The following is a 57,240-nucleotide window of genomic DNA, read 5'->3' on the forward strand; positions in this document are numbered from 1 at the left end:
CGCACCAGCATCTACTTCAGACAGATTTCGGACACGGATCAGAGATGTAGGCAAATTTGCCTATAGTTCATAAGAGGCTGTTGTGCTCCAGAGCAATTTTGAAGGATGCGTCAGAACTGAGAACAGAGGAAGCAATAAATCGTTTTGGGGTTGTGTTGCAAAAATTGGAGAAAAAGAAATGAGGGCGTGGTGTCCTCTCAAGCTTAGACCACTACGCCGAACAGCTTGGCGACCAGCGCGACCTGCCCTCTCACATCCCCTTTGTCCACCCCTTGTAGTTGTCCTTTTCGCATCATGTTCATCATCTCGTATCCCTGTAATGTTCGTCTGGCGGCCTCGAAGGAGAAGAAGCCCATTGCCGGCTTCGTCAAGCGTTTGATGAAGCGGTGATCTTGTTCCACCAAGTTATTGAGGTACTTCACTTGTCGCAATTCCCAGCTTTCGAGGACATGTTCTTCTGCTTTCAACTCGTTGAACGCTTTGGGGTAAGCGGCGTTTTTGTCGAGCGCCCCAGACACGTGGGCCACTGCAATGAGAGGCTACAAGCATTCTGAGCAAGAAGTGTTTCGCGGCTTGTGCATCTCTCGTCGGGCTCAAAAAGCAATCGAGCGTGTTTCCCTCGGAATCGACAGCTCGATAGAGATACATCCACTCTTTTTTCACCTTGATGGACGTCTCGTCAACCCGAAAGGCGGTTATTGGTGGCTTTGAGATAGAGTCGGCAGCGTTTCTCCAGTTCTGGGGCATAGTGCTGGACCCAGCGGTAAATGGTGGTGTGATCTACATGCAACCCTCGTTCCCGCATGATCTCTTCTAGATCTCTGTAGCTGAGCGCATAGCGCAGATACCAGCGGACACACAAGAGAATGAGGTCTGCCTGGAAATGACGCCATTTGAATGGATGCTGACTCTGGTTGCTCATAGGGGATCTCTTTTCCCCTACTATAGTAAATCAGCTTTTTCTTTGCAATACAACCGAGATCCCTGCTGTGTGCCTTGTTCTCAGTCCTGACGCATCCGCTCATACTGAGAGAAACTGGAGTTGCCTCGCTTCCCCACCTCCTTGGATGAGTCGCTTGAGGATCTGGAGCGCGACTCTGTGCTCATGGAGGCGCTTGGTCCAACGCTTTCTACGGCATATCTGGTGGTCAAACGCAGCGAGATCGAATACTTTAAGGATAAAACACCTCAGGAAATCGTCAAGCAGCATTTCTACAAATTCTAGGGCTGAGTCTCAGGAGCATCGAGAAAAAGCTCCTGATGATGAGAGCCAGGTCCCGCTTGGCTCTTTTTTATTTATAGCGTATAAGCAAAATCATCGTGCTTTTACGTAGGATAGGAGATGTTGATATCTATATGGCAGTGTGTAAGATCACAGCTGCCAAGACCTCTCCTTTTCTTCCTGCTCTTGCCTTCTTTTCCCACGAAACACATACTCTCCTGCCTTTTTTCTTTTCATTTGTCCCTTTTACCAACTACCGCAGGTTCTCTTTGAGATTTCCCCTCATCTATTTCACAAAAAATTTGCCGGATCCTCTGCCTTCCTTTCTTTGAGGCTCTTTTTTGTACCCTCTCTGAGGCACACCTGCCGATGCCCTCCACACGCGCTTTCCCCCATACCCTGTATGTTTCTCTCCCCCTCTCCTCCTCCCTTTTCACCATTCCTCCCCGCTGCTTTTTGCCTCTATTTCACACTTTCCCTGATGCATCTTTTGACAGCTTCTTTGAGGGCTTTCCCCTGCTTCCTTCCATTTTCTCCCCCCCCTCTTCTTCCCTCTATGCTGCTTTTCTCCTATTTTACCACTCACTTATCCCGTCAATTTCACCCTCATCTATTTTGTCGATTTACAGCAGTACAGTGCGGACAGTTCATGAACCACTCCTCATCAGATCGTTGTTCCCATCAGGATACCCCACAGGTCATCTTCATGCCAAGTCTTCTTCTGAGTTCTGACGCTTCCAACGAGAGAGCACACAGCGCCTCTCGCAGTCGATTCGTCATCTGTGCCCAGGGTTGAACCAGATCAGAAAGCCTTTCGGTAAAAATGTGGCGTATGCAGAGGGGATTGCGACAAGAGAAGCGACGCACCCTCAATTTGAGGATAATTTTTTGTCCAGCATGGGGAAGATCAGCAATGGTTCGTACATAACGGCTGTGCATGGACGCACTTGCTGTGTCACACACAGGACAACATAGACGTTCCACTGTGGCCCGAACCGAGACAATGATCTGACCGGCTTGTTGGCTGATCTGCTCAATCACCAATCCATCACTCAAAGGGAGCAAGAGGGACCCTTCCATCTGATACCTCATCCATGTGGTGAAAGGAGGAAATACGATGATTTCTTTCAGGATGAGTATATCAGCATTGTTCTCTTCAAGCAGACAAGCGGTATGTATCAAAGTTGATGGAGTTCCGGGATATGCATCAAATTTCGTTTATATGTTCTCCTCTTTTTGATAAGAGAATCTGAATTGGGAAGCGACAATTCTGGAATCAACGAAAGAAACGTTCTTACATGCCAAACGGGTTTTTCAAGATTCTTCCTCTCAGTGGAAGTATGAAGGGCAAGGCAGGAAAATGATGCTCAACCAGCATGCTTTCCTCTTTTCGTCAGGCTCCAATTGGCAACGGAGGCGGTATTTGCTCCAAGAGATCAACAAGAGGGTGCGAAGGCATCATTAGACCAAGTTGTTCACACAGAAAGATTGCACGATCAATCCGGGCCTGCGCACTGAGTTCGTGATTGCAGTTCTCGTACCAAGCGATCCATTTAGGTTCGCTCGCGAGATCGAAGTAGTTTTCTGCTTCTTGCACCGGCACAAAGTCATCGTGACGGGCAAATTGGAAGAAGAGGGATGCTGGAGCCGCTTGACCGATGTAATGGCAAGCATCGAAGGGAGCCTCTGTTGCTAACATGGACTCCCATGCTTCTGGTGGCGTGTTTGCACGTGCTTGCACGATCAACGGATGATTCGAGGTTCGCATGATCTCTGTCGCTCTTGCTACCCCTGCCATGAGCACATAGGCTTTGATGCGATCCTCAATCCCGGCAAGAACGCCGCCGAAGGATGCCCCAAAACTGTGACCGATATAGCCGATGTGCTCAGATGAAAGGGTGAAACGATCCTGTAAGATATCGACAGCTCGCCGCACATCCACAATCCACTGCAGATCAGCCTGTGGCAGTTCTTCTTCCGGTTCGTAGGAGACAGGCCGTCGAAAAGAAGCATCGAGGCAGAGCGAGACAAAGCCCAGGTGGGCAAGCACGACAGCCTCATCCACAAACTCCCCTCGATCTCCCTCACCCCAATGTCCAAAGATCAGACCTGCCAGGACTTCTGGCTCGGAAGGAACGATCAGACAGGCCGAGACTTTCCCGCTCAGAGGACTTTTAAAGGAGATATCTTGAATCCTCGCGCCATCTTTCATGTGTTCCGAAAGGACAGTGAGTTCAAACGATGCCTCTACGTTATAGGCAAACAGAGACACGTCAAGCATAGCAGGTTTCTCCCTCCTTCTTCGCTGTGTGCTTTGAAAAGCAAATGTAATCTTTGCAGGAAAAGCAACCGTCTTGATCAGCAAGAGAGGCCGTTTCCAAAACACGCTCTCCTATCTCTCGTGGGAGACCGATTCAGACCAGCCTTGCCCAGCATCTCTCGTCAAGAAGATCACGAAACGAGGTTATATTCATGTTTTATCATTCTTACCTCTTTTGCATGCACTTCTGCGAAGAGTGACGTTCGCCTCGACAGGAGGTGCGTGATTGATCAAGAATAGCTTGACTTTCCTCCATCTCTTGCTCCAGTTCTTCGATCTTGCCTGTCACGAACTGCACCGTCTCTTGTAAGATCGTCACGTCGAAGGCGAACTGTGCACCAGCGGCTCTGTAGAGTTCGGGCAGAGAGCGCGTTGCACCTAACGCGAGGGCCTGACGATACTGCTGGATTGTGCCTTGCGGATCGCGCAGATAGTTGCGCCAGATCTGGAGCGCTCCAATGAGAGCGAAGGCGTATTCGATATAGTAAAACGGCGCTTCAAAGAAATGGCCATACAGCCAGCCATTACTGTTTGCTCCCTCCCATTCGCTCCAATCAAGATCAGGCTCGAAGCGTCTGCCCAATTCCGCCCACTTGCGTCCCACTGCTTCCAGATCCTGCGCTTGTTCCGGATTCTCATACACCCAGTGTTGGAAGGCATCGCCACGGATAATCGCCGGCAGGGACAGAAGCGCCTCTTCCATCTGCTGAAGGCGTAAGCGCCGCGCCTCCTCCTTTGAGCAGAGCCCGCAAGAGGACAGATACAGACTTGCGATGAATTCCATGCTCGTGGAGGCGACCTCCGCGAACTCCATGGGCAACATACTGCGCTGATGAACATAGGGCAGCCCACGCGCCTCGAAGGTGTGGAAGGCATGGCCTACTTCGTGGAAAAGCAGCCACACGACCTGCTGGATCGTCATCACAGAACCGAAGATAAAGGGCAATTGCTTGACTTCCAGTGGCGCATTATATCCTCCCGGCGCTTTATTGGCCCGCGCCTCCAGATCGAAGCCCTGCTCTTTGATCATGGTCTCAACGTAGTCGCCCAGGGCTGGATCAATCTGACGGAACAGGTCGGCCAACGTTGACAGCAGTACAGCGATATCTTCAATAGCTCTCGGTGCTGAACTTGCTCGCGGATCTACAGCGCTACTCAAAGGGTCAGGAGCAATATCCCAGGGGCGTAGCCTCTCCACTCCCAACAGTTTGCGCCGTTTCTGGGCCAATTGGCTGGCGACTGGCACGACCACCTGCTGGACCGCCTTATAGAACGCTTTACAGTCATCGGGGGTGTAGTCAAAGCGATAGAGCTGTTGCCAGCGATACTCACGGTAGTTGTTGTAGCCTGCGTTCCGCGCCATCTGCTGGCGCACCTGCAAGCCTTTGACCCAGAGCTCAAAGAGGGCCTCACGATCCTCAAGCTTCCGTTCGTTGAAGGTACGCCAGGCTCGTTGGCGGAACTCTCGATCCGGGTCTTGCATGTGTGGGTAGAGCAAAACAATGGGAATCTCTTTGCCTTCCCATTGCACCGTTTGTGCCCCCTTGATGCTCACATATGCCTGGACGAGTTGCTTTTCTTCGTTCAGGAGAGAGACATTTTCTGCCCGGAAAAGCAAAGCATCCGTCTGCAGTTTGCTCAGAGGAAGTGCAAAGCCTTCCGCAGAGAGACCGCTGGTCAACAACTGCTGCTTGATCTGCTGATCACTCTGTTGCACTTGCGTAAAAATCTCATCCTGAAAACGCTGCTGGCGTTGTGAGAGCGTCTCATCGGCGGTATTGCGCGTGATGGCGATTTCCAGACGGGTCGTGGTTTCATCGACGAGCGCGCTCAATCGCGACCATTGCCGCAGCCAGGGCTCCAGGGTATCGGGGGCAAGCGTGGTCTCAGTCAGTTCGCGATACCACGGCTCAATCTCTGCCCAGTGTAAGGCTTCAAAGGCTTCGCTGCTTTGAGGAAGAGGATGATACATCAAGACATCCTCCCTTTCTTTTTCTCGAATTTGTCTACCACGATACGGTCGTGACCGTTTGTTGAATATCCGTCAGATCAGATGCGGTAAGCATGACCAGCGGGCGTCCAGATCTTCTTCCTTCGTCCTGGTGAAGATCTGCTCACAGTGTACAGGAAATGTCAGGGAAAACACATCGGGAGAATTCCGTGTCTCTCTTCCGTATCTGCGAAATGCTCAAGCGTGCGTCAGGGAGGGGTTGCTACGGAAAACCTCGTAGAGCAGGTCAGAACAGATGGTGCTCCAAAACATAGCGGGTAGCAGCGCTGCGGGAGGACACTCCAATCTTGTGATAAATCGAGGTCAGGTGAGTATCAACAGTACGGGGGCTGATGCAAAGGCGTTGGGCCACCTGTCCATTGGTCAATCCCTGTGTCACTAAGCATAGGACCTCCTCCTCACGGGTCGTCAGTCCGTGAGGAGAGGTCGAGGAAGTGGGTCGAACTTCAGACGAGTTCCCTTTTTTGAGGAGAGGAGAGGGAAGAGGCGCTTGTGTCGCAAGGGCTTGCTCTGGGGACTGCCGCCCCTGAGCCCATATGGTCGTAAAGGTCTGCTCGCCAAGCTGCGTACGCGCCACCACTACCAGACGTTGATACTCTGTCTGATACACGGGCGGCAAGGGAGTTCTTTTTGCCTCGCGGAGCATCTCTGCCGCACCCCAGAGCTGTGCCGCCTTTGCTGGTTCTCCTTGCAGGAGTGCGATAGAGGCCAATCCCTCCAGAAAGAAGGGGAGTTCCAGATTGTAAGCCACTCCATTTCCTGACGCGAGACTCTCCTCGTAGCAGGTACGTGCTCCCTGATACTCCCCTAAGCGTTGGGCCACCTGTCCTAAGACAAAGTAGGACCAGGCCGTGATCGGCTTCTTTCCTATCTCCCTGCTCAGCGCAAGACTCTGCTCCACCAGGGAACGTGCTTTGACCGCATCTCCCTGGTGGAGGGCAACTATTGCCGAGAGGGAGAGGCAAAGGGTGATGCCAACCTTGTCACCCAGCTCCCTACTGAGGGCGAGGCTCTGCTCCAGGCATGAGCAGAGTGTGGGAGCCTCGCCCACAGAGAGAAAAAGCGTTCGGGCCATTCCCAACAGCGACCCAGCAATTCCTCTGGTATTTCCTCGTTGTCTCTCTATCGTCAGGCTTTCCTCAAAAAGCGCCTGTGCCCTGACATACTCACCCTGAATACTCGCCAAATCGGCCAAGAAGGAAAGGGACCAGGCCATGTTCTCCTGGTCTCCTACTTCCTTGAAGCATGCCAGCGCTTCTGGAAGAAGCCGCTGCACCACAGAAAGCTCACCTCTCTGCCAGGACAGCTCGCTGAGCAGATATAGCGCCCATCCGATCCCTGCTGTATCTCCCTGTGCGCGGGACTGTGCCAGGCTCTGCTGGCACAGCGCCTCTCCTCGCACGCTCTCATCCTGGTACACCGCGAAGCTGGCTGCCTCCGCCAGCGCTTTCATGCGCACCTCGGTCTGGGCTTCTGAACTGATGGCCAGTGCTCGGCCCAGGAAGATCTGCCCCTCATTCCAGTATCCACGGATGTTCCAAAAACGAGAGAGCGCAACTCCAAAACGCAAGGCCATTTCCTTCTCGTCCCCCATCTCTTGCCTGCACTCCCCTCGCTCAAGCGACCAGGACAGGGCGGCTCGTAGATTGTCATGCTCCTGCTCAAGTCGTTCTAAACAGATGGCTTGCTGTGGACCGGCAAGCTCGGGATCAATCTCCTCGGCAAACCTGAGATAATAGGAGGCGTGAGCGCAGCGAGTCGCTTCCATATCGCCACTGGCTTTGAGGGCTTCCAGCCCATACTCACGGATCATCCCGAACATACTGAAGCGCAGTTCCCCATCTGCCAACTCCGTTTGATGGAGCAAGCTCTTATCCACGAGTGAAGCGACCCCTTCCAACACTGTTCCAGCATCGGTGTCGGGACGAAGAGCTACGCACAACGCTTCGACTGCTTCCAGCGTACAGCCATTGACGAAGATGGCAAGCCACTGGAAGAGCCGTTGCTCCTGGGGAGCTAAGAACTGATAGCTCCACGCAACGGTGTCTTGCAGTGTTCGCTGTCTCATGGGGGTATCTCGTCCCTCGTTCGTTAACAGCGGCACGCGCTGCTCCAGTCGTGCCAGTAAGGCGCGTGGAGAAAGAAGCTTGAGATGTGCTGCCGCCAGTTCAAGAGCCAGGGGGAACCCATCCAGGCAGACACAGATGTCGGCGATGGCTCTGGCATTGGCTTGCGTCAGTTGGAAAGCGGGTCTGACCGCCTGGACTCGCGAAAGAAAGAGTGCCACTGCCTCATACTGTGACAAGGTGACGAGATCAGGCAGGTGTGTGGAATCGGGCACAGAGAGCGGTGGGACCGCAAACTCCTGCTCCCCTTGCAGATGCAAGACGAACCGACTGGTCACCATCACCTTGAGGTTCGGACAGGCGACGAGCAGATCTGCCACCAGCGAGGCAGCAGGGAGCACCGGCTCGAAATTGTCTAAGAGCAGCAAGAGCCTCTTCTCGCGCAGAGAGGCGATCAGTTGGTCAAGCAGCGGCTGATCTCCAGTCTCCTTGAGGTCAAGCGTCTGGGCGATGGTGGGCACGACAAAGGCGATATCTCTGAGATGGGCAAGATTCACGAAAAAGACGCCATTCGTGAAATGATCACGCAGTGCGGTTGCAACGTGCAAGCCCAGACGAGTTTTGCCAATGCCACCAGGACCGGTGAGCGTGAGCAGACGTACCTCCTGCATCGTGAGGAGGCACTTGACCGTCTCCACTTCCCGCTCACGCCCAATGAAGCGAGAGACAGGTGCAGGGAAGGCCAGCTTGTAGCTGGAATGTTCGAGCGTCATAGAGTTCTCCATGTGTTCATTCAGACGGTTTCTAATTTCTGGCCGCTTCTCCTCAACAGAGAACACAAACTGTACTTGATATCTGAAGAGGATGCCCGCATCTCTGGCAAAAGAAGCTAGAAGGGCCAGAAACCGGTCAACTCTGAAAGAATCTGGGACAACCAGAAATTATCATCGTCCCCAGAAAAAATTGCTCGCAGAATGGCAACGATCCCGCCTACTATCACAGCGCCAATACCTGCCCATAGCAGCGGATTCGCTCCGGTCATAAAACCAAATCCAGCACCTAACAGAGCACCCACACCTGCTCCAAACAATTCACCACCTCCGCCACTTTTGCGCACAGAACCGACTACGTCTGGTGACGGGGAAGTAGCTCCCTGTGCATCATCAGCCCATAAGGGGGGATTCATCTGTTGTGCATTTTCGCTTGATGGTATATACGGTATGGCTAGTTCTTCATATGGTGAAGCAGCTAATCGGGTGACTTCCTCTTTATCTAAAGGGTCGGAGATGCTGGGAGAGGGGGTGTTGACTTCAGGAGAATCCTGTTTGAACCGCTTCAAAATTTCATCCATGAGTATCTGTTCCTTGCATAAACATCATAGTGTAGTGTTCTCTATTTCGCTCATACCATATCGCATTATACTACATCGTAGAGTACCTGATACTTTTCCTTCAGGAAAATACTGACAGGCCAATTTACAGATTTTGGAAACAGTATACCTAATGAGGAGCAGTTTTTTCCAGGAAACGCGTGTACCACAGTGCTCATATCGGAGGGCAAGTGCTTCCGTCGGAGGGCCAAACCTGCGAGACGACGTATGGTATTTACCAACATCCTCCGGCTTTATCTTATCATTTTTGCTGTGACGATCGGATGTGTCAGGGTTCTGTTGCAAAAAATTGAGGAGGACTTGGGGAGCATAAAGCTTGTCCGCTCGTTTTGTTTAGGAAGCCACCCCGAACAATTTGGCAATGAATATGACCTGGCTCCTAATGTCTCCTTTCTTCACATTGTGCATCTGCCCTTTTCTCACCATATTCATGATTTCATACCCTTGGAGCGTTCTGCTGGCTGTCTCGAAAGAAAAGAAACCCATTCCTGGCTTCGTCAAGCGCTTGATGAAACGATGATCCCGTTCAATCAAATTGTTCAGATACTTTGCCTGCCTCAATTCTACCTGTTGAGGCAAGATGCCAACGGTTTTGAGATCCGCAATAGCTTTGGGATAGGCCGCATGCTTATCCGCATTGATCACACGAGGAGTCTGTATTGTTGGGTCAAGACCTACTGGGGCAGTGGACTGAGTAGGTTTTCCCTCAATCAGACAGACAGGAGGAGTTGGAGAGGCAGAAACATACAGTGCTTTGTAGAAAAAGCTTTTGGCGGTCTCAGCATCGCGCCTCGGGCTCAGGAGAAACTCCAACGTGTTCCCTTGGGAATCGACGGCTCGATAGAGATACATCCACACCTTTTTCACCTTCACATAGGTTTCATCCACACGCCACGAGTCAGTCGTTTCTTTGAGATGTGGTCGGCAACGTTTCTCCAGTTCTGGTGCATACCGTTGCACCCAACGATAGATCGTGGTGTGATCCACATGCAACCCTCGTTCCAGCATAAGTTCTTCGAGGTCACGGTAGCTGAGTGCATAGCGCAGATACCATCTTACGCAGACAAGAATGATTTCGGCCTCGAAATGACGCCACTTAAACGGCTGCTGCTTTACCATGATGGATCCTCTTTTGTTCTTTTTCCTAACTCTACCAGATCAGCTTTCTTTTTTGCAACACAGCCGTCCATACTGCCAGTCTGCGACCACCAAAGAACAGACGAAGAAGACCACGCTGGGCTATCGAACGTTCCGTTGCCGAGAGTGCTATCACATCTTCAATGAACGCACCTGCACCCCGTTTAACTTTCTGGAATATCCTACTGATATCGTCCTGCTCGTGGTGCTCTGGCGGCTCCGATATAAGCTAAGTTTGCGAGATCTGGCCGAGATGTTTCTCGATCGAGGTTGGGTATTCACGCATGAGGCTGTTCGCGACTGGGAAACACGGTTTGCTCCACTCATCGCCGAACAGATGCGGGCCAAAAGGCGAGGGCAAGCAGGAAGATCTTGGTATGTGGATGAAACCTACATCAAGGTTCATGGGAAATGGTGCTATCTCTATCGTGCCATTGATTCGGAGGGGAACCTGGTGGATTCTCGTCTGAGTGAAAAACGCGATATGGAGGCAGCCAAGCAGTTTTTTAAACAGGCTCTCGCAGTAGTCGGTTATGCCCCAGAACGGGTGACGACTGATGGGCATGACTCCTATCCACGAGCCATCCATGAGACGCTTGGTACTGATGTTTTACATCGAACCAATACCTATCTCAACAATCGCCTGGAACAAGATCATCGTGGCATCAAACAACGCTATTACCCGATGCGGGGATTTGGAAACTTCCCATCGGCAGCCCGTTTTTGTCGAGCTTTTGATGAGCAGCGCCAATTCTTCCGGTTTCGTACGACGATGAAACAATCCGTCCCTCTTGCCCAACAACGTATGACGTTTTGCCAACGCCTGGACACCTTGAAGGCTCTCGTTCTGAGAGCTTGATCCTTCCTATAAAGAGAAGTGAGCGCCCTCACATTGGTGCTTTCTCCATTCTCAGTTCTGACACATCCATCTAGACAGCAAAGACGCGCACTGATATACTTTCTAGAAGAAAGAGAGAAGTCGAGGTTTCCCAATGCGTTTCCATTTGCTCACAGTAGAGAGTTCGCAGCACTTCGGCGATCAATTGCATGTTCTGCCACGCGTGCCAATCAGTGGCCTGATTGAGCGGAAACCAAACATGCTGATGCCAATGCCAGGTGAAGGACTTGAACTCTCTCTGCCCGATGGGCGTATCCTGCATGCTACCATAGCCAGCTTCGGCGTCGAGGGCTGGGCAAGCTTGGATCAGCTTTACGCCGCTGAAGGAGGTTCCGGCAAGGAAGTCTGGAAAGTCGAAGGGAACGATTTCTACACCACCAGCGACCCCTCGAACCCTGTATTGACCCTCACTATTGCTGGAGACCTGAGACCCGAAGATGTGCCACCGGGTACAGAGATCTGGTTGAGCGAGGCCAGATACCAGACCTCAGCCCCTGCCGATACCCACGACACTGCATTTGGTGACAGCTAGCGTGGGTATTGTCAACTTAAATTTTTCTCTTGATGAGTTTTCCCTACTGCTGTCTCTTTCATTGGATCAAAGGGCTCTTTCTGAGGAGGAAAATAGGGATGATGTTCCATTTTCACGCATTTCTTTTCCTATTATCTCTACCATTTTGATGAAGTTGACAATACCGCATAGAGATCTATGTGTTTTTCCTCACCAGTCTCTCCTCCTGGGAGCGTTCAGTCCAAGATCCCGTCATGGAATGTTCCCAGGGGAGAGACCTGTGTTGAGCAGTTGTTGGCCCCATGTGGGCGCATTGCAAGCGGACATCTGCTTGCCTGCCTTGTAACCTCGAAGCCTGTATGCCTCTGGTGGGGCTTCCATGCGCCACAAAAGCATATTTACCAGGGTCGCAGTCAACTCATCTTGCGTGTGGTTTGAAGGCGTCGAGCCGTCCCTTCGCCACTGTTCTTCCGCATTGGGTGGCTGGGCGACAAGAGCTAGGGATGTTCATGAAACGTCTCATCAAAAAGAGAGGGTTGCTGGGCTTGTTGCACCTGGTGTTGTTTCTTCGGTGACTGTCCAAGAAAATTCTGTGGACTCAGGACGGGTTTCCCAATTCGTTTTTCTATGACAAGACGAGCTTCCCCACCGGCTTCCCCCGCATCAACAGCATCACACCTGAGTTGGGAAAACCCGAGGCTCTCTCGGTCTCGATGCAGCGTGATGGCGGTGGCTTCGCTTAACGAGGTAAGAGCCAGTTCCAGTGGGGTCATGTGATCGCGCAGATTTGTTTTGGAGGGTAACAGCTTATATTTTTTATGGGCTTGAACAGAAATGGCGAAGGTTCCCTGATGGATTTCATTGGTGAGCACGGCAAACTCAACTCCCTCTTGCGCTCCACGTTCTTTCCACTCATCGGTGAGTTCATTGCGAAGCAGGTCGTTTTTGATTCTTTCTTCGATCCACGCCTCATCGTAGCCTTTGGCTCGATAGGTTTGCTTGACACGTTCGAGGGCAATCTCAGGATGCTCAATTTCCTCAAAACGTTCTTCGCCCACCTGAGCTAACCACAGACGTAACGGTTCGGCACGTGGACTCGGGATACTTTGCATCAAACGGAGAATCGTTTGACGATTTCCTGTATCTGTGAGGCGAAACCGTCCATCTTGAGCCTTGAGTTTGAGTTGTACAAGGTGATCAAGGGTCTGCTGTGCGCCTTCATCCTGTGCCAAGCGCTTCTTGGTATTGCGCCAATAAGCTCCTGGGTCTTTCGACTCAGTGAGAAAGCCGATGATGTCAACAATTGCATAATACCATTCATTACGGTGCCACAGACGACGAACGTCTGGATGAAAGGGGGAAAGCGATTGTGGGAGATGTTCATCAGTCATAGAAGATCTTCATCTTTCATCGCAACCTGTAACAAGTTGTTACGGGTTGATGGGAGTCTATTTGAGGACGATATTCAAGAGGAGGCTTGTTTGAAGTAGTTTGTGTCCTGGATGCCTCTCTTGAGCCACTTTTTTTCGGATGTCTTGATGTTTCATGGATCTCATTGAGGGAAGCGAGGAGTTCTTTGGCTGGAAGGTGATGGATTCCCTCAAGATGAAGTCACCTCTTGTTCTTCAAATAAATCTCCCAGTTTGCACTCTAATGCTTTTGCCAGTTTGGCTAACGCATCAAGATCGACCCGTTGCATGTGGTAATTCCAATAGCGATTGATCAATTGGGCCGTCACTCCGCTCTTCTCAGCTAATTGACGCTGATTCAATCCTTGCTGAGAAGCAAGCTCTTTCACGCGAAGTTTCACCATAAGCATGCCTCCTTCAAAAATCATGATAGCAGTATAACAGTATTGCGTACATTCGTCAAATCGTGATTTTTATCTGTTGGAAGAGCGATGAACACAGATTGCCGCCTATGCGGAAGGGTATCCGCCAGTGGTGGAGCCAGAGCGGGCAGCGGGTCTGGGGGAGTCGAGGGCCTGAAGAAGAGATCATGGGGGGCATGTGTGAGGTGGTGGAGCAGGTGTGTGCAGTTCTCTACCAGTCGAGGTCTCCCGATCATCAGACGGAAGGAGGGAAATTGCTGCATGCGGCGCTGTTGCAGTTTTACCTCATGTATTTGCCGCCAGAGCAGAGAGTCGGGTGTGGCAGAGGCTGCCAAGCGGATCGGGATTGGGCGGCAAAAGCTCCATGAGTGGATGCGCGCGTGGCAAGGCTCATTGGATCTATGATGCTGGGGCAGATGTGATCTGGCTGGATCGCGACGAGGTGAGTCGCCTCTGGGGCAAAAAACTGAGGCTGTCTGCGTCGGAACGATGAGAGGGGAAGTCCAATGGAGTGTTTGAGTGTATGCCTGATCACATGAGGACGCCTGGAACGAAAGTGTACGTTTCTCGCTCCAGGCGTCCTCTCAGTTGCCTACTCTGGGTTCGTGAAGGACTACTTCCCCCTGTGTAGGTCAGCCCCAAGTCCTTCGGTGCGCGGCCCTTCGTTTCGCGTGCTATTTATCGTGCGCCTACACCCCCTGGTGGCCTCCCATGTTCGTCGCGCCACTACTTATCGGAGACAAGAATAGTATGCCACGAGGAAGAAGCGATGACAAGATCGTGTTATCGTCTCGGTGAGGCGCATTTTGGGTGGGCCTGAGAAGAGCCTCTCCACGGTTGAGTTTGGCGTTGTCTCATCAAGAGGAATGGGCATATCACCCTGGTTGGTGAGGTTGAGATGGGGGAAACCCTTCCATCTGCCATGTGTTCCGCAAACTCTCAGGAAATTCTCAGGATGCATCTGGTCGGGAAAGAAGGAACAGGCAGGAATGTGTTGGGCACTCACTGATGCAATGCCAGGTGCCATCTTCCAGAGCTAGGCGATGAGGGACGTTGCTTGCCTCGAAGATCTCGGACCCTCTGGAAACACGCGCAGGCTGACGATCCCCTCTTGCGGGTTCCGAATCTTTTCCACCAGGGCTGCCTCGCACCCTACGTACTCATCGCCATCGCGCATCTGCTGGCAGCATCAACACGCGATGCATGCTCGATCCAACAGCTACTTCATCCATGGCGCGTTCCTTCCGCATTGAGAAAACGTTGTTGCTTTACAAAGAAGAAGAAGGAGACCCTTGCCAGGCGGCAAACCCTAGCTTCTATTTGCAGCAGGGAGCCATGCTTCAGGCGGGCTTGCGGCCCCAAGCGCCTAAATAATACCAGAGGGCACGAAAGGTGGGCAGCATCATCTGGGCGAGCATCTGGTCATAGAGGGTATCCAGTTCCTGCTGGGTGACAACCTGCATCTTGACCAGAAAGGGCTGGACCAGTTTGTAGGCCACTTTGAAGTTTTCATAATTACTGATGTTGGCCTGGGTTCCGGCGGAGAAGTCGAGGACGTAGGGGTGCTGGTGGACCTGGAGGCAGCCTGCCTCTTGTAAGAACAGCCCAAGCATGGGGGTAATGCCCCAAATTTGTCCATCGGGGATCGGCGTGAAAGCACGTCCTCCTTGGTAGAAGGCGAGTGTGAGTAACTTATTAGAGCGCTCTAAGGCGGGGCTGTTGGAGAGTCCGCCCCCATCGAATTCCGTGAGACGAATGGTGCCGCTAGGTCGTGTGATCCGCACGAGTTCACTGACGAGATCCGGCCAGCGGTCTTTGGGCATGAAGCCAATGAGGGAGCGGGCGTTGACAAAATCGAACGTGTGCTCGGGGAAGTCGAGCGGTCCCGTTGCATCCATGAGCCGGAAGGAGAGATTCTTCAGCCCTTGTACGTGTGCCTGGGCCTGAGCATAGCGCAGCATCGTCTCACTGATATCGATGCCGATGACCTCGATGTGTGGATGGGCGTAAGCCACTCGCTTTTCTCCAGCCGCCAGGACCGCAGGCGATGTCGAGGACGCGGTGCAGGTGTGTAGGATCGAGATCAGAGGGGAACAGGCTGCCCATCGCGCGCGTGAGCAAACGCTCTTGCTGTAAGAGTCGTGCCATTTCGGCAGCGCTCTCGGTGTCAATGAAATACCTATTCTGCTCGGTCATCAAGGTGTCCTTCCTGTTGTGTGGTGCTGCTGCTAGCATACCTGTTTGCCGTGAAAAGCGCAAGTGTGTTGCGTCGTGCGAGAGGCAAAAACGGGAACAAGAGGGGCTGTCTTTGTGGTAAGAAGGTGACAAGCACATGATAGGTTTGCTCTTCTCCCTCTATCGGTGCCGTCTGTATACTAGAGGGTGCGCTCCACAGCAGATGGGTGCTGGAGAGAGTGGAAGAGAGGAGTAACAGGTCGTCTTCTCGTTCGTTGATGGAACAACCGTCATGGCAACAGGATACATCGATGATGGCTGATGGAGCAGGCAGCAAGCAAGAAGGTGTTGCACAGGTGCTCTCCAGGCACTCGCTTGGGATGCGCCTTGTTTACGTGACGGCGCTTGCCGGACAACAGATGAGCAAGGAGGCTCTTGAGACGCTTGCATGGGTGAGTGAGCAGAGAGGAGAAGCAGCATGGGAAGGGGCGTTGATGCTCCTGGTCTGTCCTCCAAGCACACCCTGGAACCGGGCAGTACTGCTCGCTCACTGCTCACGGCAGGTGCGTCGGGCATTGGCGACCCGCGTGGGCTGGGATGGCGCAAGGGGGGTGGCGACAGTGCTGATCGAGGGGAGCGGGCATCCACTCACGGACGCAACGTGCTGGCTGAAGCACTTCACGCTGGTTGCTAGCACGTATGAGCTGATCGTGGCAGAAACCAGGGAGCAGGTGCAGTACCGTGTCGCTCCACTGATTGGAGCGCACCAAACACGGAGAGACTGCTCCCTGGTACACCCTCCTGCTCTCGTCGCAGGCATGTCTTTGCTCAGTGGCCCGCTGAGTGTGTTGGGTTTGCTCATGGGTGGATTGCTCGGCTACGTCGTTGCGCTTCTGTTCCTGTTTCTGATGGTGATGAGCGTTGTTCTGATGTGCTCGTCTCTCTGTTATAAAGACGCATAGGAAGAGCGTTTGTAAAAAGATCTGCTGGGAGTGGTCTCGCCGAGAGGTATGCTGGCCTAGTGTTGGCTGCCCGCACGAAGGAGTGTCCCGGGAGTGGCTCCCCAGACAAACATGTGACGTTGTAGGCAGTGAAGAGGCCTCTCTCCTCTTTATGATGTTTTTTTGCAGAAAGGGAACAGGTTGGAGGAGATCAGCTCCCAAACTATCCCTTCTTCCTGTCAGGCGGCGCGCTTTCTTGTTGTCCCTGTTCTTTTGCCAATCAGCAAGTGTCTGTTCCTCGTCTCGCATTCGGCGACGTGGAGAAGTGAAGAGTGGGGTCACGCAGTGGTCAGCCAGAATCTCCTGGGCGAAAGAGGGTATACGAAAGGACATGCTGTTGTCCAACTCTTATGTGTCTCTCTTGGATGATGTACTGGTAGGTAGGGGCAGGAGGCGCGTGCGTCAGGAGCGGCGAGTGGGTCGAGTGCGACGGCGTGTGGCGTGGGAGCGATGACGGGGTGAGGAGGCGCTCCTGGAAGCGGGAGGCGTTGGCTTGTGAGGCAGAGCCGTCGCATAGCCAGCAGCGAAGGCCTCGGCACGCAGAGCCGCACGGCTTCGCTGCTTGATGTGGGTGGGTGAGCCGTTCTTGCACAAGCGCGAGACCGGCAAAGTCCTGGGCCAATTGCAGTAATTGAGGAGGCGAGAGGATGATGCCCCGGCGCTGGTCATCAAGGCCGCGCTGCTCTCCAGCGGTGGTGGCTTGTGTGAGGAAGGTGGAGTCTGGCTGCATACGTCTTCTCCTGATGTTGCAAACTGCTGCTGGTGCAGTGTAGCACATGCAAGAGCGGCAAGCCAGTCTGGGAAAGGAACGCTGTGGATGGAGACCTCGTTTGAGGAAGAAGAAAGGAGAGCAACTGGAGCGTTGAGGACAAAAGGGGTAGATCTTGCCTCTGTTTATTTGTCGTATAGTCATGAGACGGCAGATGAGGAGTGGCTCCTCTCTGCTGTCGTGAGTATGTGATTGCTCCTGCTGTGAGAAAAAACGGGCAGGGACAAGCACGGTGGAGATGTACCCTTCAGGTCATGCTCCAGTGAACTGATCGGGGTCTGTGCAGAAAATCTTCCCCTAAGTGCAGAAAATCTTCCCCTAAGTGCAGAAAATCTGAGGAGTACTGCTTGCAGACGGCTCTAGAGGCGGATCAAGCAGCACCGTTCATGCGCCAGGGAACGGTGTACGCTGGTGCATGGACACCATCCCGCTTTGTGTGTAAAGATCAGCAGGAAATCAACAAGCAGAGATGCAAGATCAGCATCCGCTGCTACACACTAGCTAACGCGATGTGCAAGTTTTCTCAAACAACCAGCCGATCAAATTGAAGCAAAGGAGCCTGCTCTTGCTGATTGAAGAAAAAGCAGATCGTATGCATCAAAATGAAGCGCAACAAACGATTACGCAGATGCCACAGATCCCTGGCCCAGACCCGCTTCATCTGGCAACGGTCGGTCAACTGACCGAAGACCGTATCGATGAGATAGCGGACGCGTCCCAAAACAGGACTGTGGGAGGCAGCAGCTTTAGGCGAATGGGCTTTTCGGAACGGCGCTTGCAACAGAATGCCCTTCGTGCGCAAAAACGCCTGCAGGTCAGGAAGCCAATAGTTGCGATCTCCCAACACCACGCCGGTTACTCCTTCCAACACGAGCGGGACGATTTCCCCATCCGCTTCATTGGCAGGAGCCAAAAACAGACGCGTGAGCAGTCCAGGCCAACTGAGTTGGGCATGCAGCCGAAAGCCATAAAACGTCTGCCGATCTGCGTGGTCTTTCCCATACCTGGCTTCGCCTCGAAAGCGGACACACCAAGGCGCACGAGCAAAACGACAGACCGGAACCGGGACACTATCCACGATGGACAAGCTCGGATCGTCGCTGATCGCTTCATCACGCAGCCAACACCACACACGTTCTTTAATGCTCCACAGATTGGCTACTTGCCGCACGAAGGTCGTGCTCACAAGTGCCGGAAAGAAGTGGCAATAATGACGTTGAAAGTAGGTCAACAGGGCCTTATCCTGACTCAGGCCCAGATAACTTCCCACGATTTCCATCGTGATCACTTCGCTATCCGACAACTTTGGGGCTGGCCCTCGTGTTCGCAGCCGATCGTCTGTGAGTATCATTGGCATCATCTCGTCAATCACACAAAAACATGTGATAATAAAATCGTCCAAGTTCATGTGGTTTCTCCTCAGAAAGTGGTTTAGGTTTTTTCTGAGAATACCCCATGAGCTTTTTCTTTGGCAAGGCAAACTTGCACATCGCGTTAGCTAAGAAAGAGAAGCAATTTCTCTTCGGATATTTTCTCTCGCTTGCTCTTCCAGGGCTGCGTAGAGAGGCGCAGTCCAGTAAATCCTGGCTCGCTGCAAAAAATTTTGCAGGACCTGGACTCTTCCAACTCTGTAGGAAGTTTCTGGAACCCAGCCATATTCCTGCCTAATAGCCTGGGTGTATGTGTCATAGCGCTCAGCTGGAGCACCAAGAATCGCCAGGTCTGCATCAAGAAGGATCTGGCAATCTCTCTGGCTCTCTTCTGTCCAGTGGGCTTTGGTGCTTAAGATCATCTGAGAAGCCGCTTGAATCGTTTCGGAAGGGACAGCTAAACTGGACAAGAAGCTTTGTGCATACAGAGCACTTCGCTCTTCATTGTCAGTAGCGTGAGGGTCATAGATGCTATCGTGAAACCAGCCAGCCAATTGGATCGCTGGAAGATCGGTCGCGTAGGTACGCAACCTGTCGATCCATTCAAGCACCTCTTGAATATGATCAAGAGTATGATAGATTCGACCTGGATTGCTATATGCGTCAGCGAGGGTAGTGAAGGTGGCTTGAGCCTTCACTTGTTCAATACCAAACGTCTGAAGTAACTGTTCCCACGAGCGCTGAAGTTGAAGCATGGTTTCTTTTGTCTCCTTGATCTCTGTTTTCTGTGCCTTCCTGTTTTCTCACCTAAGAAGAGAGCATCAAAATTGAATGCTGTATTCATTCTATCTCAGTTTGTATCCGAGAATGTCTGCGCTGTCCTACTTAGTTGTGTAAATTTTGGAATTACACTCTGTTGAGAGGATCTGAGAGGGTAGTGTTGCAAAGAAAAAGCTGATCTGCTACAGTGGGGAGAAAAGAGCGAAAGAGGTCTCCTCCATGAGCAACCAATGCCACAATCCGTTCAAATGGCGTCGTTTTCAGGCCGACATCATTCTCTTATGCGTACGCTGGTACTTGCGCTACTCGCTCAGTTACAGAGATCTGGAGGAAATGATGCTCGAACGCGCACTGCATGTTGATCATACCACGATCTACCGCTGGGTCCAGCAGTATGCCCCTGAATTGGAACGACGTTGCCGACCGCATTTGAAGACGACAACGGATTCTTGGCGGGTCGATGAAACGTACGTCAAAGTCAAAAAGCAATGGGTGTATCTCTATCGAGCAGTCGATCCGCTGGGCAACACGCTCGACTTCCTGCTCAGTCCGACTAGAGATGGGGAAGCGGCTTCGCGCTTCTTGCTCAAAACCCTTGTCGCCTCTCATACTGCTGAGCCTCGTGTGCTCAACGTCGACAAGAATGCGGCCTACCCCAAAGCCTTCAACGAACTCAAGGCAGGAGGACGTCTCCCCGAAAGCTGCGAATTGCGACAGGTCAAATATCTCAACAATATCATAGAGCAGGATCATCGCTTTATCAAACGATTGACGAAGCCGGGGATGGGCTTCTTTTCCTTCGAGACCGCGTGGCGAACCTTACAAGGCTTCGAGGCAATGAATATGATACGCAAAGGGCAGGCACAAGGAGTGAAAAAAGGAGATGTGAGAGGCCAGATGGCCCTGGTTGTCAGGCTGTTTGGAGTGGTCGCCTAAACGAAACCAAGAGGGGCTCCACGCTCATCTTGGTTTCTTCATCATTCTTGCAACACAATCCTTCAACGTGCCCCAATTGATGCAGAACACACCTCCATTACGCACTGGGTCAAACGAGCAAATGAGCAAATATGGCTCTTGGAACGCTACAACGACTATCATCATTTGTACTCATAGTGCGTTTGCTCAGGTCCCAAAGAATTGCAGATCTCATCATCTCGTAGATAACCTGCTTAGTATCCTTTATGAGTCATCCCTCATTTTTTTAGCACAGTTGACGCACGCCTCAGCGCCTCCACACTCCTGAATGCGAGCCGCTATGCGGCGAGCAGTGGAGACAGGAGCACCATCAAAAAATTCCGGGATGACTTATACCTCGCCACACTACAGACGACGCCTTTTTGTCAATCAAACTGGTTAATGGAAGGGAGAATTGGAGACCATTCCAGATCGCAGACAAGTAGGCTATTTGCCCCTATCTGGAATGGTCTTGGGGAACAGGTCCCTTGACATTGTGACCAGGTGGTCGTATAATCTTGATGCGACCACCTGGTCACAATTAGAGGAGGTGAATTTCTTTCGTTATGCCGAATAAAACGTTTTTTCACTTGACCGATGAGAAAAGACGCCGTATCGTCGACGCTGCTCTTCAAGAGTTCGCAGCCCACAGTTTTAACGAGGCATCCATTAACCGGATTATTAAGCATGCAGATATACCGAAAGGCAGTTTTTATCAGTATTTTAAAAATAAAGAAGATCTCTATCTCTATTTCCTGGACGAAGTTTCCAAAGAATTTACAGACCCACTCCTGCATGAAAAAGAAATGTATCCAGATGCAACCTTTTTTGAAGTGATTCAGCATGTAAATAGAGAAGTTCTTAAATTAAAGAATATAAAGCCAGAATATATCGAAGCCAGGATGCGGATGGAGTTAGATAATAATGAATTTATTAGAAATATCCGTAAAAAATCCACTGAAAAGTATATAAAACTGATCGAGCGTGATAAAGCGCGCGGTATTATCAAACCGGATGCTGATGCTGAAATTCTTGTCGATATGATTGCATCGTTCAGCCTAAATGAGCGTTACAGGAACAAATCAGGTGTGGAAGAATATTTAAGGAAACTCGACATTGTGCTCAACATTATCAAGGAAGGAGTGGCTGTAGCAGGGGATACATAGCGAGAGATACATGGTTGGTTTCACAACGGCTCACGTGCGAAGTGAAAAAGGTGAGCGGTTCCACTGGCCCTGGACGAGTGGCCAGGTTCTCCACATGAAAGGACAACGTACATGAATCCATATATACTCTGTTTTCAGGAAATCGATACAACAAAGCTGGCGCTGGTCGGGGGCAAAGGCGCGAACCTGGGGGAGCTTTCCAGGATTGAGGGGATACAGATACCACAGGGCTTCTGCGTTACGACCGAAGCGTACCAGGAAATTGTCGGGAAGAACGAAGAGATTCAGTCACTGCTGGATCGCCTGTCCCTTCTCAAAGCAGACGACAGGGAAGGGATTGGTGAAATCAGTGCAACCATCCGCGAGCTCATCGAAGGGATAGCCATTCCGCAAGGCATCGATCATGAGGTGACGCGTCACCTTGAACGCCTTGGTGAAAACCATGCGTATGCCGTCCGTTCCAGCGCGACAGCGGAGGATCTTCCAACAGCCTCTTTCGCAGGACAGCAGGATACGTATTTGAATATCTTCGGCAAAGATGCCATCTTGCAGCATATCAGCAAGTGCTGGGCATCGCTGTTTACCGACCGGGCCGTGACCTACCGCATCCAAAACGGCTTCGAACACCGCAAGGTGCGTCTCTCTGTCGTCATCCAGCGGATGGTCTTCCCAGAGGCGGCGGGGATCTTATTCACTGCCGATCCTCTCACGTCCAACAGGAAGGTGACATCCATCGACGCAAGCTTTGGACTGGGTGAAGCTCTGGTCTCCGGCCTGGTCAATGCAGATATCTATAAGGTACGTGACGGCAGAATCGTTGACAAGAAGATATCGACGAAGACGCTGGCTATCTCTGCCTTACCAGAAGGAGGAACGGAGCAGAAGAGGATCGAGGCCGACCAGCAGAATAGGCAGACGCTGACAGACGAACAGATTGTCCAGCTTGAACGTCTGGGGAGAAGGATCGAGGCTCATTTCGGCTGCCCCCAAGATATTGAATGGTGCCAGGTTTCCAACACCTTTGCTATCGTGCAGAGCCGTCCCATCACCACCCTTTACCCCCTACCAGACGTGCCGGATGAGAAAAACCATGTGTATATGTCTTTCAGCCATCAGCAGATGATGACCGATGCAATGAAACCATTGGGGGTCTCTTTTTTTCTGTTAGGGCTTGAGAAGATGCCCCTCATTCCAATTGGCGGGAGGCTGTTCATGGATCTGACGCACGATCTGGCTTCTCCCATGAGACGACGGATAGGACTCATGGCTGTGGCCCAGATGGACCCGCTCATGAAAAATCCACTCAAACGCTTAATGCAGCGAAAAGCCTTTGTGCAAGCGTTGGCGCGCGGGAAAGGCTTCTTCCGTATGGGGGCAGGCTATTTCACATGGGAACTGCCCGTCCAGGCGATCAAGGCGTACCGCAACAACGACGCCACCATCGTTCCAACGCTCATGTCTCGCAAAGAGGCGGCTCTGAGAGATCTCCAGCAAAGAATGGCAAACCTATCTGGAGACGAACTGTTTGCCTTTATTCTAGAAGAAGCGCAAAAGCAATTAAAAGAAGCTGTAGAGGACCCACGAAGCATGGGTGTGGTGTATGCCGGGACATATGCAGCCAATCGGGTGAAGAAAAACATGGAAAAGTGGCTGGGCGAAAAGGGTGCCGTCGACTCGCTTTCCCAATCGGTAGCCAACAATGTGACCGCTGAAATGGGGCTGGAGCTGCTGGATGTAGCGGACGTTGTCCGGCACTATCCGGCGGTGATGGAGTATTTTCAACACGCCAACGACGAGACGTTTTTTGTGGATCTTGCCAGGCTGGAAGGTGGCGACGCCGTCAGTCACTCCCTACAGGCGTATCTTGCAAAATACGGCATGCGTTGTGCCGGTGAGATCGACATCACCAGGCCCCGGTGGAGCGAGCAGCCGACCACGCTCATTCCCACCATTCTCAACAACATCAAAAACTTCGCGCCGGGTGCTCATAAAGCCCTCTTTGAGCAGGGCAGGCTCTCAGCGCAGCAAAAGGAACAGGATTTCCTCACCCGTTTGGAACAATTGCCCGGTGGAAAACACAAAGCCCAAAAGGCAAAAAAGAGGATCAGCCGGTTGCGCAATTTCGTCGGCTACCGGGAATACCCGAAGTACTTCATGATGCAGTATTACTGGGTCATCAAGCAGGCAATGCTGAAGGAGGCCGTCAAGCTCGTGCAAAAGGGGGTGATCCGACAGAAGGAAGACATCTCCTATCTCACCTTTGAGGAACTCCGAGAGGCCGTTCGGACAAATCGGCTCGATGACAGCCTCATCACGAAGCGAAAAGAGGAATACAAGGTCTATGAGAAGCTGACGCCGCCGCGCATGATGACATCCGAGGGGGAGATTTTATTCGTCGAATACGACACAACTGGCGTCCCGAAAGATGCCCTGGTGGGCATACCCGCTTCATCTGGCATCATCGAGGGGCGGGCGCGGGTCATCCTGAGAATGGAGGACGCCGACATAGAGGAGGGTGATATCTTAGTCACCGCATTCACCGACCCGAGTTGGACCCTGGTCTTCCTATCCGTCAAGGGCCTGGTGACGGAAGTGGGTGGGACGATGACCCACGGCGCTGTCGTCGCCAGAGAATACAACCTGCCTGCCGTTGTAGGCGTGGAAAACGCGACCAGGCTAATCAAAGATGGGCAAAGAATTCAGCTCAATGGCACGAAAGGGTACGTAGAAATCCTCCAGGATGATCCGATGCCAGTGAGACCTTGAGACATCTCGGTAGCATAGGTCACGTTATGAGTCATCCCTGATTTTTCTGGATGCTGATATGTAGCCAGGAGAGAGAAAAAAGAGGCTAGGCAAAACGGATCTCGTTGTTTAGACTGTTGAGTATGAAAGCAATCAACACCTGAACGAGGAGATCCGTAGTCATTATGGCAGAACTGTCTGAAACCTTCAAACGCCTGGAACAAGACCCCCAGGGAGGCTCGCAATATTTGCTCCATCAACTCGAAACATTCTTTTTACCCCTCCTCACTGAATTAGATGCGATCCTAGACAAGCGGCTAGTGCGCACATTCCTGCAATGCCTAGTGGCGATCATTCGCTTGCGCAATAATCCGCAAGCCCTCTGGCCGAGTGAGCTGGGTTCCTACCTGGAGGGGTATGATGGATACGCTTCCAGTGCTGCCGCAGGCACCAAGCGGGTAGGAAAACTCTTGCGTTCGGTCAAATGGACGGTGGGCTTGATTGATCGCTCTCTCCTGGAGAAAGCGGATAAAGAGGTAACAAAGCTCAAAGGACAGAGAAAACGGATTCTCTGCCTTTGGGATGGAAATGTAGTGGAAAAAGTAGAAAGCGAAAAATTGGAAGGGTTATGCCCAGTCCTCTCTAGCAAAGCGAAACGACGTGGGCGCACCAAACGCGGTCTTGTGTTCAACTGGCCCGCATTGCGCCGGTGCGGGTGATGGGCATGCAATGGTGGTAAATGACAGGCAGAATCTTAGCAGCACATCAGTAGTAATGATATGGGGAAGGGAGCCGCCAGGCTCATCAAGCATCCTCGGGGGACTTGAGGCTTGCTGGCGCTGCAACCAGCGTGCTCATGCCAGTAGTGCGGAGCAAGGGTAGTGTCAGAACTGGGAGTACAGAAGCTCATCAAACAGCCCATGATGAGAGGTTGCTAGCTTTCGCTAGGATATTGCTCGCATCACTTCTTTTAAAGAAGTAAGCCGATCAAGGAAAGTTCGCCGCTGTTCTGAAAGCGAGGTTGATTCGCCTCTGATGGAGCGGAGCCGGAGATAGTCTCGTAATTCATCGAAGGCAGAACAGAAACGGGCAGCCGAGTTGAAACTTCCGAAACCATGCATGGGGTAATACCGTTGCTTGACTCCGCGATGATCTTGCTCCACGCGATTATTGAGGTACGTATTCGTCCGATGCTGCACAGTTTCACCCACTATTTCCCGTATTGCTCGTGGTGAGGTGCCATGCCCATCCGTGGTTACCCATTCCGGAGTATGGCCAACCACGGCAAGCGCTTGCTTAAAAAATTGTTGAGCTGCTTCCATATCGCGTTTCTCACTCAGGCGGGAATCCACTAGATTCCCATCTGCATCGATGGCTCGATAGAAATAACACCACTTCCCATGAACCTTGATGTACGTCTCATCAACATACCATGATTTCCCAGCTCGTCCATGCCGCTTTGTTCGTAACTGATCGGTGAGCAGTGGCGCAAACCGCGCTTCCCACTCTCGAACAGCTTCGTGGGTGAAGACCAATCCTCGTACCAGAAACATCTCGGCGAGATCTCGCAGGCTCAATTTGTACCGAAGTCGCCACAGAACAACCAGAAGGATCACATCGGTGGGATATTCCAGGAAGTTGAATGGGGTTCCGGTGCGCTCGTTGAAGAGATGTTTGCAAGCTGAGCACCGGAACACGCGATAACCCAGCGTTGTTTTCTGTGTTTGTTCTTTGGTCGTAGCTGAGGTGCAATGTGGACAAGTCATGAAGCACTCCTTCTCGGTTGAGTCATTGTTCTCAACATACCTTGTAAACCATCGCTACGACAAGCCCTTCTCTGAATTCTGACAGAACCCTTTTTTCAAGCTCAACTGGACGCTCGTCCACCCGTTAAGGGAGTCCTACCCAGACCTTTCTGGTCCACTATATTTATTGACCACTACAGGGAGTTTTTCTTAGGATTTTGCAAAATGATCTATACCTACAGGCCTTTCTGGGCCTCCTCCAGCATCCCCAGCCAGAACACGGAGCTGACCACCACCGCGGCAATCACTTGTGCCATGATGGCATACTTTGCTCCAGGCCCACTATAACACAAGCGATCTGGTTAACTTTTCTATGATATTTAGCAGAAAAGTACCCCCTTGCTTATGTACGCTTGCTTGTTTGCTACTGAACCGCTATGTTTAGATCAGTGAGCGAAAGTCCACTCCGATTGGGAGGGTGCTTAGACCAGCCAGAAAAGCTCTCTCCATTCTCAGGGAGGTACAAGGCCATGTATTTTAGGCGAAAGGTGATGAAGAAACAACAGCTTCAATACCGTCGTCTGCTTGTAAATCTGAAGCGGGTTCTGGTAGGGACATGTCAGTAAAATACAACGTGAACAGCATTTCCCTTTCTCGGGGATGAGAGAAAAAAGGAGCTCAACTGTGGCACGCAAGGTGTTGGATGACACGAAGAAAACGATAGGCGAAACCATCAAGCAGCTTCGCAAGGAGAACCTCTGGACCCAGGAGGAGCTGGCTAGTCGCATAAAAACCACCACCATAAGTGTGAGCCGGTGGGAAAAGAACCTCACGCGGCCAAGCCTCCATTTTCAGCAAAAATTATGCGAAATCTTTGGCAAGTCACCCGAGGAATTAGGCTTTTTACCGCAATCAGAACCAGAGCACGGGGAAGGCTCTCAAAGCAACGACCAGCATCAGGAGATGGAACCAGGTCAGCGAGTAAGTGTGACGAAGCAAGAGCCCGCAACAAGCAGTGTTTCCTTGCTGGCATCTGTTCCTCCCCCTCCCCTTCTCCAGCATACGTTCATTCCAAGAAACATCGTGTTGCGGGCAACGCAGACGCTTTCTCCTGGTGATGGTCTCACTAAATCTCCTCCTTCTCCTGAGCGGTGTCTTCTTTTCGCGACTGAGTACGCTTTCATCGACGGCTCCCCACTCCTCCTGCCAGACCCCTTCCTCCTCTGAAAGTGCCACTGCAATCTATGCCCAGGTGATGTGCCACCCTGCTCTGTTCACTTCTGCGCTGGACCAGCAGGATGGGCTGCAATGGGACGAGAACAAGCAGTGTAGCTTTCAGCAGGGTTCCTATCACGTGCTGTTACCAGCCACCACGTATGTGGCCCAATGTTTTGCCCACGTGAGCCCTTTCGGGCCGAATTTTGCGCTCCAGGTAGACATCACTGTCCTCAAAGGGTACTCCGGTGGCCTGGTGTTCCGTGCGGTGACTTTTTCTCCTAACTGGGAGAATGTGAACTCCTCTCGGGTGCCCATCGATATTTGGGGGCAGTATAACTTTTATTTGGGAAGTACCAATGTTGCCTGTCATCTCTCCAATAATTCAAGCAATCCATACTATTGTCATCCGCCCAATGGAACCATCAACTATGGCCTGGAGGTCACTAATACTATGATGGTGATTGCTTTAGGCCCACATGTGTACCTCTATGTCAATGGCCACTTTATCGACCAAGGCCAGGTTCCAGCTTCTTCCCCGCTCACGGGCTTTCTTGGCGTGTTTGCCAATGGTTACCATAGCACCGCTGATGGGTCCTTTCGCCACATAAGGATATGGAAGATTTAATTAACGCGATGTGCAAGTTGATTAAGCAACCAGGCGATCAAATTGAAGGCGAGGAGCTTCATCTTGCTGATTCATCCAGAAACACAACGTGTGCATCAAAACGGCTCGCAACAAGCGATTGCGCAAATGCCACAGGTCACTAGCCCACACCCGTTTGAGGTTCCAACGATCCGTCAATTGCCCGAAGACGGTGTCGATGAGATAACGAACGCGCCCCAAGACCTTGCTTTGGTAAGCTTTGGCTTTAGGCGAATGCGCGAGGCGAAAAGGCGCTTGCAAGAGCAGCCCCTTGCTTCGCAGAGAGCTTTGCAGATCCGGCAACCAATAGTTGCGATCTCCCAGCACAATGCCTCGCGTTCCAGCCAGCAGCACGGGAGCAATTTCCCCGTCCGACTCATTATTACCTGGACTCATCGCCGCAAGCGGAGCAAAGATCCAGCGTTATCCCGGCGGCTCGTTGTCGGACGCGTATCACTGGCAATCAAATACTACCGAGGCCAGTTATGCCAATCCCAGCAACACATTCGATGCCTTTATGAACAGGGCTCAGCAGGCGGGCACCCAGCCGCTGATTACGGTGGACTATGGGTCCGGTACCCCGCAAGAAGCCGCTGGCTGGGTCCATTACGCCAACAAAGGCGGCGCAGGCTATAACGGGCCAGTCCCGACCTACGCGGGCGGAAGCAGCACTGGCCATACGTACGGCATCAAATACTGGGAGATTGGCAACGAGATTCCTGGTAATGGCACCTATGGTGCCGACTGGGAAGTGGACCATAATCCGTTGGGGCCAACCACCTATGCCAATCGTGCCGTAACTTATAGTCAGGCGATGAAAGCAGTCGATCCCACTATCAAGGTGGGTCTCGTTCTCACAACGCCGGGATCCTGGCCCGATGGCGTAACCAACAGTTCGTCGCTGCAGCCCTGGAACGATACGGTGTTGCCGATTGCCTGTCCATCCATTGATTTTGTCATCATTCACTGGTATCCCGTTGCCAGCAACGCCGCAGGAGGAGGAGACCCGGCGCAGGGTTTGCAGACCCCCGGTCAGATCCCAGGGATGATTGCGAGTGCGCGAGCCAAGATCAATCAGTATTGTGGCTCGCGGGCCGGCAGCATTCAGATTATGATTACGGAAACGAACGGAGGCTCTTACAACGCGGGCTCACGGGCGACAGGTTGGGCCAGCGCTCTGTTCCTGTCTGACACCTACATGACCTTCCTGGAAAATGGCGTGGCCAATGTTGATTGGTGGGAGGTCCATGACGACCTGATCTCCTCTGGTGCCTGCGCCACAGGTGGCTCACCCTGCGATCCGCCAGCAGGAACGCCTTTCCCGCCCTATTATGGTCTGCAGATGCTCTCTTTTCTGGGGACGGCCGGAGATAGCATGGTGTCGTCTTCGTCCAGTCAAAGTCTGATTGCCGTCCATGCGGTGAAACAGGCCAATGGGAATCTGACGGTGCTGCTGGATAACAAAGATCCCAATAATAGCTACACGGTTTCTCTGGGGATCAATGGGTATAGTGCAAGTTCGACCGCGACGGTGTACACCTATGGGAAGAACAGTACGAAAATCACCTCGGCGTCAGGTTCGGCCTCCAGTGTCACCATCGCTCCGTACTCCTTGACCACCCTGGTTCTCTCACCCGGCACGAGTACGAGTACGGGCAGTATGTTGCGCGGTGTGGCCTCGAACAAGTGCCTGGATGTGACAGGGCTATCCACGACCAACGCCACCCAGGTGCAAATCTGGGACTGCTGGGGTGGTGTGAACCAGCAGTGGACCTTGCTGTCCAACGGCGAACTGCAGGTATACGGCAACAAGTGCCTCGATGTACCGCAACACGCTACGAAGGCGGGCACCAGAGTGCAGATCTGGGACTGCAACGGCGGGGCGAACCAGCAGTGGACCCTCAACTCTGACGGTATCCTCGTCGGTCGCGAGTCCGGCCTCTGCCTCGACGTGAGTGGCGGCGGCACCGCCAACGGCACCGCAGTACAGATCTGGACCTGCCACGGCGGCAGCAATCAGCAGTGGACCCGGCAATAACCCCATCATCCAACCCGCCAGCCAGGTGCCGCTAACGTGGTACCTGGTCCGTCATCTTCGTGGTTGAGCAGCCCCGCAATCAGGCTGCCGGATGTAGTCGACCACTTCCTGAGCATAGGGAAGGAAGAATTGCCCGTCGTGTTGATGGTTTCTGTCATGGTTGGCGTAGGTACTCTGGTCAGCAGAGGGTAAGTGCGAGAATTTCGCACATGCGAAACCCTGATAAATCTGTGGATGAATTCTTCTCCGAAAGGGAAGACAGAAAGGCCCGTGTAGAAACATTCAAAGGATGAGCTAAGGAGGAAAGAGGTGAAAGCAACTCATCGGGCGGGTGGAGAAGCGAGGTTCCGTGGGCATGCCGAGGGGTTGTGTTGCAAGAAAGAAACTGATCTGGTACAGTCAGGAGAAAAAGAAGCGAGCACCCGTGATGAGAGAGCAGCACCCCTTCAAGTGGCGACACTTCCAGGCCGAGATCATTCTCTTATGTGTGCGGTGGTATCTTCGGTATGCATTGAGTTATCGGGATCTGGAGGAGATGATGGTGGAGCGAGGACTTTCTGTCGATCACAGCACGATCTTTCGCTGGGTTCAAGCCTATGCACCAGAATTGGAAAAGCGCTGTCGACCACACCTCAAAGCGTGCAATGATTCCTGGAGAGTCGATGAAACGTACATCAAAATCAAAAAAATCTGGTTCTACCTCTATCGAGCGGTCGATTCTGCGGGAAATACGCTGGAGTTTCTCTTGAGTCCGACGCGTGATGCTGAGGCCGCCAAGCGCTTTTTCTACAAAGCATTGAACATGACTGCTCGTTCAGCCTCTCAAACGCTTCCGCACGAGGAGTGCGTGGCTCAACTCATGTCTCTGGCTCATCCCCATACCACCACCTCAGTTCCTCGTGTGATGAACGTCGATAAAAACGCCGCGTATCCTAAAGCCATTGCCGATCTCAAAGCAACAGGAACGCTTCCTGAGGCTGTCGAACTGAGACAGATCAAATACTTGAATAATCTTATAGAACAGGACCATCGTGCGCATCAAACGGCTGGTCAAGCCAGGGCTGGGCTTCTTCTCGTTTGAAACGGCATGGCGAACACTGCAAGAATACGAGATCATGAATATGCTGCGCAAAGGGCAAATGCAAGGCGTGAGGAAAGATGACGTCAATGGTCAGATTTTCTTCATCTCCCGTCTCTTTGGGATAGCAATTTAAACTGAAGAGGAAGGGATCTTCACACTTTTTTCGGTTCCCCAGATTTTTGCAACACAGCCCCCCCGCTCAACTCAGCAAGCAGATGCGTGGCCTGCCGATATAGCCACGATGCTCCTGCCAAGATGGCTGCTTGGCGTAAGCCGGGGCTAATACGCTGCTGGTGCAAGCCGCTGAAGAGCGAACGGGCTGGACACCAGCGGTAGAGACACTGTTGACAACGATAACGACGCAGCGCCAAGCGCACCGGGCCAAAGAGCAGTTGCAGGCGGCGACTGACCGTGCCTTCCACCCGAAGCTCCTGGCTTCCACAGTGGGGGCAGCATCGCTGCTGCTTTTCCCAGGCACGCACGCTTTCTTTCATCGCTTGACGCATGCCTTCCCGACCTGCGTGCATGATCTGTTGTTCCATTTCCGTGACACTTGCCCTTGCAGAAATGTCGAGAATCAGGGATACTTGGACTTGCATATCAGATTCCTCCTCTGGATGATAGGGACATTGATGTTGATTTTTTTCTATCTTACCAGAAGGGGAATCTTTCTTTCCCTTTTCACCCCCCCCCTCCAGTTTTGGGTGGAACCCTTTAGGCTCTATAATGATAGAAAAAACAGGTAAGAAAGGACTTCCTAATGACTGAACAAAATTTATCGTTGAGTAGCTATTACCGCGGTTGGAATGTGTATCAGCAGCACCTCGTAAAGATGATAGAGCCGTTGTCGGTGGAGCAGCTGGCACTGCGGGCCGCGCCACATCTATGGTCAGTGGGCATGGTGGCCACGCATATCGTGGCTACGCGCGCTGGCTGGTTTCACAACTGGATGGGTGAGGGCAGTCCAGAAATGGCTGTTTTAGATGCCTGGGATGACAGTATGGAGCCGCTACGCCTGGCCTCTGAACTGGTAGCTGGCCTGGAAAGTAGCTGGCAAATGATTCAATCTGCCCTGGAACGCTGGAAGACAGCGGACCTAGTGCAGACCTTCGACGATCCACGCCATCGACCCAATCGGCCAGCCCTGTCACGTCAGTGGATTATCTGGCACGTCTTAGAGCACGATATGCACCATGGTGGCGAAATTTCGTTTGCCCTTGGTATGCATGGATTGGCTGCCATCGACCTTTAAAGTGAGCGCAGGCAGCTACGTCTTAAGCGCAACTGCAAGATGGCCTCAATTACTGCTACATAGTTTCAGTAGTTGTCATCTTGCTTATACTCACAGAAGATAAGAAAATCGACCTGTTGTTGACCCAGGGTTTTGGGTGGAACCACGGCCTCAGGGGTATAAAACGTGAACCGTTCGAGGGTGGCCAGCAGCCGACTACTTGTCTCAGCCAGGAGCGAGAGGTAGATTGCACGTCCTCCGGTCGCGATGTGGTGAAAGCAAAGTTGATTGCCCAGGATGGTCTTGCCCGCTCCAGGCGGGCCTAGTACCAGATAGTTGCCCCTGATGAACAGACCACCGTTCAGAATGCGATCAAGCCCGGCAATACCAGAGGAAAATCGTTGCAAACCGAGGGGCTGCTCCAGCGGTTCCGTCATAGCTCAACACTCCTTGTTCTCCTGTTTGTTGGTGAGCAGGTGGGGTGGCTGTGTTGCAAAAACCAGAACGAGCAAAGTGAACGCGATGGACCCTCTTACGCTCGTCGTTTAGGCCACCACTTCAAATATCTTGGCGACGAATGCAACGTACCCAACACTATCTCCTTTTTCCACTTCCCTGATCTGCCCTTTCCTCATCATGTTCATGATCTCGTATCCCTGTAACGTTCGCTGAGCTGTTTTGAAGGAGAAGAAACCCAATCCAGGTTTCACACGCCGCTTGAGAAAACGATGGTCTTGCTCCCCAAATTATTGAGGTATTTCACTTGTTGGAGTTCACAGCTTTCAATTGAGAGAATGCTTTGGGGTAGGCCGCGTTTTTGTCGAGCGCCCGACACCCGTGGAGAGTCCGTATGAGAGGCAACAAGGGTTTTGAGAAAGAAGCGTAAGGTCGCTTCCGTATCACGTGTCGGGCTCAAGAGAAACTCCAACGTGTTTCCTTGAGAATCGACAGCTCGATACACATACACCCACTCTTTTTTTACTTTGATGTACGTTTCATCGACACGCCAAGAGTCCGTTGTAGGATTCACATGAGGACGACAGCGGCGATCAAGCTCTGGAGCAGAGTGCTGGACCCAACGATAGCTGGTCGTATGATCGCGCCTTTAGCCCTCGTTCTCCCATGATTTCTTGAAGACTCGCGATAACTGAGCGCATACCGCAGATACCAGCGAACACAGAGGAGAATGATGTCGGCCTGAAAATGACGCCATTTGAATGGGTATTGCTCTCTCATGGCTGACCCTCGTTTATTCTTTTCCTGTACCAGATCAGCTTTCTTTTTTGCAACACAGCCCTTCATGAACAGGAGCGAGGAGCCGAGCATCCCGATACGGCCCATTTCCTCGGTCGTTTGGGTCGTCTTTATACCACACAAGGTCAGTATGTAGAGGCGGAGCCATTGTTGGAGCGGGCGCTTCTCGTTGATGAGATGGTGTATGGATCAGACCATTTGCTGGTTGCTGCTGATCTCACGAGCCTGGCACACCTTTACCTGGATCAAGGTCAGTATGCAGAGGCGGAGCCATTGTTCAAACGGGCACTGGTGATCTGGGAGCACAAGCGTGGGAGTGAAGAATCCATCCACTGCGGCGTGTTTGGACAATCTCGCTATGCTGTACCAGGAGCAGGGCAAGTATGCAGAGGCGGAGCCATTGCTGAAACGAGCGCTGGCAATGAGATGAAGCGAAGCCGTGAATTAGCTTGGGAGCATGCTTCATCATTTCCTTGCTTGCTTTTCTGCAACAACCAGAACACCGTCCTTCCCACTCGTCAATAGGGCATGGAGGGCCTCATCCACATCGCACTTCCGAACATCTTGAGAGAAGCTTGAAGTTTTCTTAACAATGTCCGGGTATACTTTCCGTACAGAGAGATCCGTATCTCAATCGAGTCAGGAGGAAACAGACATGTCACAGCATCGCGGATATTTCTTAGGTCGTCTCTTTGCTTTTCTTGCGCAACAGAATGTGCTGGAACAGCCAGTGGAGCACTGCTATCAACAGGCTTGTACGCATCCCCCGCAGGTGATCCCCCAGGCGCTGGCAACGATGATTGCCGCAGGCAAGGAAGAAACTCTCTTTCCTTTGATGAAGTACCTCCCGCTGAGCGCCTTTGATGGACCGCTCAACCGGCGCGAACAGGGGGCCTTTGCCCTGGGCTATACCCACGAGCGCACTGGTGCTTCCCTTCCTTTCGCCGAAGAGGATCTGGAGGAAGACGGGCAGGAGTTGACCGAGCGCTATGAATTTCGGGTGGACCCCCACCTCAAGGAGTGGATCAAGCGAGAGGGAGGTGGTCCTTTCATCCGCGCGCTCCTGCGCAATGAGCGCGTCAAGCAGGTACCAGAAATCCTCTCCGAACCACGAGAGGAAAGCAGTGAAACGCGGCTTTAGCGCTCTCTAACACTGACAGCCCCAGGGAGAAGCACCAGGCCCTCTGAAAGCAGGAGCACCAGGAAGGATCCATGCAAGCCAGATGATCGATGAGGAAATCTCATTACGCATTCCGTGGGCTAGGACACTGGCCGCCAATGGCTCTGTTGACGAAGATGCGCTAGATTCAGCTTTCAAGATCCTCCTCTCTGATCAAATTTGGGGCCTTTCTTGAGTACTTCTTAATCTATTCTGCTATTTTTATTCTTGACTGATGAATAGCGTTCATTGAAGGGAGAGTGTTTTGTGAAACGAAGAGCCTCGATGATGGTATGTGTCGGCATGGGAATAGTACTCTTTAGCATACTTGTATCTCCCTCCGCCTGCAGGAGTGGACAACCGCAGCAGCCTAGTACCATTCCTGCCACTGCTACGACGACAACTACCACAAATCGTCCTAACATCCTATTTCTTCTGACGGATGATCTTAATATGGATGAAATCTCTGTGATGCCACATTTGAAATCGTTATTGATCGATCAAGGTGTGAGCTTTTCAAACTACTTTGTCAGTGTCTCGCTGTGTTGCCCCTCACGTTCAACGACATTGCGTGGGCAGTATTCCCACAATACCCACGTAGAGACTAATGGTGGCACAAATGGTGGATTTCAAACTGCTTATACGCTGGGCCTCGAGCAATCAACTATCGGGACGTGGCTCCATTCAGCAGGCTACCGCACAGCCATGATCGGCAAGTATCTCAACGGCTATCCCGGCGGTGTATCAGACACGTACATTCCACCTGGCTGGGATGAATGGGATAGTGCTTCCAAGGGCAACCCGTACTCTGAGTTCAACTATACGCTCAACGAGAACGGCAAACTGGTCGCTTATGGGAAGCAATCACAAGATTACGGGACGGACGTGTACACGAGCAAAGCGACTAGCTTTATTACACAGTCCGCGAAGGAGCACAAACCCTTCTTCACCTACCTCGCCGTGTATGCGCCTCACCAGCCAGCGACACCTGCTCCACGCGACCAGCATTTATTCCCTGATGTGAAGGCACCACACACCCCTTCTTACAATGAAGCCGATACCAGTGACAAACCAGCGTATATTCATGAGCGGCCACTCTTGAGCGCACAGGCGCAAACACGAATTGATCAGCTCTACCGAAAACGACTACAATCACTTCAGGCTGTAGATAGAGCAATTGCTACTCTCTACACAACCCTTCAGAAAACAAATCAGTTGAACACCACCTATATAGTTTTTACCTCGGACAACGGCTTCCATCTTGGTCAGCATCGTCTGCCCGCTGGAAAACAAACCGCCTATGAGGAGGATATTCACTTGCCGTTGGTCGTGCGTGGACCCGGAGTTCCAGCTGGTAAAACCGTTGATCAGATAACAGGGAACATTGATCTGGCCCCAAGTTTTGCCGATATGGCGGGCGTAAAACCAGCATCTTTTGTAGATGGTCGGTCCTTTCTCCCCCTTGTGCATGGTAACATGCCAACGACATGGCGACAATCCTATCTGGTGGAGCACTGGCTTCAGCAAAATTCCGCACATCCTCAGACGAATCTGGGGCTGCAGGAATCAGACGATCCAGATCAAGAAACCGATATCAGCGGGAGCAAGGCTGCCAAAATCGTTATTCCCGAGTACCATGCCATCCGTACAAAGGATTACCTCTATGTAGAATATAGTACAGGAGAAAAAGAACTGTACAATCTAAAAACCGATCCTGCTGAACTCAGTAGCCTTGCAGCAACAGCAGGTCCACTGTTGCTGAAAAGCCTTTCAGAGCGTCTGGCAACCCTCAAATCTTGTAAAATGGACACGTGCCGTTCTATGGAGGATCAACCAGCTCCCTGACGAAACCCATCCTATACGGAGGTAGGACGAGGATGGATGCTTCCCTGAAAATGGCACTATATATCGGGCCAATGCTCTCAATACCGCTATTTTCAGAGGCTCTGGTGCGCGGCAGGGCGTGAATTACTGTTGGCGATTTGATTTTCCAAGCTCAAAGGGAAATGACCTTTGTGCGAAAGCAAGAGCAGACCTTTGGCAATTCGCCAACAGCATCAATATGAGGATGAGACGACGTAGCGGGCCATGTCCCTCGCCAAACGTTAATGTTCGGCGGTCAACGTTGGCGTTACGTTAAACGTTCCTCACCGCTGATCCCATCTGGCTTTGTTGGCGTTAACGTCTCGTTAGCAAAACTTTCTCCCTGGCAATGTGGGGCGTTAGCAAGTGGCCGTTGCTAAGAATAACAAAAACATGCATTGCAGCAATAAGACAAAAAGGACACTTTTGCAATTGCCATTTGTCACAATGTTTGGAACTTACGCAACCTTGCTGATCTAAAAAGTGATATGCTGAAGAGATAAGGATTGTGTTTTCTTTAGGAATCACGTATGCTTGTAGCTGAGTCTAATGGGGGTTCATGTCCACTGTGGACGTTGATACGAAAAGGGACATGGTATTTTCTTGGAAATCAGGAAAAATGCTGTAACGAGTAGAATTCGACAGAAGACGAAGGAAGTTCATGACCACGAACCCTCGCAAGACAACACCTGATCCCCCGACAAATACCTCATTCAAAGGCCGACCGAATAGTCGCCATCGTGCATCCATTCGCATCCTGCTCTCAGAGGGGTCCAGTCTCTCAGCTCGACAGACGATCACGGCCCTCGGGGAGTCGGGCTATCACCTCGATGTCTGCGACCCCAATCCCCTGTGCATCAGTCGCTTCTCCCGCTTCATTCGGCACCACTATCGCTGCCCGGCAGTCGGAACGGACCCTCTGGGATATCTCGCGTTCGTGCTTGACCACCTCTCACAGCAGCGCTATGATGTGCTGCTGCCGGTGCATGAGCAAGCGTTTCTCTTTGCGAGGGTGCAGGATCAACTCCCCAGCGACGTTGGTGTCGCGCTCGCTCCTTTTGACGCTTTTGTGCAGGTGCAGGGAAAGGTCGCGTTCGCTCGCATGATGGAACGACTCTGCCTGCCGCAGCCACCGACCCGCATCGTCCGTTCGCGTGCGGAACTGGAGGCGATGGACCGCTTCCCCTGTTATCTCAAAACGGATTACAGTACGGCAGGGCGGGGCGTCTGGCGTGTCACGGATGGAAGTGAGCGAGCCCGCGCAGTGTTCGAGCTGGAACAGCAGGGCTTGCTCGATGGAACACGTGAACTGGTCGTACAGGAAGAAGCGGCGGGTCGGCTGTGCCAGGCTCAAGCCGTTTTCGCACACGGCACCCTGCTTGCTGCACACTGCACACAAACGCGAGGGGTGAGTGTGGGTGGTGGACACGCTGCCCGCATGAGCGTGGATCACTCGCAGGTAGCAGATCATCTTGCGACTCTCGGCCAGGTCTTGAGGTGGCACGGTCCGCTGGCACTGGACTACCTCTTCAACGAAGGAACTTCGAGCCCGACCTACATTGAATGCAACCCGCGGCTGGTCGAGCCGATGAATGCCACACTTTCCGGCGTGAACCTCGCCGATCTCACCGTGCGGGTCGCTCTTAGAGAGCAGGGAAGGGCCAGCGAGACAATACGAGGACACTTCGGGATACGTAGCCATAGCCTCTTAGCGATCCTCCTTGGAATCGCTGATCATGGCGGATCACGCAGAGAACTGCTGCGCACTATCAGAGAAAACCTGCAGGGCCGCGGGATCTTCGCCCAGAGCAGAGAAGACCTGACACCGGTCCGCATGGACCCACCTAGCCTCATCCCCCTCGGCATGGTGACCGGGCAACTGCTGTTGAACCCGCGCACTGCGCACCACATCTCGACTGGCGCGGTCAACTCGTATAGCTTGACTGCCGCCGCAGTAGAAACGATCACTAGCCTCGATGGGAAATGAACGATCACCACTGGGAAGGAGTGAGCCGAGGAGCCCGAAGCTTATGCAACCAGGCTGATTTCATTGGTGGCATGCAGAGAGCTTGCGCTGTTTTTCACGATCTTCGGTTTCTTCAGTTGCTTCTTCTTGTTCTTTCTGTCCTGACTCTTTTTGCTGTGATGGAGCACACGAAGCTTGAGCAGATCGACTTCGGCGCGGGGAAGCGTCAGAACTGGGAACGCGGATCTCAACCAAGGCCCAGATTCAACCATCCTGCCACGACTTGTCTCGGTATTAGGCGCTCAAAATCAGAGCATGGAAGGCATTTAGCCGCTCACTGAACAGATCACGTTGTTGAGCCAAGGAAATACGTTGCCTGATAGTGGTACGAAAGCGAAAGAACTGACGAAGCTCATCAAACGCTCGACAAAAGCGGGATGCTGACAGGAAGTTTCCAAAACCGCGCATAGGATAATAGCGCTGTTTGATGCCACAATGATCTTGTTCTATTATATTATTAAGATAGTGGTGACACTGGTGAATAACAGGATTACCAAGCGTTTCGCGGATGGCACGTGGATAGGAACGATGTCCATCTGTTGTAACGTGCTGCGGTGCGTGACCAACTCCCTCAACGGCTTGCTGGAAAAATCGCTGTGCTGCCTCCATATCCCGTTTCTCACTCAGCATTGAATCAACCAGATTCCCGTCTTGATCAATGGCGCGATACAAATAGCACCATTTCCCTCGCACTTTGATGTAGGTTTCATCGGCATGCCAGCAGGTGCCTGCTTGTCCGCGTCGCTTTCTCCGTAGTTGATTTGCAATCAGTGGCGCAAAACGAGTTTCCCAGTCGCGAACTGCCTCATGGGTGAAAACAATCCCACGCGCCACAAATATTTCGGCTACATCCCGCAGACTCAACTTGTACCGCAATCGCCATAGAACGACCTGCAGGACGATGTCAGTGGGATATTCCAGGAAGTTAAACACAGTTCCTGTGCGCTCGGGGACCGATCCGTCTGCAGTCAGAGCAACGGAATGTCCGATAACCCAGCGACGTCTTCTTGGTCTGTTCCTTGGTGGTAGGAGAAGTGCAATATGGGCAGTTCATGGCTTCCTCCTCATCATATAATGATAGGTTAATGGCCCTCAGTCTACCACATGTGGGATCACGCTCCTTAGCCCTGTTCTCAGTTCTGACACTTCCGTTTGAGGGGCTGAACCTGGGGTGGAACATAGTGCTTTGAGGAAGAAACATTTGGCCGCCTGGGCATCGCGTGTCGGACTCAAGAGAAACTCCAGCGTTTGGCCATTTGAATCAACCGCTCGATAGAGATACATCCACTCTTTTTTCACTTTGATGTACGTCTCATCGACCCGCCAGGAGTCTGTTGTGGTCTTCAAATGGGGACGGCAACGTCGTTCCAGCTCAGGTGCATAGTGTTGGACCCAACGAGAAATCGTGGTATGATCGACCCGCAACCCTCGTTCGAGCATGATTTCTTCGAGATCCCTATAGCTGAGCGAATACCGAAGATACCAGCGCACACACAGGAGAATGATTTCAGGTTGGAAATGACGCCATTTGAAGGGATGCTGTTCGCTCATGGTGGCTCCTCAGGAAATCTTTCCCTCCACCTTAACAGATCAGCTCCTTTCTTGCAACACAACCGGAGCCAGGGTCAGGGCTTTCCAATTCTAATAAACAGTACAAGAACCAGTGAAAAGGAGAGCAAGAGCTTGTTGAGGGTGAGCGTCAAAATAGCGCATCTGTCGAGCAACGTTGCGAACGCCAACGCGATCCATCAAGCTCAAGATGGTGCTGTTGAGTTGAGCCAGAAGGCTCGGTACTCGTCCAGTGCGCGTTTGACAGGCATCTTCCCCTAAACTTCCGTCGCGGCGATAATGCAGCCGATTTTCGATGGCCCAATGCTCCCGAATCAAAGCGAGCAGGCGGCTAGGTGGCGCTTGGCGCATGGAGAGACTACTCAGTCCATAGACGACTTCATGACGAAGCGTGCCAGCTTTGAGCAAGAAGGTCGTCCGTTCGAGCCGAAAGACTTGCTCGATGCCTTCCCATTGCTTGCCAAACCACTCATTGAGATCAGGACTGCACGTGATAGCTCGATGTTCTTTCCGTCCATGAGCTTTGTCCCACGTCTCTGCTTGTTTCCACCGACGACGATCAGGGCCGCGATCTTCGAGCAAGTCCGCAATATCTTCCTGGAGGGTCGGTTGGTTCTCTTTGGCGATCAAAATATAATCTCCGGCTAGTTGATGCACGCGGCTACAGAGATCACGTTGGGTATGCATGGCATCAAGAGTCAAGATACGTCCTTTCACACATGAGGGAGTCAATAAGGGTTTGAGCGCACTGATCTCGTTCTCTTTGGCCCCGACATTACAGTGCCACAAGACAATGCCAGTGGCGACCTCATAACAACTGAGTTGATGGATTGGATGTTCTTGTGAGGTCGTGGCACGCAATGTTTTCCCGTCAATCGCCAGATGAGCATGATCGGCTTGACTCTGTGGAGTGTGTAACCGACTTGGCTCGTCTCCACACCGGATCTGAGCCTCCCATCGCACAAAAAAAGCTGATAAGATCTCATCAAGGTGTTTCCCATCCACTTTCGCCAAGACGTTCCAATAGGTCGTCTGACATGGCATCTTCTCTCGTCGTAACTCAAAGTGTTGGGCCAAGTATCCTGCTCGATGGCGAATCCATTCGGTGGCTGCACTCAATGTTTTTTGTCCCGCAAGTTTGGCAAGCACAAGCAGGCACAAGATCACTGCCAAAGAGTAGCGTTTGCCTTGCGCACGCCTGGGATCAGTCAGTCCTTGCAATGCTTCATAGAGCGAGAGAACTGCGCTTTCCGCTGCTTCCATCTCCGCTTGAGGTGGCACGTTCCATGTTGTATAGTCCATAGAGAGTTTTCCTTGTCGATGTGATGTTTTTTGTATTCTACAAGAAAAACTCTTCTTTTTCACCTCCTCTTTGAGAATTGGAAAGCCCTGGAGCCAGGGTAGTCAGTATGGCACCGAGGACGATTGCCACTGCCCAGACAAGCAACGCGCTTGTCGAGAACCGAAACGGCAGTGGCGCGCCGAGAAACAGGTTGCCTAGCCCCACATCCATAACCCTGGTGAGAAGGAGGGCAACAACGACCGCAACCACGCAGGATAAGGCAGCCGTAAAGACGCCTTCGGCAACCACGACGCGGCGCACGATGGAGGCAGGTGCCCCAATCGCCCTCATCACGCCGAACTCGCGGGTGCGCTCGAGCACGTTTGTGCTCATCGTCGAGCCCAGCCCTATCAGTCCAACTACGCCCATGACCGAGGCCATCAACAGGAAGACGACAACCAGCACAGAAAGGTGGCCTGTTGAGACCGCGGTAAGCCAGTCGAGTGGCCGCACGTACCGCACCTTGATCGCGGCATTCGTCAGCGTTTGCCTGACCATCTGACCAAGAGCCATCCGTGTCTGCGCATCGTGACTATCGGTGACGATGCGGATGATGTTGGCCTGACCGGTGCGACCGGTGACCTGATCGAAGCCAGCGCGCGACACACAGGGGCACGTTGGCGCGAACAATTCCTCTACGATGCCCACGACGCGCCAGGTGGTGCGTTTCCCCCCAACTGCGAGCTGGATGGTCGCCTCGCCAACGCGCCGACCTTGCAGCAGGTTCTTCATCATCTGAGGAAGAACCATCGCGTTCGTGTCATCTGAACGCAGCCATCGCCCCTCCAGAACGGGAGGTGGGACGAATACTGATGAAGTCTCCGGCACCGTGGTCACATTCAGAGAGCCGTGCCCTTGATCTGGATATGTCGTAGTGACGTCGACCTGTCCAGAGGATTGGAGTGCTGCTGGCTCCGAGGTCCAGGTTTCGACATGGGTCACATGCGGGATGCGTGCAACGACGCTTTCGAGCCTGGTTGCGGAAACTGGTGCATCCAGTGCTACTTCAACGTCCCATCGTTGTTCTGCCGCGAGGGTGTCTGGTATCGCCTCGATGCCCGCTGATGTGTTCAGTCCGCTGATGAAAATGGCCCCGGCCAGCGCCAGCAATCCAACTGCGAGCCCGAAGCGCGCTCGACGCCGAAAGGTGTTGCGCAGCGCCAGGAGGGAGCCACTTGCGGTCGAGGCCGCGCAGCCTGCTCAGCCAGGTATCAAGGCCCTTTGCTCTGAGCACCTTCTGGCCCATGCCACGGTCGTCGAGCGTCTCCCGAACTGTTCTGCGACTTGCCCGCATGAGAGGGACCAGTGCCATCACCAGCGGCAGGCCAACACCGGCGGTGATGACGAGCGCGTACGTCCACCACGGAGCCGCAAGGCTGGTCGGGTCCATGTTCAGCATGTTGACCAGCATCACCTGGGCCCATCCACGACCCAATATGATGCCGGGGAGGAAGGCCAGGGCGGTAGCCACCGCCGTCACCAGCAGCGTCATGAACAGGTACAACTGCAAGGTCTGACGCGAACGAGCACCGATGGCCTTCAGTATTCCGATCTGAGGGATCTGCCGGGTGAGCAGTCCGTTCAACATGGTGGCGACCAGGATGGCGCTAAGCAACAACGACAGGACGCCGAAGGCGAGAAGCGCCAGCAGCAGCATGTTCATCTGCCCCTGGTGCGGATGTTGATAGGGGGGAGGAACTTGTATCTGCTCGATGGAGAGGTGGTGTGTTTGCTTCAACCGGTTGGCGAGACGAAGCACGGTCTGTACGATGACCTCTCGGTTGTGGCTCGGCACCGTTCCTCCAGGCTGGTCCGCGACAGTGATCGCCAGTTCGTCGAGAACGGGCGGTTTGCCCAGGAGCGGGAGCGTCGCCGTCGAGATATAGCCGTAGCCCTTTTGCTCCTCGTAGGCAGGCGCCAGGCTGGGGTCATGGACAACTCCGGTGATTCTGAGGGAAACCGGTCTGCCGTCGAGACCGGCAATCACCAGACTGTCACCGACTTTCAGGTTCAGGAACCTGAGTGCCTCCCGCTCGATCAGGACTCCGTTAGGAGGAGGCGGCCAACTCCCTTGCTCAACCGGGAACCTGGCGATCCTCATCGGATCGTTGGGGGCAGCGATGAAGATCTGGAGCGGAATCGCCGACAAGCGACCGTCCTGTGTCTGCATTTGGAACGTGCTCACGGCCCGCAGCGTCGCGTCGATGATGCCAGGTTCAGCCAGGGCCGCGCTGCGGATGGTGTCAACCTGCTCCTGCTCGACTTCCTCAGAGAGCACGATTCTGGCTGAAGCAGGTTGAGTGCTCGTGTAGCCGTTGCTGATCTGGGGATCGATGATTGAACGCGTATACAGCACGGTGCCGAAAGCGACCAGGCTGATACTGATAGCGACAACCATCAGCAGTATGCGTGTCCAGGTTGTTCGTAGATCCTTGAGCAGCTTGATGAAGAGAAGCCTTGTCACTGCTGTACCTCCCCTGACGCTCGATGATGCGCTTCGCTTCGTGCATCGTCGGCAATGCAACCATCCACCAGTGTTATCTGCCGACTGACGTGGCGTCTGATGTCGCGTTCATGGGTGACAAGCACGACCGTCTTCCCCTGCCCAACCAGGTCAGTAAACAGATTGAGCACCGCGTCAGCAGTCCGGGTATCGAGGTTGCCAGTCGGTTCATCAGCAACGATGAGCGGAGGATCATTGGCCAGAGCCCGCGCAATCGCCGTACGCTGCTGCTCACCTCCTGAGAGGGATGTGTCAGAACTCAGAACAGGGGAAGCAATAAAACGTGTTGAGGGAACTTCTCGCCCACATGGCCGCCAGCGCCATGGCTTTCAAAGCATCCAATCGTTGACGAAACAAACGGCGTCGATCTGCCAGAGAAATGTATTGCTGCATGGTGGTGCGAAAGCGAAAGAACTGGCGTACTTCCTCAAATGCTCGACAGAAACGTGATGCCGACGTGAAGTTTCCAAACCCGCGCATGGGGTAGTAGCGTTGTTTGATGCAACGGTGGTCTTGCTCCATTCGATTGTTGAGATAGGGGTTACACCGATGAATGACTTCACCGCCAAGGGTCTCACGGATCGCACGCGGATAGGAATCATGTCCATCGGTCGTCACCCGCTCTGGAGCATGTCCCACCGTTGCTATAGCCTGGCTGAAAAACTGCTTTGCCGCCTCCATATCTCGCTTCTCGCTCAGGCGTGAGTCAACCAGATTGCCATCTCGATCGATCGCCCGATAGAGGTAACACCATTTTCCCTGCACCTTCACGTACGTCTCGTCGACGTACCACGATATTCCAGCTTGTCCACGTCGCTTTCTGCGCAGTTGATCCCCAATGAGTGGTGCAAAGCGTGCTTCCCAATCTCGCACCGCTTCATGTGTGAACGCAAAACCCCGTTGCAAGAACATCTCAGCCAGGTCCCGCAGACTCAACTTATAGCGAAGCCTCCACAGCACGACGAGCAGAACGGTATCGGTGGGATATTCAAGAAAATTGAAGGGCGTCTCGCTTCGTTCATTGAAGCATCGCTTGCAAGCTGAGCAGTGAAAGGTGCGGTAACCAAGTGCTGTTTTCTTGCGCTGTTCCTTTGTGTTCTGAGATGTACAATGTGGACAGTTCATAGGGATCCCTCCTGAAAACAATTTGCCTCATCATCAGTCTATCATAGAGGTGTCAAGAATTTATCTCTGGTTGAGGTTTCGGTCTCAGTTCTGACGCATCCAGTCCTACTGCGACGCCAAAACCAAGTCCTACCGCGACAGCGAAACCGAGTCCGACACTAACAACTCAAACCAGTCCAACGCCGACGCCAGGGCATACGGGAACAGTGATTGGTTCGACAGGCCAGGGAGCAATACGTCGAAGACGTTCACGAATCCGACAGATAGCAATAAGAGCTTGCTCATCCACCTGTCCAACGGGAATTTTGTGGCGTTCGAGTCTGCCTGTACCCATGAGGGAGTGACGTGTTATTATGATAGCGGCCAGCAAAAGATTGTCTGTCCTCGCCATAACGCGCTCTTTGACCCGGCCAACAACGCTTCTGTGCTGCAAGGGCCGCCCAACCGACCGCGACAGCCGTTCCGGTCAGGGTTAATGGAGATGGAACCATTACGACCGGCTAATGTCCCCTGACAACGGGCAGGCCAATCGAGCGATTCCACACGTCTCCAGAATGAGCTCAAGACAGCGAGGCAGGGGCGAGGCCGTGTTGACGAGGATATGCTTCATGCCAGGAGATTCGTCAGGTTGGACGCTCTCCCACACGGCTTTTTGTGCCTCGTAGAGCGCTGGACGCCCATCGGATGCGGATGAGACTTCATCTACCATCTGCGCTCCTGTCATCCGCCTTTGCCAGCGCGTTGCTAGCCGCTCAAGCGCGATTGGCTGGTCACAGCGACATTCAACAAACACAACGGCTGCATTGCGGGTCCGCGCCACCTCGGCTACTGCCTGGCGATTGGCCTTTTGGAGGAAGGAGGCATCCAGCAGGACGGAGCGGCCCTGCGCCAGGACTTCACCGGCCTTTTGATGGAGGGCCTGATAGGTTTGTTCGGTCCAGATCGGTCCATAAATGCCCTGTCCGAAGGCCTCTGCCTGGGGATGGGCTGGTGCGAGGAGAGCAAGATGTTTGCGTATTTCATCAGAAGAGAACAGGCTCCAACCGAGCGTTTGTTGAAGCGCATGAGTCACTGTGCTTTTGCCCGTTCCCATCAATCCACCAACCATGACGACTGCTGGCTGCACAGGGGTTCGGGCATAATGAGCAGCCAGCGCAAAGAGCGTTCTGGCCTGTTGCTCGGCTGTAAGGCGTTGTTCGGTTGAAATCTCGCTTTCGTCCAGCAGGAATGCCATTACTTTGCCGCGTACGCAGGCGCGATAGCATTGATAAAAGGGCAACAATTCCTGTAATGTATGATCGCTGGTGGCATCGACATAGGCTTGCGTAAAGCTGCGGGCCAGGTCTGCGCGTCCAGCCGCCTCTATTTCCATCGTCAGAAACGCAATTTCACTGGCAACATCGCTATAGCGAAAGCGTTCATTGAACTCGATGCGGTCGAGCAGCACAAATGCCGGGGACTGGCTGTTGCCATCGACGGCCTTATTCAGCAGATAGACGTGTTGCAGACGTAAATCCCCGTGACAATCTCGAATGCGTCCCTGCCCGATGCGTTGGGCAAAGAGAGCTGTGCGATGCTTTAAAAAAGCATGCACATATGTCACCATCTGCTCATAGGTATCGTTGTCCAGGATGCGGTTAATAAAGGGGTGTATCTGACTGAAGTTCTCTTCCCAGTTGGCCGAGATCACGTCCAGGCTCCCAAAGTGAGCGATCTGCTCATTTGTGGGCGTTTTGGTATGAAAAGCTGCAACAAAACGAGCAAGGGCGGACAGAGATGATACGTCAAGAGTGTCTGCCTGTACTCGCGCCTCCAGAGTGGCTGTATCGGGCAGGCGCTTCATAACCACCGCGAAGTCGATGATCTCTCCCCCAGCATAGTTATCGCCGGGAAAAGGAACTCTATCGAGAGGCAGCGTTGGCCCGAAGCATGCTCTACCTCTCGGAGGCGATACAATAGGAGCTATACGCAGGTAGACACCCGGCGCAAATGGAGCATTGAGGCGAACCTCCTGCTGACAGAAAAAGCGGCGCTGGGCAGACGTGGAATAATCAAAGAACTCGAAGTTCATCGGCTTCTTGATTTTATAGACATACTCATGGGTGAGCACGACTGCAGAGGCGTGCGTCTGTATGAGCGTGATTGGCATCTTTGTCGAAACCGGAACTGGAAATGCCTGTATCTGCGTCAGGTCATCCAACATCGTTTGAAATGTGCTGACACTCCTTTGCATGGTTCGTCTCCTTCCAGAACTTCCTCTCTCCATCTCTCCTCCTGGAGGAGATACCTCTTTGCCGTGACAAATTCCTCTCATTTCTGGCCGATAGCATCACAAGGCCTCCACGCACCTCTTGTCGCTCATCTAGAAGTGCAGGAATGGTTGGAGCACCACGTAGCCAGCCATGTAGAGGCCGAACCCGATCACCAGCAGGCTGACACCCCAGGCCACCAATTTATGCCATCCATGCATACGACGCTCTGGCGGGAGCGCAACACGCTCCAGGGCCAGTAAAAAGCCCAGAACGATAGGCAGCAGAATAGCATTCATGACTTCAATATCCACAGTGAGATTCACCAGGGAGAGGCCAGAAAGCACCAGAACCGCTCCTCCAAGATGTGCCAGGGTATAGATGATGTAGAAGCCCTTCGCCTTATAAAAGGGCAGGTTCAAACTATGATTGAGACCAAAGGCTTCACCGATGCCCCATGCTCCCGCCAGAGAAACGACCAGCGAGGCCAGAAATCCAGCACCGGCCATGCCCAGACCACAGAACACGATGGCCCCCACAACTCCCAGCGTTGGTTGCAGTCCGGTGGCGATGTCCTGAATAGTTTGTAACGACGCTCCTGAGTTCTGTTGTCCGATGGTTGCCGCAACCATGACCATCACTGCTATCATCACAACCTGCGTAACGATGGCTCCCAGGCAGGTATCCCAGCGTGCAATCTTTAGCTGTTGACTACCATGCAGATGCTTATCTACTATCGCCCCTTGCTGATAAAAGACCATCCAGGGCATAATCACCGCGCCAACATTGGCCGCCAGCAGAAAAAGATAATTGCCGTTCTGGAGGGGTACATTAGTCAAAGCACGCGCTATCTGGCCCGCATTAGGGTGAACCAGAAAAGCGGCGGGGAGAAAAAGCAGTTCCAGCAGACCGACAGCAATGCCGACGCGCTCGACCCGGCGATAACTCCCGCTCACTCCGATCCAGATCAGCAGGACCGTGACCAGAGGAACACTGATCCAGGGTGAGATATGGAGCATCTCTCCGACTCCGGCAATACCGGCGAATTCTGTCACCAGCGCGCCTACCGCCGCTAGAAAAAGAGTGACGACAGAAACCACTGCCCATCGCATGCCGAAATGCTGTCGAATTAGTTCTCCGTGCCCTTTGTGGGTCACTACGCCCAGGCGCACCGTCATTTCTTGCACAATAGCGAGAATGGGGATCAAAAGAAGCTGTGGTAGCAACAGAGCATATTTCCACTGCGCTCCCGATTGGGCTGCCGTGATAATGCTGCCAGCATCGGTATCGGCCAGCATGACCATCAGTCCAGGACCAATCACGGCCAGCCAGTAAATGACATGTCGCCAGAGCGAGGTATACCGATGCTGCGATTTCGGTATGGATAGGGCACTGACGACTTCGTGGGGTAGAGTAGACCGTTCTATGAAACCTCTTCCATCCTTACGAGAAGGTATATCCATTGTATCAATACACTCTTCCTATTTTTTATTTGTTTGCAAGCGATAGAAATCCTACCTCTTTAGTAAGATATTAGCATCGCCTAATATAAAAACTCAAGCTTTAAAAGGCCTTTCGCTTAGCCTGCCAGGCTTTGTGAGCACTTTGTGACCTTGCTCGTCTCAAGCATGATCGTCATATGAGAAAACAGGTAGCCTTTGTGAGTGGGATGACCATCATGCGCCAGCGTGGCATCGTGCGGACTCAACGCGTCGGAACTCAGGTTCATTACCAGCTTGCCGATCCACGTATACTGCACGCATGTCATCTCACGCGGGAGATCTTGCTTCAGCAGTTGCTCCAACAGGCTAGCTTAGCACAGAAGGACCGCCAGGAATAACCCCTGGTGGTCCTTTCGCTTTCCCGGGCAAGGATGAGAAGCAGTAGATAGAAAACGGCACGTCCAACGTGATGAAAGCCGAGCGAGACGGGTTCCTGGACCGGATATGGGGAAGGATATCTCGGCTCCGGCCCAGGAACCCGTAGAGTGGTCGAGACCACATTCTGCTCACCCGCCCGGTGGAGGGAGGAAAAGCACACGTCGTTGTGTGAATCTCTGGTGTACCATTCCTTTTCGGGAACACTGACAGTATATACAATGGAAATCTCGCTACAGTCACAAAATGTCGGATTTGTTTCTCGGATCGATCACAATAGTATAGTTTGTCTGAGCGCGGGACATATGAGGCATTTCATTTGAAGGCAAGGAGGTATCAGGCGACACTGGCTCTGCCTACCTGCTTTCCTTCATTCCTCTTTAGAGGAACGATCACCCGATGCGTCAATAAGATCTCGATAGCATACCAGCGCGCTACATCACTACAGTCTTGATCCAGCATATGCAACAGTTTATGCAGGTGAAGCGGTTTCCAGTACTTGCTATATCCCACTGTCTGGCTACAGAGAGTAATAAAGCGCTTGAAGATGTCATCAGGGCAATCACCGACGGTATAGGTGATCTGGTCGAGAAGAAAACGACTGCGCAATGCTTGATACAAGCTAATATCTGGCCGCACGGTGTACTCGACGCATCTGGCTGGCTGTGACTCTGGAAGTGATGTAGTAGACATCGGCTTCTGCTCCTTCCTTTGTTTCTCTTCTGGCGAAAAGGATAGCGCATATTGTTCACATCACCATCACAAAAACGGCGTCGGGGATTACAACTCCGTCACGTAATGGAAGAGTTGTTCTCTCTGAAGGAGTGCGCAATTGAGCGTATCACCGTGAGCGAATCGTGAAGGATTGATGCTGCCCTGTGATGGAGTTGAGAGGAGGCGCTGCTATGCTAGATAGCGTGATGTGATGGGTCGATCTCGTGCAAGGAGGCACATCAGAAAGGAGAAAGATGATGTTCAAACGCATCCTTGTTCCTTTAGACGAATCCGCTCGTGCAGAACGTGCTCTTCCGGTTGCCCTTCGTCTTGCTCAGGCAACACATGGCACCGTCATTTTGTTTCATGCCGTCAATCCTATTACCGAATTGTGGCCGGTGCCGCCTGAGCGCTGGTCTATGACCTATACTGTTGAATCCCATATTGCCGAAGCAAGGCAGTATCTGGCCCATCAGAAACAGGCCATCGGCCAGGAGGAAGTCACAGTGGAAACGGAGATTGCCGTTGGGCCACCTGCTCAAGCGGAAGCGAAAGAATTGGCGCACCTCATCAAAGGCTCGGCAAAATTGTGCTGCGGATGCGAAGTTTCCAAAGCCTCGCATGGGGTAGTAGCGTTGTTTGATGCCACGATGATTCTGTTCTATGAGATTATTGAGGTAGTGACTACATTGGTGGAGAACTTCTCCGCCAAGGGTCTCACGTATTGCTCGTGGATAGGTAACATGCCCATCGGTGGTGACTCGCTCTGGTGCATGGCCCACCGTCTCGAGCGCTTGCTGGAAAAATCGCTGCGCTGCATCCATATCCCGTTTCTGGCTCAGCATCGAGTCAACGAGATTGCCATCTCGATCAATGGCCCGATACAGGTAACACCACTTCCCTTGCACTTTGACGTAGGTTTCATCAACATGCCAAACGGTTCCAGCACATCCACGCCGCCTGGATCGCAACTGATCTGCTAGCAACGGAGCAAAGCGAGCTTCCCAATCTCGTACCGCTTCATGTGTAAACACGAAACCCCGTTGCAAGAACATCTCGGCCAGGTCCCGCAGACTCAACTTATAGCGAAGCCTCCACAGCACGACGAGCACGACGAGATCGGTAGGATATTCCAAATAATTGAAAGGAGTGCCGCTACGTTCATTGAAGGCGTGCTGGCAGATGGAACAGCGGAACGTCCGGTAGCCCAGCGCCGTTTTCTTCTTCTGCTCCTTGGTTGCCGTGGACAGACAGCCTGGACAGTTCATGCGGTACTCCTCCTCAAAATGTGCGTGTGACCATCAGTCTATCACAAAAGGCAGAGCATCCTTCTCAGTTCTGACGCATCCGCCACGCCTTCAACCAATCCGCCAAAGCAAGAAGATCTGTGGTCATGGTTGAAAACGTTCGGCTTTTCTGTTGAATGGTTCCATCCAACAGAGTAATGAGAATGCAGACAACAACGGTCTTCTTATGCACATCCAGACCAGCACAGCGTTGGTGAAGCACTTGCATGGAACCTCTCCTCTTCATGGAAATCGCTTACACTCTTAGGGTGGGAGGGCGCGGGGTGCGTAACGGACAACAAGTTTCCGAGGCCGTGCTCTTCCCCAGGGGGATGGCAACAATCATCTCTTGCAGTCCGCACCTGGATCACCTTTTGATTCGGGTTCGCCACGCCAATTGCGGGACCGATCACTGCACGCCGACCACCCAACGAGTATACTCCATTTTCATGCCCTTCTCCGACGCTTTGCGTCATGGTCCTTTCGATGAAGAACATGTGTTCATTGACAAGCGAAAAAAGATGCGGTAGCATGGGAAGCGGATTCAGGCATTGGCCGAAGGAGGCCGATGACCTCAAAAAGTCCCCAAAAATCTACTTCATGACGCCATCCTCTTGAATCATCAAAAGTTCGGAAGACCACCATCCGTGGCGGGGTTTCGTATCAAGCATCGCTCCTCGTTCGAAGTTGGCTTTCGTGCTACATCCAGATATCGGAGGTGCAGTCGCCACCAGGATAACGCATCTCGTGGGCTCGTGCCGGACCAGCGGGTTCTTTGCCGAAATCAACATAGAAGTTCTCGTTGATCTTCAAACCACCGTTCTCCGTATCGCAATCAATTTGCAGGAGATACGATCCTACTTTGGCGATATCGGGGTAGAACTGGTTATCCCACGAACTGTAGAGCGAGTTGGTGACGTACAGCCGCTTGCCATCAAGACTGAGCTGAAGCATCTGCGGACCACCATTGAGCTTAAGATCTTGAACACCGGCAGCTTTTCCAAGCAGGCCACCGCACCAAACTTGCCCAGTAAGTTTCGGATGGGAAGGATTGCTAATATCATACTGACGAATATCGCCATGGAGCCAGTTCGAGAGGTAGAGATACCTGTCGTCCATCGAGACGAGGAAATCGGTAATCAGCGATGGTACTGGAATGGGCCAACCTTCTAGTTCAACTGAAGGGATATCAATGACCTTTTCAAGCTGCCACTTCCCATCGGGCTTATGCCAGTGCCACATGTTGCTACTGAGCGTCGCTCCTACGAACCCATGCGTGCTATCAGGGTTATGGTGGAAGCGTACCTCAAGCGGAATCATGCCTTCTTCGCCCAGATCGAAACGCTGGACAATGTCATGCTTCTCCCAATTCCAGAAGTACAGGTGGTGACCATATTTGTCCCCAGCCACATCTTCCAGGTTGAAGCCTTTCGTAAATGTATTAGGCGCAGCCCATCCGCTACTCACCATCACATTGTAGCGTGGCTGATACCAGTAGTCATAGTTGAAGCGCATGCCGTCAGCGTTGTGTTCCCAACGGCCTGCAATATCGAACTGTTCGTCGAGCAGAAGGAAGCCGCCAGGACCATTGCCCTCACTGTCACCGAGCATCGAGATCATAATGGTATTATCGGCAAGACAGTGAACAGTGTGGGGAGCAGTAAGGTTCGTCTTCTGCTTGACCTCTTCAGGTTCGATCACCTTATGCAGTTTTGGTGCCCGTTCATCAGAGACATCCAGGATGTGAATGCGGCTGGAAAACATCCCCGGAACGATCAGAAAGCGGCGTGATTTGCTTTCATCTGCATAACATGAGCTACAAGCATTCCAGCCAAAATGATGCAATTCGTCACCAATGTTGGGCATCGGTGTACGATGAATGACCTGGGAGTAGGTTGGGGATATGGGATCAACATCGACTGTGGCCAGGTAATCAGGCTCCTCGATCCCTGTTCCTACGTAAAGTGCGATGCTGTAAAGCACCTTTTCGGGGGGAGCCTTCATTGCCTCTGCGGGTGAAGCGTAGCCTGGTCCAGAGCAGGAATGATCTTCATGATGCATTGCATGTTCATTTTCCATACCGTACAGAACTCCTTTCACTGGATGAGAGGACTGTGACTGTGTTGCCCTTCTCAAGTAGCACTACAATCTTCGCTTCAGATGGGTAGAACGCTTCAACCTGGTCTGCCGTTTTTAGCTCTGCCGTTTTTAGCTCTTCCTTATGGAAGAGCTATTTCATTTTGCCTTAATCAGTTGCTGTCGAACTAGCGAAGGCATGCACAGGGGGCATGAGCATTGCTGAAGCAGAGGGCAAAACCGTGACAGCACCCAGGCCAAACGCTTGGAGCGGCGACAGCCTCCTAAAGGACTTGCGATTCTTCCCTCCTTGTGCATCGCTGTGTTCAATGGCTCTCATTATGCCTTCAGGCCTCGGCAATCCAAGCTCTTCACTTGATTGCCTACAACTAATTTATACACTCTAAAATCTATCGAGCCGATGGAACCCCTATTTTACGGCAGAGAGTCAAGCGCGGCAGCACTGTATCTCCCACCTGCCGCCTGTTCCACTCCACAGCGCCAGCAAACCCATAAAACCCATGATAGTTGCACACCCCATATCATCGTTTGATGCTAGATAGTACAGTATTTAGAAATATAGCCAGCTGGTTCTGGTTGTGAGATGGTCTCTCATCGTCATGTCTCTTTGGTCAAGTATAAGGAGTTGACAGAGAGAAGAAAGAGTGATTAGCTCAAGGAAAACGAAGGAGGAAGCTCTCCATGTGGTTGTGTTGCAAAAAGTACGAGGAAAAGAATTGAGCGTGAGTAACCCTCTCAAGCTTTCTTAGGCGACTCCTTCAAAGAGTTTGGCGACCAGGGCAACCTGCCCTCTCACATCCCCTTTTTCCACTCCTCGCAGTTGCCCTTTTCTCATCATGTTCATGATCTCGTATCCCTGTAATGTTCTCCATGCTGCCTTAAAGGAGAAAAAGCCCATTCCTGGTTTCGTCAAACGTTTGATAAAGCGATGATCTTGTTCAATCACATTACCCCGATACTTTCCCTGCCGCAATTCACAATGTGCAGGGATATGCCCTTGCGCTTTGAGGTCGTTGAACGCTTTAGGAGAGGCGGCGTTTTTGTCGAGCGCCCGACACACGTGGCAAGCTTGTATGAGAGGCGACGAGCGTTTTCAGAAAGAAGCGCAATGCTGCTTGTCCATCTCTCGTTGGGCTGAACCAGAAATCGAGCGTCTGACCCTGTGAATCAACTGCTCGATAGAGATAGACCCACACTTTTTTGACCTTGATAGACGTCTCGTCAACACGCCACGAATCCGTTGTTCCCTTCAGATGAGGGCGGCATCGCTGGTCGAGTTGTGGAGCATAACACTGGACCCAGCGGTGGAGTAGACGGCAAGCGAGGTTCTATTTCTAGCCCTTTTCCTACCGCCCCTCGCCGAATGAAGTAGGACACCGGCGAGGTACCTAACGGCCCTTCTCCGTTGCCCCCTTCCCAAACTGGACAGGCCCGTTTCCGAGCATCCAGCTTTCCAGAGAACACCGGTCATAGCCCTGGGAATAAGCAAGGACTGACGCATTTCGCGGCCTTGCAACCCAGGCAATTCTAACCAGTATCCCCCTGCTGCCCTTTGCCCTGCGACCGGATCTGCCGATCTCCTTGGTGAGACGTTACCCTCACGACTCCTATGGCCGCTCTGTCACCATCTGTCTCGCGACAGGAAGGTGATCCGGTGGTACGTCATTGTGGTACGTGCTAGTCATCCCGTAGCGCCCCGACTCATCCTTTGAAAGACCTCGTTGGCCCCGTTCACATTCAAGGAGTGTATCAGCCCACGGTTCATGCCGATACAGAACGTGACATCGGTTTCAAGCGTTCTTCCGATGGGTGTGCACATTCACCCCGTCAGGATTCGGGTTCAGGCAATCCAGCTTTACGCATAGGAGACGGGTCGTACGAACGCCCTGCTCTACAACGCTTTCAAGCATGCGTCGCTTACCTGGCATGCTTGGTCACTTTCGGCTTTCGCCTCCAGCTATGCCAGTAACCCAGGAACTTCTCCTTAGTTCCTCCTGCTTCCAGCAGGGATACCACAACGCGCCTCACGGCGCACACCGTGACTTCCACCTTTCAATGCATACGGCTCTCCAGTGTCTAGTATCCACTCAGTTCAGCAGAAACGCTTTCGCGCACTTCCCTTTTAAAATACCTTTCACCTGTTCCCCTTCCCCGTGTATCGGGCATTACCCCGATCATTTGAGTACTACGAGAACTCCGCCACCATGAGCCTCGCGGCTTGGAGGTGGTCCCGTATTTGCGTTTGTAAGACGTTGAGTCCGTGTAGGTACTCAGTTCGTTTCCTTCAATGAGGTCATTCCTCATCACTCACTGCCAAGAGCGTTCCACATTCATCTACCGGGAATGTGTATGACAGTGTCATCGCTTCAGGTATGCTGCGATGGGCCACCACGCGCGACCGTTGGAAACTGGAGTTCAACCAATCCAGGCTTTACCATGCGGACAGGACGGGGCGCGTGCGTCACGCTTCATACCTTCACGTTTAACCGCTTTCCCAACATGCTTCTTTCCCCTTCGCCTTTCAGTTCCAGGTGGGTTGGGTGTCCTTGGGGTCGTTTGCTCTTAACCCCATCTCCCTTCGGGAGAAATCTCACAGACGCCGAAACGGCGCACGTAGATCGTGGTATGATCAACATGTAAACCACGTTTCCGCATCATTTCTTCGAGATCTCTATAGCTGAGCGAATAGCGTAAATACCACCTTACACACAGGAGAATAATGTCGGACTGAAAGTGGCGCCATTTGAAGGGATTTTGGCATCGGTTGCTCATGAAGGAGACCTCTTTCGCTCTTTTCTCCTCACTGTAGCAGATCAGCTTTTTCTTTGCAACACTACCGTCCAGACGGCTCCGCGAAAGCCAAATGCCTCCGCTCCTTTTGCCAGTAGGAGAGGCAAGTGGGCCAGTTGCTCAGGCCGCAGTTTCGGTGGAGCGCCAGGGGAGGGCCGATGACGCAGCGCTTCTGCTCCTAGGCTTTTGCCTTTCGTGATCCATTGGCTCACCGCTCCCTCAGTGACCCCCAGAGCCGCGGCGATGTCTTTTTGTTTCCATCCCTGCTGGTACAGTTCCCAAGTGCGCAGGCGTCGCCCTTCGCGCCAGTCTTTTGGAAGAGGTGTGTCTTTACTCATACCCCCTTTCATCGGGTTTTCGGCTTCACACTTTAGGACTTTGTAGTGAGATCAATAGTAGGAGCCACTTATCTTTTCTCTTGTTCAGTATTTCGTACAAGTATTTTCAGAACGATATCTGGCCGAAATAACAAACCTGGTGAATGTGCTAGTTGAATCACTTCAGCAAAGGCCTGTGCGATAGTATCATCATAAGGAAGTCTGGCCATAAGGTGATCCATGTACCAATTAAATAGGGTACTGAGCGCATTGCGTTGGGCTCCCTCAGTAGTAGGCAAACGTGAATCAGCGGCAGTAGCCAATTGCCAGGGTACAGCAACTGTGCGCGCCAGTGCCTTCTGAAAGGTGGGAACCAGACCGCGCAATGTTTTTCCTTGATACTTCAATAAGCAGGCATCAAGGACTTTCGCCTCTAGGAGAGCGACAGACATTCCCTGTGCATAGACCGGATTGAACGCACAGACGGCGTCACCAATCATCACCAGGTTTTCTGGCAGATGACGAAGCTGTTCATACTGTAACCAACGATTCTTCGTCTGCCGATATCCATAGATCTTTGAGAGCAGTCGAGCCTCCTTGAGTACCATATACAAGCAAGGATCTGGCAAGCTCCGTGCAAATTCCAGAAAACCAGCCTCATCCGTAGGTGGATAGTCTCGCCCCGCCCCGGCTAAAGAGACCATCCATCGATGATCCTCTATGGTATGGAGTACGCCTGCACGCGTTCTCTGGTGAACGCTCGATTG

Annotated in this window: 51 protein-coding genes and 11 pseudogenes (2 of these 62 only partly in view); 23 read left to right on the forward strand and 39 right to left on the reverse strand. The window is 52.5% G+C overall.

Going from position 1 to position 57,240, the window contains the following annotated elements; translation table 11 throughout:
- Positions 1–50, forward strand: the end of a protein-coding gene (locus K3T83_RS51665; protein ID WP_268963611.1) for a tetratricopeptide repeat protein. The gene continues 2,599 nt to the left of window position 1, outside the view; the window shows 50 of its 2,649 coding nt (coding positions 2,600–2,649); its start codon lies off the left edge, out of view; the stop codon is at positions 48–50.
- A gap of 153 nt (positions 51–203) precedes the next feature.
- On the opposite strand, the pseudogene K3T83_RS51670 reads toward K3T83_RS51665, so the two are convergent.
- Positions 204–922 (reverse strand): annotated as a pseudogene (locus tag K3T83_RS51670) (IS6 family transposase).
- Between the two features lie 120 nt (positions 923–1,042).
- Between K3T83_RS51670 and K3T83_RS51675 the strand changes: the two are divergent.
- Positions 1,043–1,225: a glutamine synthetase gene (locus tag K3T83_RS51675; RefSeq protein WP_236065287.1), complete on the forward strand. Its 183-nt coding sequence runs from the start codon at positions 1,043–1,045 to the stop codon at positions 1,223–1,225.
- Positions 1,226–1,903: 678 nt separating this feature from the next.
- Here K3T83_RS51675 and K3T83_RS51680 read toward each other — a convergent pair.
- From K3T83_RS51680 to K3T83_RS51705, 6 genes are all read right to left on the reverse strand, one after another.
- Entirely contained in the window at positions 1,904–2,302 is a 399-nt protein-coding gene (locus tag K3T83_RS51680; RefSeq protein ID WP_220210886.1) for a transposase family protein, read from the reverse strand.
- 313 nt (positions 2,303–2,615) lie between these two features.
- Positions 2,616–3,503 carry an alpha/beta hydrolase gene (locus K3T83_RS51685; RefSeq protein WP_220210887.1) on the reverse strand — a complete coding sequence of 296 codons (888 nt, stop codon included), beginning with the start codon at positions 3,501–3,503 and terminating at the stop codon, positions 2,616–2,618.
- A 205-nt stretch (positions 3,504–3,708) separates the two neighbouring features.
- Positions 3,709–5,514 carry a M3 family oligoendopeptidase gene (locus K3T83_RS51690; protein WP_220210888.1) on the reverse strand — a complete coding sequence of 602 codons (1,806 nt, stop codon included), beginning with the start codon at positions 5,512–5,514 and terminating at the stop codon, positions 3,709–3,711.
- Between the two features lie 265 nt (positions 5,515–5,779).
- Positions 5,780–8,392, reverse strand: a complete 2,613-nt coding sequence (locus K3T83_RS51695; RefSeq protein WP_220210889.1) for a tetratricopeptide repeat protein — start codon at positions 8,390–8,392, stop codon at positions 5,780–5,782.
- A gap of 116 nt (positions 8,393–8,508) precedes the next feature.
- Positions 8,509–8,970, reverse strand: a complete 462-nt coding sequence (locus K3T83_RS51700; RefSeq protein WP_220210890.1) for a hypothetical protein — start codon at positions 8,968–8,970, stop codon at positions 8,509–8,511.
- A gap of 372 nt (positions 8,971–9,342) precedes the next feature.
- A complete protein-coding gene (locus K3T83_RS51705) occupies positions 9,343–10,128 on the reverse strand; it encodes an IS6 family transposase (protein ID WP_220210891.1) in 786 nt (261 codons plus the stop codon).
- 52 nt (positions 10,129–10,180) lie between these two features.
- On the opposite strand from K3T83_RS51705, the gene K3T83_RS51710 reads away from it, so the two are divergent.
- Positions 10,181–11,005 (forward strand): IS6 family transposase, encoded by an 825-nt coding sequence (locus K3T83_RS51710; RefSeq protein ID WP_444544571.1) that lies wholly within the window; start codon positions 10,181–10,183, stop codon positions 11,003–11,005.
- A 133-nt stretch (positions 11,006–11,138) separates the two neighbouring features.
- The gene (locus K3T83_RS51715; RefSeq protein ID WP_220210892.1) at positions 11,139–11,576 is read left to right on the forward strand and encodes a hypothetical protein; all 438 of its coding nucleotides are present in this window, start codon (positions 11,139–11,141) and stop codon (positions 11,574–11,576) included.
- Between the two features lie 476 nt (positions 11,577–12,052).
- Here K3T83_RS51715 and K3T83_RS51720 read toward each other — a convergent pair whose 3' ends face one another.
- Both K3T83_RS51720 and K3T83_RS51725 read right to left on the reverse strand, forming a co-directional pair.
- On the reverse strand, positions 12,053–12,946 hold the full coding sequence (locus K3T83_RS51720; RefSeq protein ID WP_220210893.1) for a hypothetical protein: 894 nt from the start codon (positions 12,944–12,946) through the stop codon (positions 12,053–12,055).
- Between the two features lie 209 nt (positions 12,947–13,155).
- On the reverse strand, positions 13,156–13,368 hold the full coding sequence (locus K3T83_RS51725) for a helix-turn-helix domain-containing protein (protein ID WP_220210894.1): 213 nt from the start codon (positions 13,366–13,368) through the stop codon (positions 13,156–13,158).
- Positions 13,369–13,475: 107 nt separating this feature from the next.
- On the opposite strand from K3T83_RS51725, the gene K3T83_RS51730 reads away from it, so the two are divergent.
- Positions 13,476–13,754, forward strand: a complete 279-nt coding sequence (locus tag K3T83_RS51730; protein WP_220210895.1) for a hypothetical protein — start codon at positions 13,476–13,478, stop codon at positions 13,752–13,754.
- A 972-nt stretch (positions 13,755–14,726) separates the two neighbouring features.
- Here K3T83_RS51730 and K3T83_RS51735 read toward each other — a convergent pair.
- On the reverse strand, positions 14,727–15,401 hold the full coding sequence (locus tag K3T83_RS51735) for a class I SAM-dependent methyltransferase (RefSeq protein WP_220210896.1): 675 nt from the start codon (positions 15,399–15,401) through the stop codon (positions 14,727–14,729).
- The gene (locus K3T83_RS51740; protein WP_220210897.1) at positions 15,352–15,582 is read right to left on the reverse strand and encodes a hypothetical protein; all 231 of its coding nucleotides are present in this window, start codon (positions 15,580–15,582) and stop codon (positions 15,352–15,354) included. Before K3T83_RS51740 ends, K3T83_RS51735 begins: the two co-directional genes overlap by 50 nt.
- 290 nt (positions 15,583–15,872) lie before the next feature.
- On the opposite strand from K3T83_RS51740, the gene K3T83_RS51745 reads away from it, so the two are divergent.
- On the forward strand, positions 15,873–16,523 hold the full coding sequence (locus K3T83_RS51745) for a hypothetical protein (RefSeq protein ID WP_220210898.1): 651 nt from the start codon (positions 15,873–15,875) through the stop codon (positions 16,521–16,523).
- A gap of 328 nt (positions 16,524–16,851) precedes the next feature.
- Here the strand turns inward: K3T83_RS51745 and K3T83_RS51750 are convergent, their stop codons facing one another.
- The 3 genes from K3T83_RS51750 to K3T83_RS51760 all read right to left on the reverse strand — a co-directional run bounded on the left by K3T83_RS51750 (position 16,852) and on the right by K3T83_RS51760 (position 19,456).
- The gene (locus K3T83_RS51750; RefSeq protein ID WP_220210899.1) at positions 16,852–17,292 is read right to left on the reverse strand and encodes a hypothetical protein; all 441 of its coding nucleotides are present in this window, start codon (positions 17,290–17,292) and stop codon (positions 16,852–16,854) included.
- A gap of 562 nt (positions 17,293–17,854) precedes the next feature.
- A complete protein-coding gene (locus K3T83_RS51755) occupies positions 17,855–18,739 on the reverse strand; it encodes an IS982 family transposase (protein WP_220210900.1) in 885 nt (294 codons plus the stop codon).
- Positions 18,740–18,829: 90 nt separating this feature from the next.
- A complete protein-coding gene (locus K3T83_RS51760; protein WP_220210901.1) occupies positions 18,830–19,456 on the reverse strand; it encodes an HD domain-containing protein in 627 nt (208 codons plus the stop codon).
- Positions 19,457–19,700: 244 nt separating this feature from the next.
- Between K3T83_RS51760 and K3T83_RS51765 the strand changes: the two genes are divergently transcribed.
- From K3T83_RS51765 to K3T83_RS51780, 4 genes are all read left to right on the forward strand, one after another.
- Positions 19,701–20,417 carry an IS6 family transposase gene (locus K3T83_RS51765; RefSeq protein ID WP_220210902.1) on the forward strand — a complete coding sequence of 239 codons (717 nt, stop codon included), beginning with the start codon at positions 19,701–19,703 and terminating at the stop codon, positions 20,415–20,417.
- 584 nt (positions 20,418–21,001) lie between these two features.
- Positions 21,002–21,601, forward strand: a complete 600-nt coding sequence (locus tag K3T83_RS51770; protein WP_220210903.1) for a TetR/AcrR family transcriptional regulator — start codon at positions 21,002–21,004, stop codon at positions 21,599–21,601.
- A gap of 111 nt (positions 21,602–21,712) precedes the next feature.
- Positions 21,713–24,367, forward strand: coding sequence for a phosphoenolpyruvate synthase (gene ppsA / locus K3T83_RS51775; RefSeq protein ID WP_220210904.1), 2,655 nt, complete (start codon positions 21,713–21,715; stop codon positions 24,365–24,367).
- Positions 24,368–24,531: 164 nt separating this feature from the next.
- Entirely contained in the window at positions 24,532–25,065 is a 534-nt protein-coding gene (locus K3T83_RS51780; RefSeq protein WP_220210905.1) for a hypothetical protein, read from the forward strand.
- Positions 25,066–25,290: 225 nt separating this feature from the next.
- Here K3T83_RS51780 and K3T83_RS51785 read toward each other — a convergent pair whose 3' ends face one another.
- A complete protein-coding gene (locus tag K3T83_RS51785; protein WP_220210906.1) occupies positions 25,291–26,112 on the reverse strand; it encodes an IS6 family transposase in 822 nt (273 codons plus the stop codon).
- Positions 26,113–26,775: 663 nt separating this feature from the next.
- Between K3T83_RS51785 and K3T83_RS51790 the strand changes: the two genes are divergently transcribed.
- Together K3T83_RS51790 and K3T83_RS51795 are read left to right on the forward strand one after the other, a co-directional pair.
- Complete coding sequence (locus tag K3T83_RS51790; protein ID WP_220210907.1) at positions 26,776–27,318, forward strand: helix-turn-helix transcriptional regulator; 543 nt, start codon at positions 26,776–26,778, stop codon at positions 27,316–27,318.
- A 28-nt stretch (positions 27,319–27,346) separates the two neighbouring features.
- On the forward strand, positions 27,347–27,934 hold the full coding sequence (locus tag K3T83_RS51795; protein WP_220210908.1) for a hypothetical protein: 588 nt from the start codon (positions 27,347–27,349) through the stop codon (positions 27,932–27,934).
- Between the two features lie 21 nt (positions 27,935–27,955).
- Here K3T83_RS51795 and K3T83_RS51800 read toward each other — a convergent pair.
- Positions 27,956–28,333, reverse strand: a pseudogene (locus K3T83_RS51800) (IS982 family transposase); the annotation flags it as partial.
- Here K3T83_RS51800 and K3T83_RS51805 point away from each other — a divergent pair.
- The gene (locus K3T83_RS51805; protein ID WP_220210910.1) at positions 28,281–29,990 is read left to right on the forward strand and encodes an RICIN domain-containing protein; all 1,710 of its coding nucleotides are present in this window, start codon (positions 28,281–28,283) and stop codon (positions 29,988–29,990) included. The pseudogene K3T83_RS51800 and the gene K3T83_RS51805 sit on opposite strands and share 53 nt — an antisense overlap.
- A gap of 5 nt (positions 29,991–29,995) precedes the next feature.
- On the opposite strand, the gene K3T83_RS51810 is transcribed toward K3T83_RS51805, so the two are convergent.
- Entirely contained in the window at positions 29,996–30,199 is a 204-nt protein-coding gene (locus K3T83_RS51810; RefSeq protein WP_220210911.1) for a hypothetical protein, read from the reverse strand.
- Between the two features lie 218 nt (positions 30,200–30,417).
- Here K3T83_RS51810 and K3T83_RS51815 point away from each other — a divergent pair.
- Positions 30,418–31,204: pseudogene (locus tag K3T83_RS51815) on the forward strand (IS6 family transposase).
- A 19-nt stretch (positions 31,205–31,223) separates the two neighbouring features.
- Here K3T83_RS51815 and K3T83_RS51820 read toward each other — a convergent pair.
- Complete coding sequence (locus K3T83_RS51820; RefSeq protein WP_220210912.1) at positions 31,224–31,670, reverse strand: hypothetical protein; 447 nt, start codon at positions 31,668–31,670, stop codon at positions 31,224–31,226.
- 161 nt (positions 31,671–31,831) lie between these two features.
- On the opposite strand from K3T83_RS51820, the gene K3T83_RS51825 reads away from it, so the two are divergent.
- Positions 31,832–32,323: a DinB family protein gene (locus K3T83_RS51825; protein WP_220210913.1), complete on the forward strand. Its 492-nt coding sequence runs from the start codon at positions 31,832–31,834 to the stop codon at positions 32,321–32,323.
- Positions 32,324–32,388: 65 nt separating this feature from the next.
- Here the strand turns inward: K3T83_RS51825 and K3T83_RS51830 are convergent, their stop codons facing one another.
- Positions 32,389–32,739: an RAD55 family ATPase gene (locus tag K3T83_RS51830; RefSeq protein WP_220210914.1), complete on the reverse strand. Its 351-nt coding sequence runs from the start codon at positions 32,737–32,739 to the stop codon at positions 32,389–32,391.
- 108 nt (positions 32,740–32,847) lie between these two features.
- Positions 32,848–33,538: pseudogene (locus K3T83_RS51835) on the reverse strand (IS6 family transposase).
- Between the two features lie 117 nt (positions 33,539–33,655).
- Between K3T83_RS51835 and K3T83_RS58730 the strand changes: the two are divergent.
- The 4 genes from K3T83_RS58730 to K3T83_RS51855 all read left to right on the forward strand — a co-directional run bounded on the left by K3T83_RS58730 (position 33,656) and on the right by K3T83_RS51855 (position 38,565).
- Complete coding sequence (locus K3T83_RS58730; RefSeq protein ID WP_220210915.1) at positions 33,656–34,081, forward strand: tetratricopeptide repeat protein; 426 nt, start codon at positions 33,656–33,658, stop codon at positions 34,079–34,081.
- Positions 34,082–34,211: 130 nt separating this feature from the next.
- Entirely contained in the window at positions 34,212–34,697 is a 486-nt protein-coding gene (locus K3T83_RS51845) for a type I-C CRISPR-associated protein Cas8c/Csd1 (RefSeq protein WP_220210916.1), read from the forward strand.
- Positions 34,698–35,138: 441 nt separating this feature from the next.
- A complete protein-coding gene (locus K3T83_RS51850) occupies positions 35,139–36,560 on the forward strand; it encodes a sulfatase family protein (RefSeq protein ID WP_373324761.1) in 1,422 nt (473 codons plus the stop codon).
- Between the two features lie 679 nt (positions 36,561–37,239).
- Entirely contained in the window at positions 37,240–38,565 is a 1,326-nt protein-coding gene (locus tag K3T83_RS51855) for an ATP-grasp domain-containing protein (RefSeq protein WP_220210918.1), read from the forward strand.
- Between the two features lie 273 nt (positions 38,566–38,838).
- On the opposite strand, the pseudogene K3T83_RS51860 reads toward K3T83_RS51855, so the two are convergent.
- From K3T83_RS51860 to K3T83_RS51895, 9 genes and pseudogenes are all read right to left on the reverse strand, one after another.
- Positions 38,839–39,658: pseudogene (locus tag K3T83_RS51860) on the reverse strand (IS6 family transposase).
- Between the two features lie 98 nt (positions 39,659–39,756).
- Positions 39,757–40,155 (reverse strand): annotated as a pseudogene (locus K3T83_RS51865) (IS6 family transposase); the annotation flags it as partial.
- Between the two features lie 90 nt (positions 40,156–40,245).
- The gene (locus K3T83_RS51870) at positions 40,246–41,475 is read right to left on the reverse strand and encodes an ISAs1 family transposase (RefSeq protein WP_220203673.1); all 1,230 of its coding nucleotides are present in this window, start codon (positions 41,473–41,475) and stop codon (positions 40,246–40,248) included.
- Positions 41,476–41,512: 37 nt separating this feature from the next.
- On the reverse strand, positions 41,513–42,625 hold the full coding sequence (locus K3T83_RS51875; RefSeq protein ID WP_220210919.1) for an ABC transporter permease: 1,113 nt from the start codon (positions 42,623–42,625) through the stop codon (positions 41,513–41,515).
- Positions 42,522–44,039: an ABC transporter permease gene (locus K3T83_RS51880; RefSeq protein ID WP_220210920.1), complete on the reverse strand. Its 1,518-nt coding sequence runs from the start codon at positions 44,037–44,039 to the stop codon at positions 42,522–42,524. The genes K3T83_RS51875 and K3T83_RS51880 overlap by 104 nt, the downstream gene beginning before the upstream one ends.
- On the reverse strand, positions 43,976–44,149 hold the full coding sequence (locus K3T83_RS56885) for a hypothetical protein (protein WP_236065290.1): 174 nt from the start codon (positions 44,147–44,149) through the stop codon (positions 43,976–43,978). Before K3T83_RS56885 ends, K3T83_RS51880 begins: the two co-directional genes overlap by 64 nt.
- Positions 44,150–44,236: 87 nt before the next feature.
- Positions 44,237–44,296: pseudogene (locus tag K3T83_RS58440) on the reverse strand (hypothetical protein); the annotation flags it as partial.
- The gene (locus tag K3T83_RS51890) at positions 44,271–45,143 is read right to left on the reverse strand and encodes an IS6 family transposase (protein WP_220210921.1); all 873 of its coding nucleotides are present in this window, start codon (positions 45,141–45,143) and stop codon (positions 44,271–44,273) included. The pseudogene K3T83_RS58440 and the gene K3T83_RS51890, both read right to left, overlap by 26 nt.
- A 166-nt stretch (positions 45,144–45,309) precedes the next feature.
- Positions 45,310–45,534 carry a hypothetical protein gene (locus tag K3T83_RS51895; RefSeq protein WP_220211161.1) on the reverse strand — a complete coding sequence of 75 codons (225 nt, stop codon included), beginning with the start codon at positions 45,532–45,534 and terminating at the stop codon, positions 45,310–45,312.
- On the opposite strand from K3T83_RS51895, the gene K3T83_RS58445 reads away from it, so the two are divergent.
- Complete coding sequence (locus K3T83_RS58445; RefSeq protein WP_220210922.1) at positions 45,451–45,657, forward strand: Rieske 2Fe-2S domain-containing protein; 207 nt, start codon at positions 45,451–45,453, stop codon at positions 45,655–45,657. The two genes, K3T83_RS51895 and K3T83_RS58445, sit on opposite strands and share 84 nt — an antisense overlap.
- On the opposite strand, the gene K3T83_RS51905 is transcribed toward K3T83_RS58445, so the two are convergent.
- Both K3T83_RS51905 and K3T83_RS51910 read right to left on the reverse strand, forming a co-directional pair.
- Positions 45,634–47,376 (reverse strand): bifunctional aminoglycoside phosphotransferase/ATP-binding protein, encoded by a 1,743-nt coding sequence (locus tag K3T83_RS51905; RefSeq protein ID WP_220210923.1) that lies wholly within the window; start codon positions 47,374–47,376, stop codon positions 45,634–45,636. The two genes, K3T83_RS58445 and K3T83_RS51905, sit on opposite strands and share 24 nt — an antisense overlap.
- Before the next feature lie 129 nt (positions 47,377–47,505).
- On the reverse strand, positions 47,506–48,855 hold the full coding sequence (locus K3T83_RS51910) for an NRAMP family divalent metal transporter (protein ID WP_220210924.1): 1,350 nt from the start codon (positions 48,853–48,855) through the stop codon (positions 47,506–47,508).
- A 176-nt stretch (positions 48,856–49,031) separates the two neighbouring features.
- Here K3T83_RS51910 and K3T83_RS51915 point away from each other — a divergent pair, with 176 nt between their 5' ends.
- On the forward strand, positions 49,032–49,232 hold the full coding sequence (locus K3T83_RS51915; RefSeq protein WP_220210925.1) for a hypothetical protein: 201 nt from the start codon (positions 49,032–49,034) through the stop codon (positions 49,230–49,232).
- A 373-nt stretch (positions 49,233–49,605) separates the two neighbouring features.
- Here K3T83_RS51915 and K3T83_RS51920 read toward each other — a convergent pair whose 3' ends face one another.
- Positions 49,606–49,962 carry a hypothetical protein gene (locus tag K3T83_RS51920; RefSeq protein WP_220210926.1) on the reverse strand — a complete coding sequence of 119 codons (357 nt, stop codon included), beginning with the start codon at positions 49,960–49,962 and terminating at the stop codon, positions 49,606–49,608.
- A gap of 278 nt (positions 49,963–50,240) precedes the next feature.
- On the opposite strand from K3T83_RS51920, the pseudogene K3T83_RS56890 reads away from it, so the two are divergent.
- Positions 50,241–50,474 (forward strand): annotated as a pseudogene (locus K3T83_RS56890) (universal stress protein); the annotation flags it as partial.
- A gap of 51 nt (positions 50,475–50,525) precedes the next feature.
- Here K3T83_RS56890 and K3T83_RS51925 read toward each other — a convergent pair.
- The 4 genes and pseudogenes from K3T83_RS51925 to K3T83_RS51940 form a co-directional block, all read right to left on the reverse strand.
- Positions 50,526–51,251: pseudogene (locus tag K3T83_RS51925) on the reverse strand (IS6 family transposase); the annotation flags it as partial.
- A 64-nt stretch (positions 51,252–51,315) separates the two neighbouring features.
- On the reverse strand, positions 51,316–51,498 hold the full coding sequence (locus tag K3T83_RS51930) for a hypothetical protein (RefSeq protein WP_220210927.1): 183 nt from the start codon (positions 51,496–51,498) through the stop codon (positions 51,316–51,318).
- 470 nt (positions 51,499–51,968) lie between these two features.
- Positions 51,969–53,348 (reverse strand): selenium-binding family protein, encoded by a 1,380-nt coding sequence (locus K3T83_RS51935; protein ID WP_220210928.1) that lies wholly within the window; start codon positions 53,346–53,348, stop codon positions 51,969–51,971.
- 763 nt (positions 53,349–54,111) lie between these two features.
- A pseudogene (locus K3T83_RS51940) lies at positions 54,112–54,676 on the reverse strand (IS6 family transposase); the annotation flags it as partial.
- 1,039 nt (positions 54,677–55,715) lie between these two features.
- Between K3T83_RS51940 and K3T83_RS51945 the strand changes: the two are divergent.
- Entirely contained in the window at positions 55,716–56,006 is a 291-nt protein-coding gene (locus K3T83_RS51945) for a hypothetical protein (RefSeq protein WP_220211162.1), read from the forward strand.
- Here the strand turns inward: K3T83_RS51945 and K3T83_RS58450 are convergent.
- The 3 genes and pseudogenes from K3T83_RS58450 to K3T83_RS51955 all read right to left on the reverse strand — a co-directional run.
- Positions 55,965–56,138, reverse strand: a pseudogene (locus K3T83_RS58450) (IS6 family transposase); the annotation flags it as partial. The gene K3T83_RS51945 and the pseudogene K3T83_RS58450 sit on opposite strands and share 42 nt — an antisense overlap.
- A gap of 41 nt (positions 56,139–56,179) precedes the next feature.
- On the reverse strand, positions 56,180–56,494 hold the full coding sequence (locus K3T83_RS51950) for a helix-turn-helix domain-containing protein (RefSeq protein ID WP_236065291.1): 315 nt from the start codon (positions 56,492–56,494) through the stop codon (positions 56,180–56,182).
- A gap of 68 nt (positions 56,495–56,562) precedes the next feature.
- Positions 56,563–57,240, reverse strand: partial view of an FAD-dependent oxidoreductase gene (locus K3T83_RS51955; RefSeq protein WP_220210929.1) — the final stretch only. It continues 705 nt past the right edge of the window; only the last 678 of its 1,383 coding nucleotides appear in the window; its start codon lies off the right edge, out of view; the stop codon is at positions 56,563–56,565.

It is taken from the genome of Reticulibacter mediterranei (assembly GCF_016587455.1).

Excerpts from the sequence above, each read along its gene's own strand:
- K3T83_RS51930 (WP_220210927.1), bottom strand. The coding sequence starts at position 51,498 with ATGCAAGTGCTTCACCAACGCTGTGCTGGTCTGGATGTGCATAAGAAG.
- K3T83_RS51805 (WP_220210910.1), top strand. The coding sequence starts at position 28,281 with ATGCCTCGCGTTCCAGCCAGCAGCACGGGAGCAATTTCCCCGTCCGAC.
- K3T83_RS51795 (WP_220210908.1), top strand. The coding sequence starts at position 27,347 with ATGTGCCACCCTGCTCTGTTCACTTCTGCGCTGGACCAGCAGGATGGG.
- K3T83_RS51830 (WP_220210914.1), bottom strand. The coding sequence starts at position 32,739 with ATGACGGAACCGCTGGAGCAGCCCCTCGGTTTGCAACGATTTTCCTCT.
- K3T83_RS51700 (WP_220210890.1), bottom strand. The coding sequence starts at position 8,970 with ATGGATGAAATTTTGAAGCGGTTCAAACAGGATTCTCCTGAAGTCAAC.
- K3T83_RS51715 (WP_220210892.1), top strand. The coding sequence starts at position 11,139 with ATGCGTTTCCATTTGCTCACAGTAGAGAGTTCGCAGCACTTCGGCGAT.
- K3T83_RS51910 (WP_220210924.1), bottom strand. The coding sequence starts at position 48,855 with ATGGATATACCTTCTCGTAAGGATGGAAGAGGTTTCATAGAACGGTCT.
- K3T83_RS51720 (WP_220210893.1), bottom strand. The coding sequence starts at position 12,946 with ATGACTGATGAACATCTCCCACAATCGCTTTCCCCCTTTCATCCAGAC.
- K3T83_RS51855 (WP_220210918.1), top strand. The coding sequence starts at position 37,240 with ATGACCACGAACCCTCGCAAGACAACACCTGATCCCCCGACAAATACC.
- K3T83_RS51705 (WP_220210891.1), bottom strand. The coding sequence starts at position 10,128 with ATGGTAAAGCAGCAGCCGTTTAAGTGGCGTCATTTCGAGGCCGAAATC.
- K3T83_RS51680 (WP_220210886.1), bottom strand. The coding sequence starts at position 2,302 with ATGGAAGGGTCCCTCTTGCTCCCTTTGAGTGATGGATTGGTGATTGAG.
- K3T83_RS51905 (WP_220210923.1), bottom strand. The coding sequence starts at position 47,376 with ATGCAAAGGAGTGTCAGCACATTTCAAACGATGTTGGATGACCTGACG.
- K3T83_RS51820 (WP_220210912.1), bottom strand. The coding sequence starts at position 31,670 with ATGCAAGTCCAAGTATCCCTGATTCTCGACATTTCTGCAAGGGCAAGT.
- K3T83_RS51935 (WP_220210928.1), bottom strand. The coding sequence starts at position 53,348 with ATGGAAAATGAACATGCAATGCATCATGAAGATCATTCCTGCTCTGGA.
- K3T83_RS51845 (WP_220210916.1), top strand. The coding sequence starts at position 34,212 with ATGTCACAGCATCGCGGATATTTCTTAGGTCGTCTCTTTGCTTTTCTT.
- K3T83_RS51945 (WP_220211162.1), top strand. The coding sequence starts at position 55,716 with ATGACAGTGTCATCGCTTCAGGTATGCTGCGATGGGCCACCACGCGCG.
- K3T83_RS51915 (WP_220210925.1), top strand. The coding sequence starts at position 49,032 with ATGAGAAAACAGGTAGCCTTTGTGAGTGGGATGACCATCATGCGCCAG.
- K3T83_RS51685 (WP_220210887.1), bottom strand. The coding sequence starts at position 3,503 with ATGCTTGACGTGTCTCTGTTTGCCTATAACGTAGAGGCATCGTTTGAA.
- K3T83_RS51870 (WP_220203673.1), bottom strand. The coding sequence starts at position 41,475 with ATGGACTATACAACATGGAACGTGCCACCTCAAGCGGAGATGGAAGCA.
- K3T83_RS51950 (WP_236065291.1), bottom strand. The coding sequence starts at position 56,494 with ATGAGTAAAGACACACCTCTTCCAAAAGACTGGCGCGAAGGGCGACGC.
- K3T83_RS51780 (WP_220210905.1), top strand. The coding sequence starts at position 24,532 with ATGGCAGAACTGTCTGAAACCTTCAAACGCCTGGAACAAGACCCCCAG.
- K3T83_RS51755 (WP_220210900.1), bottom strand. The coding sequence starts at position 18,739 with ATGAACTTGGACGATTTTATTATCACATGTTTTTGTGTGATTGACGAG.
- K3T83_RS51690 (WP_220210888.1), bottom strand. The coding sequence starts at position 5,514 with ATGTATCATCCTCTTCCTCAAAGCAGCGAAGCCTTTGAAGCCTTACAC.
- K3T83_RS51750 (WP_220210899.1), bottom strand. The coding sequence starts at position 17,292 with ATGCAGCCAGACTCCACCTTCCTCACACAAGCCACCACCGCTGGAGAG.
- K3T83_RS51745 (WP_220210898.1), top strand. The coding sequence starts at position 15,873 with ATGATGGCTGATGGAGCAGGCAGCAAGCAAGAAGGTGTTGCACAGGTG.
- K3T83_RS51785 (WP_220210906.1), bottom strand. The coding sequence starts at position 26,112 with ATGACTTGTCCACATTGCACCTCAGCTACGACCAAAGAACAAACACAG.
- K3T83_RS51770 (WP_220210903.1), top strand. The coding sequence starts at position 21,002 with ATGCCGAATAAAACGTTTTTTCACTTGACCGATGAGAAAAGACGCCGT.
- K3T83_RS51825 (WP_220210913.1), top strand. The coding sequence starts at position 31,832 with ATGACTGAACAAAATTTATCGTTGAGTAGCTATTACCGCGGTTGGAAT.
- K3T83_RS51890 (WP_220210921.1), bottom strand. The coding sequence starts at position 45,143 with ATGAACTGTCCACATTGTACATCTCAGAACACAAAGGAACAGCGCAAG.
- ppsA (WP_220210904.1), top strand. The coding sequence starts at position 21,713 with ATGAATCCATATATACTCTGTTTTCAGGAAATCGATACAACAAAGCTG.
- K3T83_RS51740 (WP_220210897.1), bottom strand. The coding sequence starts at position 15,582 with ATGACCGAGCAGAATAGGTATTTCATTGACACCGAGAGCGCTGCCGAA.
- K3T83_RS51730 (WP_220210895.1), top strand. The coding sequence starts at position 13,476 with ATGCGGAAGGGTATCCGCCAGTGGTGGAGCCAGAGCGGGCAGCGGGTC.
- K3T83_RS51920 (WP_220210926.1), bottom strand. The coding sequence starts at position 49,962 with ATGTCTACTACATCACTTCCAGAGTCACAGCCAGCCAGATGCGTCGAG.
- K3T83_RS51895 (WP_220211161.1), bottom strand. The coding sequence starts at position 45,534 with ATGGCGAGGACAGACAATCTTTTGCTGGCCGCTATCATAATAACACGT.
- K3T83_RS51760 (WP_220210901.1), bottom strand. The coding sequence starts at position 19,456 with ATGCTTCAACTTCAGCGCTCGTGGGAACAGTTACTTCAGACGTTTGGT.
- K3T83_RS51725 (WP_220210894.1), bottom strand. The coding sequence starts at position 13,368 with ATGGTGAAACTTCGCGTGAAAGAGCTTGCTTCTCAGCAAGGATTGAAT.
- K3T83_RS51765 (WP_220210902.1), top strand. The coding sequence starts at position 19,701 with ATGAGCAACCAATGCCACAATCCGTTCAAATGGCGTCGTTTTCAGGCC.
- K3T83_RS51695 (WP_220210889.1), bottom strand. The coding sequence starts at position 8,392 with ATGACGCTCGAACATTCCAGCTACAAGCTGGCCTTCCCTGCACCTGTC.